We start from the raw sequence: 47,280 nt of genomic DNA on the forward strand, positions 1-47,280 counted from the left end.
TTGGCCGGTCTCGCGTCTGCCCGAGGTCCTTCGCAGGCTTAGTGCAGTACGGAGGTGGACTTAAGTCACGCCTCTAATTCGTTGCTATAGTCAGAAGCTATTGGAAGCCATGATTCGGCCTTGAGAGCGCTATCCCTTTGGAGGCGAGCGCGGAGCGGTATTGAACAATGGTGAAAAGTGAAAAGAAAACATCATCTTCAGGCGAAGTCTCGGCGATAACTGGGTATTTCAGGCAGTACGAATATTCAGCATGCGTGCTGTATAGTCTGATGCAAGAAGGAATCCTTGAAGCGATCACGATTGCGGATCCTTCGGCTGGAATTTTCGACGATCTGGTTGTCCACTCCAATGGAGTGGTCCGGGCAACGCAGGTCAAAAGCCAAAAGGATGGCACATACGTTTCGCTAGGGACCGAATTAAAGGCGCCCTTCATCCAAGCAATGACTAAGTCCTGGCTCAAGCTCGAACAGAAGTTCGGCGTCGGGAGGGTGCGGCTGAGTTATATTTTTGCGGGCTATTTCAGCATTTCAGATACTACGCTCGCGAATGCAAATACCACCGGAGCGCGGCATAGCGCTGAGTTCGCACGCTTCGTTTCGCGTCAGGATCATTCCTTGGAAATGTGGCAGTCGTCTATTTGGAGCGCAAAGCTTACCGAACTGCAAGTGCTCTCTGGCCTCGATGCGACAACCTTCATACGCTTTGTCAACGACCTCGATCTTAAAGATGGACGCGAGCTACAGGAAAACAGGATCGATGTCTTTCCGATCAGAGAGCGTGCGAAGGTCGAAGCGCTTAGGGGGCTTTTTCCGGTATTGATCGCCAGTTCTTCACTTGGACAAAGATGGTCCGAGCAGGACCTGATCGACAAGCTTGGCTGGCGCAACCGGTTGAGCCAGCACAACGTACACGTGTTCCCCGTGCCGACTGATTTTCAGGACAACGAAGCAACCGAAAGAAAGCTTTTAGACAGTATCGATCAAATATCGCGTGGATATCTTGCGCTGGTGGGGCCGCCAGGGACCGGCAAGTCCACGCTGCTGCAGCGCTGCATCTACTCCACACCAGCATACAGTGTTTCTCGGTATCTTGCCTTTCACCCCGACCAACGACATGGGCTCGGCCGCGCGGAAGCCGGTGAATTCTTGAATGACCTTATCGCTGAACTTAAAACCCAAGGATTCTACGGCTCAAAGTTCGCTGAGGATAATCTATCGGGCTCGAGGGCGGAATTCGCCAAGCAGCTCGAAAGTGCCAGCGAGAGATTCCGAGACACGGGACGGAAGACCATCATCATTGTCGATGGGCTCGATCATGTTCCACGCGAGGAAAGCCCGCAGGAAAGCTTTCTAGCTGAACTGCCCGCGGCTGCAGCGGTCCCGGATGGGATCATCTTCTTGCTGGGTACGCAACGACTTGAGCTTCCGCGGCTGCATCCGACCATCATTCAACAAGCGAAAGGACAACTCCGCACGGTTGTAATCGATCCATTGTCGCGGTCCGCCGTTTTCGCATTGGCTGGTGATGCCGGGCTCTCGGATTTCATCGACCGTGAGGCGCTGTTCGACGCATGCCAGGGGCATCCATTGACGGCGCGCTATTTCATTGAAGCGCTAAGAGGTGCAGTCAGTGCCGACGAGGCAACTCAAATTCTCTCGCATGTAGATGGGCTTGGCCAGTCTCTCCAGGAAATATACGAGCGCGTTTGGTTGAAGCTCGGGACTGCAAAATCCTCCCAGCGAGCGCTCGGCGTTCTCGCGAGAGCAGAGGGGGCGCTTTCTCTCCAGCAATTGGCCCAAGCGTCGAATGACGATGCGGTCGAAGACATACTGAAGTCGGCCGGCTTTCTGCTCGCGCACACGTCCGATGGTCTTATCGCAATCTTTCACAACAGCTTTAGACTATTTGTTGCTGCCGAGACGGGAAAGAAATTCGGTGCGCCATCTGCCACGATTGAAACCGACTACCAGCGGTGCCTAGCGGAAATCGCTCAAAGTGCGGCTGAGGTGGATCCTCAGCACTGGTTTGAGCTCCGGTACCGGTCACGTGCGGGAGATAATCCGGCGGTCTTATCGCTGGGTACGCCAGATTATTTTCGACGATCGCTCCGAGTATTCAGGCCTTCTGGAGAAATATATGCCGACCTGCGTCTAGCATATGCCGCGGTTCGACCGACAGGCAACCGCGTGCTTCTTCTAAACAAGCTGCTAGTCGCGAAAGAGATTGAGTATCGTCTCGAGGCAGTGAGTGAGCTCGACTTTGTAGATCTACTCTTCGACCTCGGTGATGTTGAGCTGGCGACGCGGCACGCGCTTGAAATTGGCTGCACTGGAGAGGGATGGCTTCGCCTTGTCGATCATTATTGGCACAATGGCGATCGCGATCTGGCGCGTCAAATATTTGAAGCAAATGAACCGATCGAGATCCTTTTTGCGAAAGAGGGCTTTGATCCCTATCTGGACATGAAAAAGGCGCTGCGCTGGATTCAGCGCGCCCAGCGCTTTCGTCCCATAAAGAAGGTGTCCGCGATCGTGGATTCTCTCGCGGTGCAGACGCGCGCGCTTGCAGCCGATGATGGAGGAGCTGATGCACGTCGTACCTTGAAATATAACCTTGCTCTTGGTGTGGTTAATGACCGGGGCTTTGGCGAAGTTGGCGCGCTTCAGGATGCTCTCGCCCTCAATGACGAAGAAGTGTTACGACTCACTATCGAGGCGGCCGAACAAGCTTGCCAGAGGGGCGAGAATGAGAAGGTATTGGAGCTGCTTCGGAAGGCTGAGGCGATGCCGGCGCTCAAGGAGCTCCATCAGTCCTGGTGCAGGGCCATGGGTCTAATCGCCTATGAAATCGGGGAATCTGATCTTGCGCGACGAATGACGGCATCTTTATCGATTGCCCGGTTTGATCGATACGAGATAGCACAAGAAAATATGGACGACGTCACCAGGGCAATAATCGAGACAGCCTTCCTCGCCGAAGCAACGGCCACCACAGTGCCAGAAGAGCTTCAAGATGATCACGGCGATCCCAGCACATTGTTGAGCGCCGCACACATCAAGATGCGTGAGCTTGGTACCCTCGCCGCAACCGCGAAATCGGGCGATCCGACCGTTTCGGTTCGCGCGCTGAAGACGATCGTCATGTTCTTTGCGCGAGCCAAGCCCTCTCCTGGAGATTTTCGAGCTTATAGATTTCTTAGGTCGTTTGGAGAATTGGGACAGCGTGTCGTGAGCATTGCTTACGATCTAGGCAATAGCTACTTCCGCGACATCGTGGAATTTGTGGATGACCAGGTCGAACAGGGCAATACCAACTTTGCAGGGTCTGATGCCTTTCGCTTGAAATTCGCCGCCTGCGTGTTCGACATCGACAGGGATGTCGAAGCAGCTAGAAAGCGTATTGAACGAACGCAGGCTGCGGCACACCACGATCGCACACCGCAGGAAGCGGTCGAGTCGCGTGCAAAACTTGCGCGCGCCTTCAGCCATGTCGGCCTTCAGAACGAAGCTCGGTCTACGCTACAGTCGATGCATCAGGACACCTTCGGCTATTGGCTGCGAGCAAAAAAGGAGCCGCAGTACACTTTTTGGGCGTGGTCCTTCCTCAAAGCATGTGAAGCCTCGCCCCTACGTGCAGAAGCGAATTCCCTGACCTTCGCACAGTTCGTCCTTGGAATGGACGAAACGGAAGGCGACGAGACCGCTGCGCGGCTGGTCGCTGACCTCCTTCAGGGGGCGGGCGCTCATCCTGGAGCGGCCGCCGGAATATCGTCACGATTGATGGACAGCGATCTCGCGACCTGGGCAAAGATTGCCGATTCTGCACTTGCTTCGATTGTGATGCATGCCCCAAATTTGGCCCCCTCTGTATTGCTTGCTTTCTCCCGCCTCGTTGTTCCGTTTATTCATAATGACATCGATCGGTGCCTCCGTGTTTGCTTGGAAGTGATGGGGCCCGCAGAACGTGCTCGTCCCCTGGAACTCCTCCTATTTTCGGTTTCGCGATGGTGTCCGCCGTCGCGGCGGCAGAGCCTTCTTGAAAAGGTCAAGGAGCTTGCTCCAGAAGCCAAAGGACTAGTAGCTACTGTCCTTTCAGAAGCCATTAACGTTGCGGCGAGACTGGAAAAAGTTGCTCACGGCGAGAACCGCAATAGTCAAGGAACGTCGTATGATGGCGTCTCATTAGACATAGAAGTTGAAAATCTTGAGGAGTTGCTCGCGCATGGCGACGGCAAATCAGACTACGGCGAAGGCGTTGACTATTCATACGCGCGTGCGGCGGAGAGATTAATCGCTGGCTCGTCGAAGGCGCAGATTGTTCACTTCATGGAACGGCGTTCGCACCTAGAACGCGACGCAAAGCTTTTGACTGCGATTTCGAGGCGGATGCTCGCATTGGGCGATAGAGCCGCGGCTGTCCGGTATTTTGCGAAGGCCGAGAGAGCTGCCTATTCGGGATACTGGTCCTCCTTCATGGGGGGAGAGAAGCTTGCGCTCCAGCGCGCTCGTATTGAACTCGAGGGAGAGGGAGCCTACGCAAGGGGCTTTGACGTCCTTGTGGGCGAGTTGTCCGGAGGACAAGTTTCCGGCAGCTCTCTGTTCCTCAATCTCGAAGACGTCCTGGAGTTGGTGGCGGACAACATACCTTATGAGCAGTTTTGGATTGAGACTGAAAATCACCTTAAGCAATATCGTGAATTTCGCTTTGCGCAACCCGTGCAATCTATCGCGTCCGTCCAAACGCATACCGATTTTCTGGCCTTCCTAGTCGCCAAGGCATTCGACTTCTCTTGTCCTGAACTACTACGTCATGCTCGTGCGACGGCGACGCTCGTTGCACGACAGGAAGCTGGCGCTGCTTTCACGCAAAGCCTGTTCGGATTTCTTCAAGAGCAGAGTGAGGGTCGTCGTGAAGCAGCCGCACTGATGGACCGCTTAAGGGACGCACCCCATCTTCGTGAGGTGCTGACGGATAAAGCTACCATCGATGTGACAAGTGATGATTTTATTGTCGCGAACCTGGCGAAGCGCGTTCTTGTTGACTTGGGATCACCCTTCGAAGAGCCGCCCTTTAAGCCGCTGCCCGCGTTCTACGAACTTGTCACTGAGAAATCTGATCAAGATCATAACTTTGATCCCCCTCCAGGCCTCGATCCGGGCCGGCGACCCGTTTGGTCCGATGATCCCTGGACTTGGACGTTGTCCCTCTGGCGGCCCTTTCAGCTGCTAACGGCAGGTTGCTACGCCCCACTGGGATTGCTGCGTCGACGTTGCGCGAGGTTCATGGCTGAGGAGGGTGGGCGCGGAGCATTCGGTCCGGAAGCGGAAGAAGCGATCGTTGCCAAACTGCGCAGAATGCATCTTCGATTCCCATATCGTCGACCAATGGCTATGGCGGCACTCCGGGCCTTCAGCAAGCTGTTGCAAGAATTGGACGTAGCCGATCAGGTGGATTCCCGGATGTTTCCAACAATATGGGCCGACATTGGTGGCCCGGCGCTGTCTGGGCCATTGCCGGAGTGTGATCCTCGTCCTTTGTGGATTGCTACTCCGCCTGTACCTGTTCGCCAGTATGGCGGCGTTGATCAGGATGAATGGCTCTTACGCTCTTATGATGAGCTATCGATCCCGTTCCTTCTGGATTACTTCGTGCTGGCGGAGCACACCTATTCGCGGGTTAAAGCCCTGCGGGCTTCCGCAAGTTCGAGCAAGCTGGTCTTGCCATCCACCGCGGACGTTGGAAGAGGAATCGATGGACTACCAAGCATCTTGTCGATCGATAGCCCTGTGCCAGTGTATCAGAAAGAGGATAGCAAACTCGTTTGCCGAGTGCAGGCAGACTTGTATGGAGATCTAAAAAGATCCGCTATCACGATTTGTCCCTATGTTGCGCATTCGTTGGGATGGGTCCGATCAGCATGGTCACCTTTCGTGTTCGTCGATTCGAACCGCGAAATCGTCGCGCAAACCATATTTTGGACCGATGGCACGAATGCAGAGGGAGGATACGATGCCGAGTTGTTCGGGGCCGGACAGGCCCTGCTCATAACTTGGCCTGGAAAGGCACAACTCGAAGGCCGATACGGACTACTTTCTGTTGGCGTAAAAGTCGAACGCAACATTGTCGACGAATCTCGCCGAACGGACAGGCGCACCACGCTAGCTCCAACTTGAAGACAGGTCCGCCAGGATGGCTATCACTGTGGACCTCGTGCTGTATCTGTTGCGGAGTCGCTATTAGGGGGCAAGCTGACTCCGCCCATTGACAAGTATGCGCTTCAGATCCCCAGAATCTTGCGGGCGTTGGCCTTCAATACCTTCGGCCGGATCTCGTCGCGGACCTCGATCTTGGAGAAATCGGAGAGCCAGCGGTCCGGTGTGATCACCGGCCAGTCCGAGCCGAACAGCATCTTATCCTGCAGGATCGAGTTGATGTAGCGGACCAGGATCGGCGGGAAATATTTCGGCGACCAGCCGGAGAGGTCGATATAGACGTTCGGCTTGTGGGTCGCGACCGACAGCGCTTCTTCCTGCCAGGGGAAGGAGGGGTGCGCGAGGATGATCTTGAGGTCGGGGAAGTCGGCCGCGACGTCGTCCATGTACATCGGGTTGGAGTATTTCAGCCGCATACCCATGCCGCCGGGCATGCCCGAGCCGACACCGGTCTGGCCGGTGTGGAACAGCGCAATCGCGCCGCCATTGTTGATCTCTTCATAGAGCGGATAGGCCATGCGGTCGTTGGCGTAAAAACCCTGCATGGTCGGATGGAATTTGAAGCCACGCACGCCGTATTCCTCGATCAGCTTGCGGGCCTCGCGGGCCCCCAACTTGCCCTTGTGCGGGTCGATCGAGGCAAAGGGGATGAGGACGTCGAGATGATCGGAGGCGGCCTCGATCATCTCGTAATTGTTGTAGCGACGAAAGCCGGTCTCGCGCTCGGCATCGACCGGGAAGATCACCGCGGCGATGTTCTTGGAGCGGTAGTAGGCCGCGGTCTCAGGCACGGTCGGCGGATGCTTGTTGGGTGATTTGAAATACTCGGCCATCTGCGCCTGGAAGTCGTCGTAGCCGTCGTCGGGATGGCAGCCGCAGGGCTCCTCGGCATGGGTGTGGATGTCGATGGCGACGACCTTGTCGATGTCAGGCAGCTTCAGCTTGGGCATTGGTTTCCTCCCGAGGGTTGCCAAATTGATTATATGATATAACGAATTTGGCAAGGCGTTGCTGGCGGCGAAACGGCAGTCCGCGAAAGTCTTTGTCGGGCGTGGCTGCCATGGGCGGAATCGGTCCGGTCCGGCCGCTTCTACTGTGCATGGGGTTGTTTTCGCGATTTTGCTCGTTGGGAACCGGGCAGTTAACATTGACATGACCTCCCGCCATGCCTTAAGAACCGCCCCGTCCCGGGCGGTCGGTCCGCCAGCGGGAAAGATCTCATTTTGCCACATTCGCGCGTGCCGAAACGGTAGTGCCGAACACGGCCTTTCGAACGTTCAGGATTCTGCCATGAAGGTCCGTAACTCGTTGAAGTCGCTGCGCGGTCGCCATCGCGCCAACCGCCTGGTCCGCCGCAAGGGCCGGGTCTATGTGATCAACAAGGTGCAGCGCCGCTTCAAGGCTCGTCAGGGCTGATTTCGCCCTGCCGGACGCCAGGCGCGCCCCGCAAGACCACGGTCTCACACGAGTTTGACGCCGCCTTTGCTTTGCAAGGGCGGCTTTGCGCGTTTACACTTTCACCATGGCAGTGAGATTCCCCTTCGCACGCACGCTGTGCCTGGCTCTGGTTCTCGGCACCGCCGGCCTTGCGCCGGCGCTGGCGCAGGATGATCCGGCCCCGCCGGCGAAGCAGCCGAAGAAGGTGCCGGAAGCGCCGGCCAAGCTGCCCAAGCCTGACCGCACCAAGAATCTTGATTTCCTGTTCGGCGCGCTGAAGGCCGCCCCCGACGATGCCAGCGCCAAGCATGTCGAGGCGCGGATCTGGGCGATCTGGCTGCAGACCCCGAGCGACACCGCGGCCCTCCTGATGGCGCGGGCCAAGGCGGCCGTCGATGCGCAGAAGATCGACGTCGCGGTCAAGCTGCTGGACTCCGTCATCAAGCTCCGCCCCGACTACATCGAAGCCTGGAATCGGCGCGCCACGCTCTACTACGTGCAGAACGACTATGCCCGCGCGCTCGCCGACTTTCGTGAGGTGCTGATCCGGGAGCCCCGTCATTTCGGCGCGCTCGCGGGGCTCGGCATGATCATGCAGGAGGTCGGCGACGAGAAGCGTGCGCTCGAGGCCTACCGCAAGGCGCTCGCCGTCAATCCGCACCTCGAGAAGGTTCCCGATCAGGTGAAGGCGCTGACCGAGAAGGTCGAAGGCCGCGACATCTAGCCGATAACTCGATCATCTTTAGAGCAGTTGCGGCGCCTCGTGATTAACCACGATCGGAAGCGCAGCGTCGTCAGGACTATTGTCGCCGCCGCCGCAGGTCTACCTGCATGGCAGGAGCGAAAGCCATGAAGCGCTTGATCTTTGCCTGTAGCTTGCTGTTGGCGTCGGGAACGATGAGCCTCGCCGACGGGCTGTTCTGGGTGGTCGGCAACCGCGCCACCGGCAAATGCAACATCGTGACCAGCAATCCGGTCATCAACGGCGACATCTGGTTCGGCGACGGCCCCTACAAGTCCAAGGCCGATGCCCAGCTTGCCCGCTCGACCATCCGCGCCTGTCCCGCGCCCACGCCCGACGAGGAAAAGGCCGAGGACGATGCGGGCTAGTGCAGGACGCTGGTGCCGCGCTCGGCGAGACCGCGATCGGCGGCTGCGGCATAGGCTTTTGCGAGCTCGCTCTCGAGGTGCTCGTTGATCAGGAGCAGCGCCCGCACGGCACCGCGCAGGTCGCCGTTGCAGCTTGCGACGATCTCGTCGATTGCGGTGTCATTCGATCTGATGCTCATCGAAAATCCTCCGGTTCAAACCAGGACAATCCTGCCGGTCTTTCCCGCGCCCCTGGGGTTGCGAGGAGGGATCGGCGCCCATCCGCGCCTAGATGGCGGAACCGACCGTGGCGATTATAAGGACGCTGCGATGACGGCCGCATGAAGCTGGTCCGGGCTTGTGGGTCATCGAGTAGCTTCATTGATTTTGTTTGATTTTTCAGTTTTCTGATTGTGTACATATCCACAGGGGGGGCGTTTCCTGTGGAAACGCCGAGTTTCCTTGCGCGAAACTGCCGCCTGTATGACCCGTAACTGCGATGTGCCCTGGATCGCCCGGACTTTCTTCATGATCGTGATATCAGCCGTGACGGCGCTGGTGCTGCTGGCGCTGGTCACGCAGGCCGGCATTTTTGCCTTGCAACGCGCCTATCCGCCGCAGGGCCGGATGATCGAGGTCGATGGCGCGACCCTCCACGTCGTCGAGATCGGCCCCCGCGATGCCGGTCTGCCGATCGTGATGCTGCACGGCGCGAGCTCCAACCTTGAAGTGATGCGGCGTCCGCTCGGCGATCTCCTGGCCAAGCAGCATCGCGTCATCCTGATCGACCGCCCGGGCCACGGCTGGAGCACGCGCGCAAGGCGGCAGGATTCGACGCCGGACATCCAGGCGCGGATGATCGACGCGGCGCTCGACGAGCTCGGGATCGATCGCGCGATCTTCGTCGTGCATTCCTGGAGCGGTGCCCTCGGCGCGCGGCTGGCGCTCGATCATGCGAGCCGCGTGGCCGGCCTCGTGATGCTGGCGCCGGTGACCCATCCCTGGCGCGGCGGTGTCGGCCGCTACAACGAGATCATCGCAATGCCGGTGATCGGCCCGCTGCTCGCCTACACCATCACGTTGCCGCTGGGCTATTTCGTCACCGAGTCCGGCGCGCGCAACGTGTTCCTGCCGCAGATGATGCCCGATGGTTTCGTGAAGGACTCCGCGACGCCGCTATTGCTGCGCCCGCGCGAATTCATCGCCAATGCCTATGATCTGGTGACGCTGAAGGCGTCGGTGGCCGCGCAGGCTGCGCGCTACGGCGAGATCGGGGTGCCTGTCACGATCATCGCCGGCGAGCCCGACAAGACCGTGAAGACCGAGGTCCACGCGCGTCCGTTTGCCGCGATGGTGCCGAATGCAAAGCTGATCGTGCGGCCCGATCTCGGCCACATGGTGCAGAACGCGGTGCCGGATCTCGTGAAGATGGAGATCGAGACGATGATTGATCGAATCGTCCCGGCGCAGGCGGCCGCCGATTAGCGGCCGCCCTTCACGGCTTACTGCTTGGTCTTCCCGTCCTTGTCGAACTGGGAGACATAGGTCCAGAGATTGTTGATTTCGGTCTCGTTCTTGATGCCGGCGAACGCCATCTTGGTGCCGGGGATCTTGGCCTTCGGATCCTTGATGTATTCCTTGAACTGGGCCTCGTTCCAGGTAATGCCGGAGTTCTTGTTCGCATCGGAATAGCTGTAGTCCGGCGCGGTGCCGGACTTGCGGCCGTCGAGACCGTTGAGCTCGGGGCCGACCTTGTTCTTGGCGCCTTCGCCGATCGCATGGCAGGCGAGGCATTTGTTGAACGACGTCTTGCCGGCTGCGGCGTCCTGCGCCATCGCGGTGGACGTAGCGGCAGTCATGGCCAGGGCAATCAGCGCGCCGAAAGTCAGTTTTGTCATAGGGTGCTCTTCGTCTCTTCCCGGGGGTCAGATTGAGGGTCGTCGTTTTGGCAGGTCCAGTGCAAGTGGACAAGCCGCGAAACCGTGACAGATTTTCTGGTAGCAGGCTTGCCCCAGAGAGAACTTGCGCTGCAACAAAGCAATGAGACCTTCGGAGGACCCTACCCAAACACGGGCAGACATGATTGATTTGGCGGAACAAATTCCAATGCCGGACAGAGGTTTCATAACATGGCCATCATGATGCCAGCGAGCGATCAGGCGGTGCTTGCGCGCCGCGCGGAGATCGTTGCTGCACTGCGCGCAATCGTGCCCGGCGAGGGCGTGATCGACAGCGCCGCCGAGATGCGGGCCTATGAATCCGACGGGCTGACCGCTTACCGGCAGCCGCCGATGGTCGTGGTGCTGCCCGATACGACCGAGCAAGTCTCGCTCGTCCTGAAATATTGTGCCGCGCAGGGCATCAAGGTGGTGCCGCGCGGCTCCGGCACCTCGCTCTCCGGCGGCGCGTTGCCGCTGGAGGACGGCGTGCTGCTCGGGCTCGGCAAGTTCAAGCGCATCCGAGAGATTGATTTCGACAACCGCGTCGTCGTCACCGAGCCCGGCGTCACGAACCTCGCCATCAGCCAGGCGGTTGCACATGCCGGCTTCTACTATGCGCCCGATCCGTCCTCGCAGATCGCCTGTTCGATCGGGGGCAACGTCGCCGAAAATTCCGGCGGCGTGCACTGCCTGAAATACGGCATGACCACCAACAACGTGCTCGGTTGCGAAATCGTCCTGATGAGCGGCGAGATACTGCGCATCGGCGGCAAGGGGTGCGAGAATTCCGGCTACGATCTCATGGGCGTCATCACCGGCTCGGAAGGCCTGCTCGGCGTCATCACCGAGATCACGGTGCGCATCCTGCAAAAGCCGGAGACGGCGCGCGCGCTGATGGTCGGTTTCGCCGAGGTCGAGGCCGCCGGCGAATGCGTGGCGCGGATCATCGGCGCCGGCATCATTCCCGGCGGCATGGAGATGATGGACAAGCCCGCGATCCACGCCGCCGAAGCCTTCGTCCATGCCGGCTATCCCCTCGATGTCGAGGCGCTGCTGATCATCGAGCTGGACGGCCCCGGCATAGAGGTCGACGAGCTGATCACCCGCGTCGAGACCATCGCGAAAGAGTGCGGCTCGGTGACGCTGCAGATCTCGACCTCGGAAGCCGAACGCAATCTGTTCTGGGCGGGCCGGAAAGCTGCATTCCCCGCGGTGGGCCGTATCTCGCCCGACTATCTCTGCATGGACGGCACCATTCCGCGCGGTGCGCTGCCGAAGGCGCTGGCGCGCATCCGCGAGCTCTCGGAGAAATATCAGCTCGGCTGCGCCAACGTGTTCCACGCCGGCGACGGCAATCTGCATCCGCTGATCCTCTATGATGCCAACAAGCCGGGCGAGATCGAGCGCGCCGAAGCCTTCGGCGCCGACATCCTGCGCGCCTGCGTCGAGTTCGGCGGCGTGCTCACCGGCGAGCACGGCGTCGGCATCGAGAAGCGCGATTTGATGCCCGACATGTTCAGCGAGATCGACCTCAACCAGCAGCAGCGGCTGAAATGCGCGTTCGACTCGCAGGGCCTGCTCAATCCCGGAAAAGTGTTTCCGACGCTGCACCGCTGCGCCGAGCTCGGCCGCATGCATGTGCATGCGGGCAAGCTGGCGTTTCCGGATATTCCGCGGTTCTAGATTGGGGAGGGAAAGGCTCGCGACGCGAACGCTTCCCTCCCGCTGCCTTTACAACATCCCGTATTGCGCCCGCTCGCGCTTGGCCAGCAGCGGCAGTGCTTGGCCGGCGATGTAGGTCTTGAAGTGCGCGCTGTCCTGATGCGCCCTGAACGCGGCCTCGTCGCGGAACAGTTCGTAGAACAGGAACTGGGCCGGATTGTCCGTAGCCCGCGAGATCAGGAACAGCTTGACGCCCTCCTCGCGCTGCGCCTCCGGCAGGAAGCGGTCGAGGATCCCGGCAATATTGTCGGCCTCACCCGGTTTGGCCTCCCATTGCGCGACCACGAGCAGGCCACCGCCGTCGACGGCGTCGCTCAGAGATTTCTGTGTTGCATAGTGGTTCATGGTTCTTCCTCCTTGCTGTTCGCCTTCAGTCTCGATCGCGATCGGTGCGAGCTTGTAACGATGGGTCGGACCGGCTTGGTTCGCCCGTCATCGAAGTGTCGATGTCGTGAACGCTTCGCATGATCGAAGTGTTGCTGTGGTCCGGTGCAGGAGCTCGAGCCCGCCGGCAATGGTCGCTGGCGTCACGTCACATTTGATTTTGGCAGCGAATTTCGCTACCGCCTTTTCCCGTGGATACGCTCAGGGTCAGAGACGCCAAAGACGTCGAAGAGGTGGTGCGCGCGGCGATCGCCAACGAGCAGCCGCTCGAGATCGTCGGCCATGGCAGCAAGCGCAGCATCGGGCACGCGATGGCGACCAATGCCGTGCTTGACGTCTCCGCGCTGAATGCCGTCACCTCCTACGAGCCGAACGAATTGATCGTCACGCTCCAGGCCGGCGCGCCGCTGGCCGACGTGCTGTCGCTGATCGATGCCAAGAACCAGCAATTCGCCTTCGAGCCGATGAACACCGCGCCGCTGCTCGGCACGCCGGCGCTCGGTACCATCGGCGGCATGATCGCGTCTGGCCTGGCCGGTCCGCGCCGCATCAGGGCGGGAGGGGCGCGCGATCACCTTCTGGGGGCGCATGCCGTTTCCGGCTTCGGCGACAGCTTCAAGACTGGTGGCAAGGTGGTGAAGAACGTCACCGGCTACGATCTGTGCAAGCTGCTGGCGGGGTCGTGGGGCACGCTCTCCGTGATGACTGAAGTGACGCTCAAGGTGATGCCGAAGCCGGAAGCCGAGCGGACGCTGCTGCTGCGCGGGCTCGACGATGCGGCCGCGAACAAGGCGATGACCGCGGCGCTTGGCTCGCCCTTCGACGTCTCCGCCGCCGCCCATCTGCCGAAATCGGCTTTCCGCGCCAAGACCGACGGGCTCGGCGATATCGCAGGCGAAAGCGAGGCGCTGACGGTGCTGCGGCTTGAGGGCATCACCGCCTCTGCCAGCCACCGCGCGGGCTCCTTGCGTGAATTGCTGGTGCCGTTCGGAACCGCGACTCTCATCGAGGACGCCGCCTCGTCTGCGCTGTGGGCCACGATCCGGGACGTGCTGCCGTTCGCGGCCGGCGGCGCGCTCGGCGCCTGGCCGGTGTGGCGGATCGTCTGCCCGCCGGCCTCGGGCGCGGCGCTCGGGACGCAGTTGGCGCGCGAGACCGGTGGCGATGTCATCTACGATTGGGGCGGCGGCTTGATCTGGGCGGCACTGCCGCCGAGGGGCGATGCGCACGCGCCGGCCGTTCGCCAGCGGACCAACGCGTTTGGCGGGCATGCCACGCTGATCCGGGCGGCCGAGGACGTCAGGCGCGAGGTCGACGTGTTCCATCCGCAAGCCCCAGGTGTTGCTGCCCTGAGCGAGCGGGTCCGCACCAGTTTCGATCCGAAGTCGATTTTGAACCGGGGGCGGTTGACGCGGGGCGCTGCTCAATGAAGACCGAATTCTCACTCGCGCAACTCGCCGACCCCGACATCGCGGAAGCCGACAAGATCCTGCGCGCCTGCGTCCATTGCGGCTTTTGCACCGCGACCTGCCCGACCTATGTCCTGCTCGGCGACGAGCTCGATAGCCCGCGCGGCCGCATCTATCTGATCAAGGAGATGCTGGAGAAGGACCAGGCACCGAGCGCCGAGGTGGTCAAGCATGTCGACCGCTGCCTGTCGTGCCTGTCCTGCATGACGACGTGCCCTTCCGGCGTGAACTACATGCACCTCGTCGACCAGGCCCGGGTCAGGATCGAGCAGCGCTATGAGCGGCCGCTCGCCGAGCGGCTGCTGCGCCGGGTGCTCGCCTTCGTGCTGCCTGACCCGCAATGGTTTCGCGTGAGCATGCGGTTGGCGCAACTGGCCCGCCCCCTGGCTGTCTTCCTGCCGACCCCGCGGCCTTCGGCCACCCCCGGCCTGATCCAGCGCCTCAAGGCGATGCTGGCGCTGGCACCTGGCCGGCTTCCGGCGCCCGGTGCCCTTCCAGGCAGCGTGTTCGCAGCGCTCGGCAAAAAGCGGGGCCGGGTCGCGCTGCTCCAGGGCTGTGCTCAGCAGGTGCTGGCGCCACGCATCAACCAGGCGGCCATCAGTCTTCTCACCCGCCATGGCATCGAGGTCGTCCTGGTCAAGGACGAGCAATGCTGCGGCGCGCTCACTCATCATCTCGGTCACGATGATGACGCGCTGGCGCGGGCTCGCGCCAACGTCACGGCGTGGCAGAAAGAGGCCGCCGGCGAGGGGCTCGATGCCATCCTGGTGACCGCGTCCGGCTGCGGCACGGTGATCAAGGACTATGGCTATCTGCTGCGCGAGGACGCCGCGTTCGCAGCCGATGCGGCGAAGGTGTCCGCGCTGGCGAAGGACATCACCGAATACGTCGCTGGCCTCGGCCTCGCGCCGAGCACGCAACAGGACAACATCGTCGTTGCCTATCACTCTGCGTGTTCGTTGCAGCACGGGCAGAAAATCACGGGCCTTCCGAAAGAATTGCTTTCCAAGAATGGATTCGTGGTGAAAGATGTCCCGGAGAGCCATTTGTGTTGCGGTTCGGCGGGGACCTACAACATTCTCCAGCCCGAGCTTGCGGGCCGGTTGCGTGATCGCAAGGTCGCCAACATCGCGAGCGTCAAGCCGGACATGATTGCCGCGGGCAATATCGGCTGCATGGTGCAGATTGCCAGTGGCACGTCAGTTCCGGTCGTACACACGATTGAGCTTCTCGATTGGGCTACGGGCGGGTCGCGGCCGGCACTGAATGCGTCGCGCTAAGCTTTCGTCCGGAGATGACGGTTGAAGGGCGCCCGATCGACCATTGTTCGGCGGCAACAGGAGGACCACGATGGCGAAAGCGAGCAAGAAGAAAAGCAAGAAGGCCAAAAAGGCCAAGAAGGTCGTAAGCGCGAAGAAGGCGACGAAGAAGAAGGCGGCCAAGAAGTCCGCAAAGAAGTCAGCAAAGAAATCAGCAAAGAAATCTGCCAAGAAGGCTGCGCCGAAGAAGGCCGCCAAGAAGTCAGCCAAGAAGGCTGCGGCCAAGAAGGCTGTGAAGAAGGCGGCGCCGAAAAAGGCCGCCAAGAAAGCAGCACCGAAGAAGGCGAAGGCAGCTCCCGCGCCGAAGCCGGCGGCTCCTGCGGCTGCGCCGGCACCCGAGCCGGCCGCTGAGACGAGCTGGGCGATGCCTTCGTCTTCTGCGGAACCGACGCCGGCCGAAGGGCAAGGATAGGCCGACAAGGATAGGCTCACGCTTGGGCCAAGGGCCGGGTCTATCCCCCGATCACGATCGACTACAGGAAGGCCGCGGCGTGATGCTGCGGCCTTTTTGCATCGGCGCCACGATGGCCGGGGGCTGCCCGTTCTTGAGTCAGCTGATTCGTGGCGCGCGCGCCACGGCGCCGCGGGTCCACGTAGTATCCCGGATCCCTCTGTGCACTTTGGCGTGAAAATAATGTGATCGAGAAGCAACACTGGCCGACAACCTTTCGTGGAATTGTCAGAACGCCCAAAAAGTCGGCAGATGCTCGTGTTTTTTGCTTCTCGCTTTGCCTCCCTCCATCCAGATTGCCGCAGTTACGAAATTTGCAATCAGGTCGGGTGTCCCGGGGGGCTTCCGGAGCTCGACCGGGGTCCAGAACTGGTGATGGGGATCGAAATGAAAAAAGTGACTTTGTTGGCAACGGCGCTGGCAATGGTGACGGGTTCGGCTTTCGCGGCGGACATGCCCTTGAAGGCTATGAAGGCTCCCCCGGCGCCCGCGTTCGACCCCTGGGATATCGCCTTCGGCGGTGCGGTCATGAACGACTACATCTTCCGCGGTGTGACCCAGTCGAACCACAAGCCGTCGGTCGCGGCCTATTTCGAGCCGCGCTACAACGTCACCAAGGACCTCCAGCTGTACGCCGGCGTGTCCGCTGAGAGCATCTCCTTCGCCAACCGCGCTGCGGCCGAAGTCGACGTCTACGGCGGTATCCGCCCGACCTTCGGAGCCTTCGCTTTCGATATCGGCGTCTGGGGCTACCTGTATCCGGGCGGAAGCTGCGCCGACAACGTGCTCACCGGCGGCGTTCCCGGCGGCGGTGTCTGCCCGGTCAGCACCACGACCATCTTCCTTGCCGACGGCAACGTCATGAAGAAGGACGTCAGCTTCTTCGAAGTCTATGGCAAGGTGAACTACACCATCAACGACAACTGGTCGGTCGGCGTGAACGAGTACTACTCGCCGAACTTCCTGAACTCGGGTGCCTGGGGTGACTACGCGTCGGTGACCGCGAAGTGGATCGCGCCGAGCACGACCTTCGGCGCTTCGGGCCTCGGCATGTACGTGTCGGGTGAGTTCGGCCGCCAGTGGCTCGGCACTTCCGATGCCTTCTACGGCATCCCCGGAACGATCTATGCCAACGGCATTCCCTACAAGAGCTACAACACCTGGAACGTCGGCGTCGGCTTCACCTACAAGGTGTTCACGCTGGATCTGCGTTACTCCGACACCAACCTGAACAAGGGTGATTGCAACGCCTTCACCAGCGCCTTCAACGCCACCGGCACCACCAGCGTGACCGCGATCAACCCGGGCGGCGCCGGCTCCAACTGGTGCGGTGCGGCCGGTATCGCCAAGCTGTCCTTCGACCTGACGGCGATGACCAATCTGAAGTAAGTTTTGTCCCGAGACGACTAAAAAGGGCGGTAGAGCAATCTGCCGCCCTTTTGTTTTGGTGAGGTGCCGCGTGGCCTCCCCTGCGGGACGTGGAGCGAGAGCGTCGGTGCCTCACACTCCGTCACTGCGAGTCACCGGGGCCGCGCGACGCGCGGCCCCGGTGACAGGCTCCGCGAAGTAATCCAGAATCTTTCCGCCGGAGGGGCCCCGATCGTGCCTCAGCGGGCCGCGCTCGGCTCCGGCTCGGCCGGTGCGTCGTCACTGCCCAGCACGTGGATCCTGCCGCTCTCCATCATCGCCACCTTCCTCGTGTGGAAGGCATCGAGCGTCGAGCGGTGGCCGATCGAGACGATGGTGGCCTGCGGCAGCTTGTCCGTCAGCAGCCGGTAGAGCCTGGCCTCGGACGGTTCGTCGAGCGAGGCGGTGGCCTCGTCGAGGAACAGATAGTCCGGCGCATGCAGCAACGCGCGCGCGAGTCCCAGCCGCTGCTGCTCGCCAAGCGACAGCATCCGGTTCCAATGGCCGTCCTCGCCGAGGCGTTCGGCGAGGTCAGGCAGGCCGACGGCGATCACCGCGTCGCGGATTTGGGTTCGCTGGAATCCGCCGGGGGCTGCGGGATAAATCACGGCGTCCCCCAGCGCACCGACCGGGAAATAGGGGCGCTGGGGCAGCATCATCAGCTTCGCCTGCGCGGGGACGACGATGGTGCCGGTGCCGAACGGCCAGATGCCGGCGATGGCGCGAAACAGTGTCGACTTGCCGGAGCCGGACGGACCGGTCACGAGCACGCGTTCCGGCGCCTGGATGGCGAAGCCGTCGGCTGCGACCAGCGGCGTGCCGTTGGGGAGATACACGCAGAGCTTCTCGAGGCCGATATTGCGGCTACCGCCCGACGCCTTGAGCTCGATCGTCGCCTCATGCGCCGGCAGGTTTGCCGCCGTCGCGACCGACATCTCGAAGCCGTCGAGACGGGCGACGATGGCACGCCATTCCGCGATTGATCGATAGGCCGTGACGAAAAAGGACAGCGCATCCTGCACCTGGCCAAAGGCCGAACCGGTCTGCATCATGTCGCCGAGCTGGATGCTTTTGGCAAAATAGGCGGGCGCGACCACGACATAGGGAAAGATCGTTGCAGCCTGACCGTAACTCGCGGTGAAGGCGGTGAGCCGCTTGGTCCGGCTCATGATCGCATACCAGTTGCCGATGACGAAGCCGAAGCGCTGCAGGAGATGACCTCGCTCCGCGCTCTCCCCTCTCAACAGAGCAATTTGCTCGGAATTTTCGCGGACTCGGATCAGGTTGAAGCGGAAGTCGGCCTCGTAGCGCTGCTTCTCGAAATAGAGATTGATGAGCGGCGCGCCGATCCAGTGCGTCAGGGCTGTGCCCAGCAGCGCGTAGGCCAGCGCACACCAGACCAGAAAACCGGGAACGACGATGTCAGTGCCGTAAATGTGCAGGGGCGCCTTGTTCGATAGACCCCAGAGGATGACGATGAACGACGCCAGCGTCACGATCGACGACAGCAGACCGAGGCCGAGCACAAGGGTCTGCTCGACGAAATTCGTGACGTCCTCGGTCAGACGCTGGTCCGGGTTATCGGCGGCGTCGCCCTTCAGCTGCATGCGGTAATGCGTGGGGCCGTCGAGCCATTCGCCGAGATAGTGTTGCGTCAACCATCGCCGCCAGCGGATCTGCAGCCATTGGTTCAGGTAAAGCTTGTAGACGGCCACCGCCACGTAGGTGAAAGCAAGGCCGAGGAAGATCCAAACCTGCATGACGAACTCATTCAGATCGTAGGCCTGGAGCGCACTGTAGAACCGGTTCTGCCACTGATTGAGCAGCACATTGATTGCGACGAGCGCCAGCTCCAGTGCAACGACGATGCCGAGCAGGCCGCGGCCGGCCCATTTGTCCTCCGATCGGAAATAGGGGGCGGCGATTCGCCAGACGGTCGCGAGCGTGGCGCGGATGTTCTTCACAGAGCGGGATCTCCTGCAGGGGCTGTGCGCAAATGCCTCGAGCCAAACCGTTGAGGCAAGGACGGAAATGAGCGCGCTTAGACTAAAGTCGCAAGGGGTGCAATTTGCGTTGGCTTGTCGCAGCTTGCAACCCTAGCATGGCCTCAGCGGCGCGGGGTGGGGGCCCTCGGGATTTCGCGAGCTTGTGAGCGGACGGGAACCGCTGCATTCGCGAGGAATTCGCGTCCAGCTCGGGGGTTATGCTTCAGCGTCAAGCAGGATCGGCTGTCCACGCGGGCCGCCTGCCACACACATGCGTGGGGGAGGAAGACCATGTGGAATCAAATCTACGATCCGCTGCACAGCCCTGTGCTGTCGACGATTGCGGCGGCGGTACCCGTCGTCACGCTGCTCGTGCTGATCGCGAGCGGCCGCGTGAAGGCGCACATCGCAGCGATCATCGCGGTGATCCTGACCAACCTGATCGCGATCTTCATCTTCACCATGCCGGCAAACATGTCGATTCGCGCCTCTGCGCTCGGTGTCGTCGCCGGCTTCTTCCCGATCGGCTGGATCGTGTTGAACGTTATCTTCCTTTATCAGATCACGGTCGCAACCGGTCAATTCGAGTTATTGAAGCGTGCGGTCGGGGGCGTGACGGAGGATCGGCGCTTGCAGCTGTTGCTGATCGCGTTCTCCTTTGGTGCGTTCTTTGAAGGCGCCTCCGGCTTCGGCACGCCGGTTGCCATCACGGGCTCCGTCCTGATCGGGCTTGGCTTCTCGCCGCTCGCGGCTTCCGGTCTGTCGCTGATCGCCAACACGGCGCCGGTTGCTTATGGTGCGCTCGGCACGCCAATCCAGGGCCTTGCTTCCGTCACCGGGCTCGATCCCTACATCCTCGGCGCGATGGTCGGACGGCAATTGCCGTTCTTCTCGCTGATTGTGCCGTTCTGGGTTGTGTGGGCATTCGCGGGCTGGAAGGGCATGAAGGACGTCTGGCCGGCGATCCTCGTCACCGGCGTGTCGTTCGCGGTCCCGCAATACGTGATCTCGAACCACATCAACCCCTGGATCGTCGATATCGGCGCATCGCTGATCTCGATGGGGGCGCTGATCCTGTTCCTGAAGGTGTGGCAACCGAAGCAGCTCTGGCTGTCGCCGGCGCTGCGAGGCAGGGACGAATCGGCCGCGACCATGGCCAAGCCGGCGTCGATGGACAGAACCCCGCTCACGCAACGCGAGCTCTGGACCGCCTTGCTGCCGTGGATCATCGTCTGCGTCGTCATGTTGATCTGGGGCAACGGTGCGTTCAAGACCTGGGCGAACTCGATCTTCACCGTGAACTATCCGGTTCCGGAGCTGCACAACATGATCAACAAGGTCCCGCCGGTGGCGGCGAAGCCGACGCCCGAGGGCGCCGTGTTCGCATTCACCTATCTGTCGTTCACCGGCACGGGCATGCTGATCGCGGCAATCATTTCCGCGGCTTTGGCCGGTTTTTCGCCGGCGAGGATGCTTGTGGAATATGGCCGCACCATCCGGCTGTGCGCGATCTCGCTGATCACGATCTCGGCGATGCTCGCAATCGGCACGTTGACGCGGCTCTCCGGCGTCGACGCGACGCTCGGTCTCGCGTTCGCTGCAACCGGCGTGCTCTATCCCTTCTTCGGCACGCTGCTCGGCTGGTTGGGGGTGGCGTTGACGGGGTCGGATACCGCCTCGAACATTCTGTTCGGCAATCTCCAGAAGATCACCTCCGAGCAGATCGGCCTGTCGCCGGTCCTGATGGCGGCGGCGAACTCCTCGGGCGGCGTGATGGGCAAGATGATCGATGCGCAATCGATCGTGGTCGCCTCCACGGCCACCAATTGGTACGGCCACGAAGGCACGATCCTGCGCTTCGTGTTCTGGCATTCGATCGTGCTGGCCTGCCTCGTCGGTGTGCTAGTGACGTTGCAAGCCTATGTCTATCCGTTCACGGCCCTCGTGCTGAAGTAGCAGGCGCCGCCCGGCCTCGACGCAAATCCCCGCGGGATCGTCCCGCGGGGATTTTTGTGTCTTGAACCGACGAACCTTCTCAAAGGCCTCGTCGTCTTATAGAAGACCCGGCAAATCGGGTCGGTCGAGAGGTCTCATGGTGTCGTTGAAGCAGATGGTGTGTGCCGCGGCCGCGTTGCTTGTGATGTCCGCCGTCGCGCGTGCGGAAGAGGGCTTTCCCTTCGGCGCCGAGATGACGCTGGAGGCAGTGCCGCAGCCGGGCTCGAAGCGCATCCCGAACCTCGAGATCGGTGGCAATGGCGAGGTCGTGCTCGAGCTCTGGTGCAAGGGCGGCAAGGGCCAGTTCTCGGTCGCCGGCAACACCGTGATCTTCGTCCCGGGCCAGATTCAGGATCGTTCCTGTCCGCCGGCAAAGGCCCAGGCTGATGATGATCTCGTCGCAGCGCTTGCCGCCGTCGAGACCTGGAAGCGGCAGGGCGATGTGCTCACGCTGGTCGGCCCGAAGACGCTGCGCTTCCGCGAGAATGGGAATTGACGCGTCAGCGTCATTCCGGGGCGCGCGAAGCGCGAACCCGGAATTTGGGGATTGCTGCGCGAAATTCTCTGGTGCGCGATTGCGCACCAGAGTTCGACGCTGGCGCGTCGTCCCGGAATGACCTCGTCACTTCCAAATCGACTTGTCGGCGTCCCAGCGCTGGCCCTTCAGCTCCTTGGCGAGCGCCTCGATCGAGCCATTGTCGTCGGGCTGGTCGCCTTCCTCGTCGGCAGTCGCCTCATCCGACACGTTGAGCTTTGCACCGCTGCTCTCGTCGGCCGTTGAGGTCGAGGGGCTGCCGATCCAGACCATCAATTTGTCTGATGTCCCCGGCTTGTCGGCGGAGACGAGGCCCGAAACCTCGATCGTATCGGTGAGCTCGAGCGCCGGGAAATCCTGGTTCGGCCGCTTGAACACGAGCTTGAGCTTGCCGGTGGCGGGGTTGAAGCTCTGCGAGACCGGCTTCGCCGCAAGCGTCTTGCTCAGCACGCCGGCGATTGCGCTGGCGAGCTTGTCGCGGTTGATCTTGTCGCCGTCGCGCCAATCGGCGGCGGGGAGGCGGATGGTGCGGTCCATCTCGGCGAGCCCCGCGGTCCAGCCTGCGGCCGTGACGCCCGGCATCGCCTTGAATTTCGCCAGCAACGCGGCCGCGCGCTCCGGATCGACCGACATGTTGATGGTCTGCTCGCCGGCGCGCAGCGCATCGCAGCCCACGGAGAGACTTGCCAGCGTCACCTCGACATCCTGGCCCTTGAGGCTCTTCAGGAAGTCGGTCGCGGCATCGAGCTTGACCTTGACCGCGATTGCCTCCGGCGAGACTTCGGTGAAATCCTTCGGTTGCGGCGTGATGCCGTCGTCGGTGGTCTGGTTGTCCAGGAATTCCTTCTCGCTGAGATCGGCATTGTCAGGCGAGGTCACTTCGGTCACGGCCTGGCCGATGCCGATCTGGCCGCGGAACTCGAAGGTGTCGCCGGTGGGCTTGCGCGTGAGCTTGACGGTGACAGGCGCCTTTGCGCCGAGGCTCGAGGTCGTGCCGGTCAGCGTCTGACCGGAGACCTGGAGATTGACCACGAAGCGGTCCTTGCGGTCGGAGTTCTTGGCGACGGGGTAGCAGACGTCGAGCACGGCCGTGGTGACCGTCTTGCCCTGCCGCGTCTCCTTGAGGATCACGTCGGCATTGCCGTCCATCAGCCCGTCGATCGAGGTGAAATAGCGCGTCTCGGTGCCGCCGGGCGCCGTGGCCTTCGGCGACAGCTTCATTTGGGCTGAGGCGACCTCGGGCGAAGCTGCAAGCAGAGCGGCCAAAAGAGCTGTCGAGCAAACCAGAAGCGGGCGCATTGACGAAATCCTCGAACGAATGGAATCGGGCGCCACCGTAGTGGGTTTTGGCCGCCGGTTGAATCGGAAAGCGCCAGCCATGATCGGCAAAAAAGAAGGCCGCCCGGAGGCGGCCTTCGCAACACTGTCAGGTGAGGACGGGCTTAGAAGCCGCCCATGCCGCCGCCGGCCGGCATGGCAGGCGAAGCTTCCTTCTTCGGCATCTCGGCGACCATCGCCTCGGTGGTCACCAGCAGGCCGGCCACGGAGGAAGCGTCCTGCAGCGCGGTGCGCACCACCTTGGCGGGGTCGATGATGCCCTTCTCGATCATGTCGACATAGTCCTCGGTCTGGGCGTCGAAGCCGAAGGTCTCGGACTTGTTCTCGAGGATCTTGCCGACCACGATCGAGCCCTCGACGCCGGCATTCTCCGAAATCTGGCGGATCGGAGCTTCCAGCGCCTTCAGCACGATGTTGATGCCAGCCTGGACGTCGGCATTGGCGTTGGTGAGACGGCCGACTGCCTTCTTGGCACGCAGCAGCGTGACGCCGCCGCCGGGGACGATGCCTTCCTGCACCGCGGCGCGGGTGGCGTTGAGCGCGTCCTCGACGCGGTCCTTCTTCTCCTTGACCTCGATCTCGGTCGCGCCGCCGACGCGGATCACCGCGACGCCGCCGGCGAGCTTGGCCAGACGCTCCTGGAGCTTCTCACGGTCGTAGTCCGAGGTGGTCTCCTCGATCTGGGCCTTGATCTGGCCGACGCGGGCCTCGATCTCGGGCTTCTTGCCGGCGCCCTTGACGATCGTGGTGTTCTCCTTGTCGATCACCACTTTGCCGGCGCGTCCCAGCATCTTCACCGTGACGTTCTCGAGCTTCATGCCGAGGTCTTCGGAGATCAGCTGGCCTCCGGTGAGGATCGCGAGGTCTTCCAGCATCGCCTTGCGGCGATCACCGAAGCCCGGCGCCTTGACGGCGGCAACCTTGAGGCCGCCACGCAGGCGGTTGACGACCAGGGTCGCCAGCGCCTCGCCCTCGACGTCCTCGGCGATGATGACAAGCGGCTTGCCCGACTGCACCACGGCTTCGAGCACCGGCAGCATGGCCTGCAGGCCGGACAGCTTCTTCTCGTGCAGGAGGATGTAGGCATCCTCGAGCTCGGCGGTCATCTTCTCGGGGTTGGTGACGAAGTAGGGGCTGAGATAGCCGCGGTCGAACTTCATGCCCTCGACGATGTCCACCTCGGTGTCGAGCGACTTGTTCTCCTCGACGGTGATGACGCCCTCGTTGCCGACCTTCTGCATCGCCTGGGCGATCATCTTGCCGATGGCGGCGTCGCCGTTGGCCGAGATGGTGCCGACCTGGGCGACCTCGGAGGAGGCCGCGACCGGCTTGGCGCGCTTCTCGATGTCCTTGACGACGGCGATAACCGCGGTGTCGATGCCGCGCTTGAGGTCCATCGGGTTCATGCCGGCGGCAACCGCCTTGGCGCCTTCGCGCACGATGGCCTGGGCCAGCACGGTCGCGGTGGTGGTGCCGTCGCCGGCGAGGTCGTTGGTCTTGGAGGCGACCTCACGCACCATCTGGGCGCCCATGTTCTCGAACTTGTCCTCGAGCTCGATCTCCTTGGCGACGGTGACGCCGTCCTTGGTGATGCGGGGCGCGCCGAACGACTTCTCGATGACGACGTTACGGCCCTTCGGACCGAGCGTCACCTTGACGGCGTTGGCGAGAATGTCGACGCCGCGCAGCATGCGATCGCGCGCGTCTCCGGAAAACTTGACGTCCTTGGCAGCCATGGTCTGCAATCCCTCGTGTTTCGTGATGTGTCGTGTCTTGTGCTGTGCGGCGGAATGATGGATGCCCGGACCTCATGATCCGGGCATGGCATTCAGCGGCCGTTCAGGCGTCCGGCCTTAGGCCATCACGCCCATGATGTCCGACTCCTTCATGATCAGGAGCTCTTCGTTGTCGATCTTGACCTCGGTGCCCGACCACTTGCCGAACAGCACGCGGTCGCCGACCTTGAGGTCGATCGGGATCAGCTTGCCAGCCTCGTCGCGGCCGCCCGGGCCGACGGCGACGACTTCGCCCTGGGACGGCTTTTCCTTGGCGGTGTCGGGGATGATGATGCCGCCCTTGGTCTTTTCCTCGGCGTCGATACGTTTGACCACGACACGGTCATGCAGCGGACGAAATTTGGACTTAGCCATGACGTTTCCCTTTGGAAGCTCGCTTTTCCGAAAGCAGCGGAAGTGGGTGAGGGCAGCGCTGCCGTCCACCCTCTTTCCGAGGATCGAACGGCGCACTTAGCAATCGGTCTTTCCGAGTGCTAATAGTGCGCAGGGGATATGGCTTGGCTGCGATCCTGTCAAGCAAAGGTGGTTAAGCGATTGGTGAGGCGGATATAGGATGGTGGCACTGGAAACTCGTTCGGGGCGAAGGCGTATATCAAGACGTCATTGCTCTGGCTGCGGTTTTGCGCTTGGCTGCGGGAGGGATGCGGCCATGGTCTTGTTCGGGGGAATGCCATGATCAGTTCAGCTCACGCACGCACGCTTGCCAATCTGGCGGCGGCCTCTTGCCTTGCGCTGCTGCTCGGCGCTTGCGGCGGCGGCATGAGCCTGCCGTCCTTCTCCTCGTCCCAGCCGGCGCCCGAGGCCGAGCCCGGCGTCGCGCCGGAAATGCCGGCCTCGATCCGCGCCGACGAGATCGTCGGCCGCTGGGGCCTCGCCTCGTTCCAGAACCCGGCCGACCGCGCTCGCACCGAGGCGGCTGCACGGGCCCAGTGCAAGAACCCCTACGTGATCGGCGCCGGTTCCTCCGGCGGTGTGATCATGCATCTCGCCGACCAGGCCACGCCGCAGGAACTGCGGCTGAAGGGCTCGCCAGGCGGCAAGAACTATATCGGCCCCTCCGGCCCGACGCCGGGCGAGCAGGACCGCGAGATCGTCTCCTTCGACGGCCGCGTCATGATCACCCGCTTCGTCGACAAGGACGCCGCCACCCGCTACGGCAACATGGTCTACGTCCGCTGCGCACCGAGGGCGTGATGCCTCACTCCCGTCGTTCCGGGGCGATGCGAAGCATCGGCCCCGGAATCTCGAGATTCCGGGTTCGGTCCTGCGGACCGCCTTGGAATGACAAATAGGCGAAAAAAACGAAAAACGCCGGCTTGCGCCGGCGTTTTGCTTGTCTCTCTGCCGCGTCCGCTCAGTCGAACAGCGCGTCGATGTCGTCCTGCGAGGCATGGCCGACGTCGCCAGCGAGCTTCGGTCCGTTCAAAAGCTTGTCGTCCTCGCTGCGGGTGTCGACCTGCGCCGGTGCGTGGGACTTGATCGCGTCGACGCCGCCCCAAATCTCCATCATCGAATTGATGTGCTGCTCGATGAACTTCATCGTGGTCATGACCTTGCTGATGCGCTGGCCGGTCAGGTCCTGGAAGTTGCAGGCTTCGAAGATCGAGATGACGCGTTCCTGGATGTCGTCGGCGAGCCGCTTCTGCTGGTCTGCCGATTGCACCTTGGACATCGCGCTGGCCGCTTGGTCGATCGATTCGGCCGCTTCGAGAATTTGCTGGGTCGCCTGCTCGGTGCCGCCGACCACCGCGCCGAGCTCGCCATTGACCTTGGCCATCTCGCCGCCGTCGAAGCTCTTGCCGTGCAGGGTCGCGATCTCGCGCTTGGTGCGGTCGATGGCATCGTGGATGAGGTCGAGCTCGACCTTCAGCTTCTCGCACTGCTCGATCTGGGCCCGATAGGTATCGAGCATCGTGCGCGCTTCGGAAAGCTCGTGGGCTGTGGAGGCGTCGATCGCGGCCATGGCTGCGCTGCCGGACAAGGGCACGCTGCCTTTCGCCATCTGCGCGCGGATCGCACGCAGCTCTGCCATGATCTCGCTGTGCATCGGGCCTGCCTCTTCAGTTACGTCAAGAATTGGCATCTCGCCGCCGGCGATATCCTCGACACGAAAACGTTTGCGGTGAACAGCCATCAGGATACTCCCCCCACCTCATTCACGCGTCTTTGTAGGCAGAAGCAATTTAACACGAGGTTCACAGCCGGAACTGAGAAACGGCCGCGCGCGACGGCATGCAAACGGGCGATTAACCATGAGGCTCGCGCCTTCACCGAAAATAAACGCTGATCGCCGAATTGGCCCGCTGCTCGCGACGTGGTGAATCGAAACGCCCGATCCGTTTACCAAACGAAACGGAGTTTGCTCTTTATTGACCACGTCGAGGACGCGGGATTCCCCAGCGCGTTCGGCGGCGAATGCAACTAGACGAAACAGTACAGAGTACGTCGATGTTCAAGAAAATGTCTGTCGCGCTGCTCGGCAGCGCTTGCGCCTTCATTGTCGGCGCCGATCGCGCCGCAGCTTTCGACAATACGGTGCCGAACGATCCGCCCGCGGTGCTCTACCAGCCGCGGGGCGTCCCGGCCCCCGTGCGCGTCGCTTCCAATGCCAACATGGGCGGCGGCTTCATCGAGTTCCTGTTCGGCGACGGACCTGGCCGCGGCCCGGCCTATGCGCCGCAGCAGCCGATCTATCAGCAGCAGCCGGCTTATGCCGATCCGCGCCGCCTGCCGCCGATGGGCGAGCCGCAGATGCAGGGCGGATATCAGCAAGGCGCAAGCTACCAGCAGGAGGCGGTCGATCCGCGGCAGCGCCCGTTCGATCCGAAATTCGAGAAGCAACTTGTTGACTATAGCGGCAAGGAAAGTGCCGGCACGATCGTGGTCGATTCCAGCAACAAGTTCCTCTATCTCGTCGAGGGCAACGGCCGGGCGATGCGTTACGGCATCGGCGTCGGACGCGAGGGCTTCACCTGGGCCGGCGTGAAGTCGATCACGGCCAAGCGCGAATGGCCGGATTGGACGCCGCCGGCGGAAATGCTCGCCCGTCGTCCTGATCTGCCCCGGCACATGGAGGGCGGTCCGGAAAATCCGCTCGGCGCGCGCGCGATGTATCTGGGCTCCACACTCTACCGTATCCACGGCTCCAACGAGCCCTGGACCATCGGCACCAACGTCTCCTCCGGCTGCATCCGCATGCGCAACGAGGACGTCATCGACCTCTACGGCCGCGTCAATGTCGGCACCAAGGTCGTCGTGATGTGATCCTCGGATCCTCCAAATGACAACGGCCGCCTTCCGGGCGGCCGTTTTTGCTTGGCGCTGAGAATGGCCTTACGCGTTGTCGCTGCCGCCGTCGTCTCCGCCGCCGAAGTCGCTGTCGTCGGCCATGTCCATATTGTCGTTGTTGTCATAGTTCTGATCGTCATTGTCCCGATCGTTCGACGCCTGGTCGAAGAAGCCCTGACGGGAATCCCGGTTCGATCCGATGTCGTTGAGGCCGGCATCGCGGGCGAGCGAGCTGCCGGACTGGTCGCCAGCCCACGGGCTGCGATCGCCCAGGGCATTGGTGTCGCCGAAAGCCTGATGCGATCCGCCGCCCATCATGCCGCGGATGCTGGAGAGCAGCAGCGAGCCGCCGACCACACCGGCGGCGGCTGCCGCCGCGGTGCCCAGGAACGACCCGCCGCCACCGCCGATCGGTGGGGCGCCGTAGCCCTGACCATAACCCTGGCCTTGCCCGTAAGCCTGACCATAAGGCGGCTGGCCGTAACCCGGCTGGGCCTGCTGCATTGCCTGGCCGCTGTTCCAGACCGGCCGGGAGTCACGCGGAGGCACGTTCGGAACCGAGCCTCGTGATTGGCTCGAGCCGAACAGCGTGTCGCGCATGGTGTCGAGGAAGCCGCCGGATTGCTGCTGCTCGGGCGCATGGGCCGCTTCCAGCTCCTGGATGCGATTATGTGCGCGCTTCAGCGCTTCGTCCTGCAACAGCGTGGTCTGCACCAGCGCATAGACGGCGCCGGGTGCCTTGCGTAAGCCGTCCGAAATCGCGGCGATCGCGTCGGGATCGCGCGGTGCATTTTCCAGTTTCGAAAGCCGGTCGAAAAGCTCGTCGACGAGCTGGCGTTCCTGCGGCGTCATGGTCTGTCTCCCTCGCGCAAAACAAGCGCAAGCGGGATGTAGGGTTCCAATGTGGCCCCAACAGTGGCGGCTGGATTAAATTTCGGTATGCGACAGACTGCCTCGCGCCCTGACTTTCGCCGGTTTCATCCCAATGTCACATGGCTGGCCGCGAGCAGCTGGGCGAAGGCGTCGCTTGCGAGATAGGCATGCTCGCGTTCCCTGACATCGGTCATCGGGTCGAGGCCGGTGAGGACCTCGTCGACGAAGCCGGGATGGCACATCACGAGGCCGCCCTCGGGGAGGCCCTGCAGGAACTGTCGCATCAGCTCGCCGAAATCGGCCGCACGGGTGAAATCATAGGCGCCGGCAAAGGCGGGATTGAACACAAGACCGGCGCGCTTCGCTCGGCGGCGGAATTGCGCGCTGAGAACATCGAGCACCATCGCTTTTGGCGAAGCCAGCCGCTGCGCCAGCGGCAGGTCGCGGCCGCCCTGCCGCACCCAGGCTTTTGGCGCGACGTCGCTGACGGCCTCGACGAAGCCGTCGCGCACCTGCGGAAACAGCTGCACGTGCTGATGCCCGTCGACGAAATCGGGCGGACGGCCGAAGGCTTCCGAAAAGGCCACGAGCTGCGCTCTCACCTCATTGCGGAAGAATTCGCTGTCGAGCCGCCGCATCAATCCGGCGCGCAGCAGTTTTGGAAAGGCCATGAACATGTCGCCGTCGAGCGGACGGAAATGCATGGTGAGCGGCCGGAACGGCGCCGACAGCGTCACATGCAGTCCGATCGCGCAGCGCGGGCTTGCCTTCGCCGCAGCCTGAAGCGCCTCGACCTCGCCGCGCGCGATCGCGGGGCCGACCATCATCACCGAGGTGGCGTTGAGGCGGCCGCGCTCGATCAGGTCGCGGATGGCACGATTGACGCCGGGGCTGATGCCGTAATCGTCGGCGCAGAGCCAGATCCGCCGCAGGCTCGCGGCCGCGCTCATTCAGCCGCCGTCCGCTTCGAGGCGTCGTCGGCCTTGTCGGTCTCGAAACGCTTTTCGCTGTGTTCGGCGACGAAGTAGATCGGACGCGCCTTCAGCTCGGAGAGGATCTTGCCGATATATTCGCCGACGATGCCGATCATGATGAGCTGCACGCCGCCGATCGTCATCAGGCCGACCACGAGCGAGGGATAGCCGGGCACCTGCTTGCCGGTCGTGAAGACCTCCCAGAGGATCGAGAGGCCGAACAGGAAGGCGATGCCGGCGAGGATGACGCCGAGCAGGCTCGCGAAGCGCAGCGGCGCCACCGAGAACGAGGTCAGGCCCTCGATCGACAGGCCGAGCAGGCTTGCGGCGTTGAAGGTGGTGACGCCGTGGACGCGCGCCGCGGGTTCATAATCGACGCGGATCTGGCGGAAGCCGATCCAGCTTGCCAGCCCCTTGAAGAAGCGGTTGCGCTCCGGCAGCTGCCTGAGCGCCGTGACCGCGCGCGGCGAGAGCAGGCGGAAGTCGCCGGCGTCTTCCGGAATCTTCTGGCGGGCGCCCCAGTTGATCAGCGCGTAAAAGCCGTGCACGGCGAACCGGCGCAGGAAGGTCTCGTTGTCGCGATGCGCCTTGGCGGTATAGACGACGTCATAGCCGTCGTCGATCCAGTGCCGCACCAGCTGCTCGATCAGGGCCGGCGGATGCTGACCGTCGCCGTCCATGAACATGACCGCGCCGAGCCGGGCATGGTCGAGGCCGGCCATCAGTGCGGCCTCCTTGCCGAAATTGCGCGATAGCGAGACCACCTGGATGTCGATCGCGTCGGCCGGCAGCGAGCGGGCGATCGACAGCGTCGCATCCTTGCTGCCGTCGTCGACATAGACGACCTCGCAAGACAGGCGATAGCGCTCCCGCAGAGTCTTGGCGAGATCGCAGATCCGCTGGTGCAGGGAGGCCAAGCCTGTGGCCTCGTTGTAGACGGGGACGACAATCGACAACCCCTTCGCAGCGGCATTCGCTGCGGTGGTCGTCAGGGCGGAAACGTCAGAGCCCAGCGTCATCGATCAAGGTTCCAGAGGCGTTCAAGGTCATCCCAACAGCATATGGTAGCTGCCGCTTGCTGTCGCTACGCTGAACGGAGCAGCTCGAGAACTTTGGGCTCACCGCCGCAGGAAGGTCTCGAGCTTGGCGAACAGCGGGTTCTCCCGGTCGAACACGTAGTCGAGCGAGACCACCGAGACGGTCTCGGCGCCATGCTCGCGCAGGAAGCTCGCCAGAGCATAGAGCTGTCCCGGCGGGCAGTGCAGCGTCAGCATGCCCGACGAGGTCGGTCCGCCGAACGGGGCTTCGACGCCGAACCGGCTATGGGCTTCGCCGAGCAGGGCGGCGTCGCACTGCCGGAAGCGGGTCCGCACTTCGCGGTATTTGTTGGCGCGCGCGCGTGCCGCGATGTGATCGAGGATGACACGCGCGGTTTCCATCGCCTGCGGCGACCAGTCGGCGTGCCGCGAGGCGACCAGATTGGCCTGGCTGCGCAGCATCACGCCGTCGTCGAGCACCCGCAAGCCGTTGGCGGCGAGCGTCGCGCCCGTCGTGGTGATGTCGACGATCAGCTCGGCGCTGCCGGCCGCCGGCGCGCCTTCGGTGGCACCGGCGCTCTCGACGATGCGGTAATCGGTGATACCGTGGTTCTGGAAGAAGGTGCGGGTGAGGTTGACGAACTTGGTCGCGACCCGCATCCGCATGTGATGCTGCTCGCGGAAGCCGGTGGTCACGTCGTCGAGATCCGCCATGGTGCGGACGTCGATCCAGGCCTGCGGCACCGCGACCACGACATCGGCATAGCCGAAGCCGAGCCCGTCGATCAGGGACACGTGCTTGTCGGCATCAGCGATGTTCTCGCGCACCAGATCTTCGCCGGTGACGCCGAGATGCGCGAAGCCGCGGGACAGCTGCGAGGCGATCTCGCTCGCCGAGAGATAGGCCACCTCGACATTGTCGAGGCCCGCGATCGTGCCGCGATAGTCGCGCGCGCCGCCGGCCTTCGACAGCTTGAGCCCTGCGCGGGCGAAGAAGCCTTCCGCGTTTTCCTGAAGGCGGCCCTTGGAGGGAACGGCCAGAACGAATGGCGCGCTCATGACTTAAGCTCCCACCTTGCGCCCGATCCGGGTCAGCGCGTCGACCCAAACCGAGAATCCGACCGCCGGAATCGGGGCTGCCGATCCGAGCTGGGTCATCAGCCCATCATAGCGGCCACCGGCGACCAGCGGTTCGGCGCCGTTGCCCCTGTAATGCAGCTCGAATTCGAAGCCGGTGTAATAGTCGAGCCCGCGGCCGAACGCGGTCGAGAAGCGCGTGTTTTTCACGTCGATGCCGCGCGCCGCCATGAAGCCGACCCGGCTCTCGAACTGGTCGATTGCAGCGGCGAGATCCAGCTTCGCATCCGCGGTGAGCGCGCGCAGCTCGGCGACAGCCTCGTCGGGATTGCCGGCGATCGACAGGAAGCGCTTGAGCACGGCGATCGCCTCGCGCGGCAGCGCGCCGCCCTTCAGCGTCGACTGCTCGAGGAAGCGGTCGGCGATCTCGGCCGTGGTGCGGCCGCCGACATTGGTGGTCCCGGCGATCGACATCAGATCGGTGACGAAGGCCAGCGCCGCCTTGCGATCGGAGCCGGCGAGCGCGGCCAGCACGCCCTCATATTCGCTGCGGGTCGCGGTCGCCGCAGCTGCCAGCCGCTCTAGATCCTGCTCCAGGCTGATCTTGCGGTTGAAGTCCTTGACCAGGCGGCGACGCCAGACCGGATAAAGGTCGAGTGCATCGAGCAGCGCGTTGAACAATGCCACGTCGCCGGTCCGGATCTCGACGTCGCGCACGCCGAAAGCGGCGGTCGCCTCCAGTGCCAGCGCCAGGGTCTCGGCATCCGCGGCGGCGCGGTCCTGACGGCCGAATGACTCGATTCCGGCCTGGAGGAATTCGCTGGCCTGACCGCTGCGGTAGCGGAAGACGGGGCCGAGATAGCTGAATCCGGCCGGCTGGCCGGCGCGGCCGGAGGCGAGATAGTCGCGCGCCACCGGGATCGTCAGGTCAGGGCGCAGGCAGAGCTCTTCGCCGGACAGGTCCGTCGTCAAATAGAGGCTCTTGCGGATGTCCTCGCCGGACAGGTCGAGGAACGGCTCGGCCGGTTGCAGGATGGCGGGTTCGGCCCTGACGTAGCCGGCCTGCGCAAACGACAACAGCAGCGTATCCGCCCAGGCGGCAGAGCCGGCAGCATTTGAGGTGGCAGTCGCGGTCATAACAGGGGTCCATCGTCCCGGTGGAACCGGGCAGGGCAAGGGAGGCAGGCGAATTGGCGCAGGCCTTAGCATGGCCGGAAAACGGTTTCGACCTCCAAAGGATCAATCGCTTAACGACTTTGGAGCCGTCCGGACGATCTTGCCCCGGTCCGCCTTAGGACGGCCGAGATTGGCCCAAGCGGCGGCGCGGTCTAGATACCATCCATTGGTGTCAAGGTAATTAAATACCCTAATCCTTTGTGGGGGAGCCGTCGTGCGCCGGCACCTCCCGCTCATTCGATATGGTCGGGGACGTCTCGGCACTCCACAGTTGGTGCTTCGGCTGCGGCAAGTCCCGCGGCGTTTGATGCGGCGTCCTCGGCGAGCCGCTCCGCCAACTCTAGAATTCTCTGCCGCTTGCGCGCGTCGGTGATGCTGAGAAATGCCTTGATGAGTCGCACGTCCTGGCGGATGTCCGATCCAACGTCGTCGTCCATGGCCATTCGTTTCCACTCTGGAACCGCCGGCTGAATGGAGCCGGCATCATCGACATCGCTGAATGCTGTCGTGGACCGCCGTCGATCCACAGTCCGCCGCAAGGCCGATCGCGAAATTTGTCCGGCGGAGCGCCCCGCGCATTTGGAACATCACAATGAGAGATTGAGGGCGCCTGGCAAGTTGTCACATACTCAATTTGGGTATGTCGGATGATACGCTCGCCGCGGCCTTCGTTTACAAGATGAATGTTGGTTTTTCGATTCATGCGCAATGCTTCAGATATCATCCGAACGGTCTCGCGACACACGCTGGCCTATATGCTGTTTTCGATCAGCGAGATGTTCCGGAACTACGACGAATTCGATCCGATGGACCTTCTGATCGTTCATGCGATTCTCAATGCGAACGTCATCAACGTGATGAACGATCCGTCGTTGGACGAGAAGTTTTCCAGTATTCACACGGTCGAGCCGGATACGATCAAGCAGGGCGTGTCCCGCGCGGCACTCTCCCGCTTCCTCAGTCTGCCGCTCGAGACGGTTCGCCGTCGCGTGGCGGGATTGAAGCGACGGAAGATTCTCGCCGAAACCAAGGCCGGGCTGATCGTGACCGAGCAGAACGCATTCAGGTTCGGCAACAATCACGAACTGCAGAAGACCAACATGCTGCTGCTCACGAAGCTGCTTCGCGATCTCAAGCGCGCGGGCATCAACGGGCCGGATGATCTACGAGCTCCCGAGAGCGCTGCATCGATCAGGAAGGCGACGTAAGCGGCAGGACCATGGATCAAATCCCTCTCACCATTGCTCGCGATGGAGTTCAAAAAGGCGCTGCGGAGGGCTTGGTGTCGTTCCAGGGCCTCAAGCCATCCCCGGCGCTCGAGCTCCGGTCGTACGACATCGATCATTTCGGCGACAGCGAGAGATATGCCGGTGCGTCCAGCATGCCATTGTCTCCCGGCTCGACGGCGATCATGCGGGCGCGGCTCAGCCTGCCGAACCTGAGCCTGTCTCTGGTGAAGACCTTCCCGCGGATCATTCGCGGTTACCAGCTGGCGCACGCCGTCGCCGTGGTGGTGCCGATGGACCAGGTGACCTCGACCTGCATCAATGGGCAATCCATCGGCAGCTCCATCGTCATTCTGAAGGGCTCTTCCGATTGCCTGGTCTATGAGCCGGTCGGTCGTCTGATCGGTGTCGCCTACTTCACGCCGCCCGCGTGCGAGCCCTGGTCCCGGCTGGCTGACGGCTATCATTTGCTGAGCGTGCCTTCGGACTTGCTCGCCTCCCTGCGCGCCCTGTTTTCGGCAACGCTTGAGACGGCTGCCAATGATCCTGGCTTCCTGAGCGAGCCGACTTCGCAAACGAACGTCGAACAGTCCCTGCTCAGTGCGATGGATAGCGCCATTCGTTCCAGCGTGAACAGCAAATCGGTGCAAGCCACGACGGAGAGCTACCTCCGGATCGTCGCCGACATGGAAGGATTGATCCGGCAAGATCTGACGGTCTGGCACAAGACGACCGAGCTGGCCGAGCGGGTGGGCGTGTCGGTCCGAACTCTCCAGAGTGCGACGAAGGCCATCTGCGGCATGAGCCCGCATCGCTATAGCCGCGTCCTGCGTCTCTGGTCGGTGCGCAAGCAGCTACGCGTCGGTCCGGGACGGCGCAGCGTGAAGGCCTGCGCCATTGCGCATGGCTTCTGGCATTTGAGCGAGTTCGCGGCTAGCTACCGGGCGGCCTTCGGCGAACTCCCATCCGAGACCCTCTATCGATCGGTGCGGGAGCACAGCTAGAAACCGCGACCTATTCGCGCGTGCCGCCCCAGTCGCCCAATACCGCTTGGACCAGCGCCAGCGCTGCGACCGCGGCCGTGTCGGCGCGCATGATCCGGGGGCCGAGGGCGAGTCGCAGGATTTTCGGCTGCCGCAGCAGAAGGGCGCGCTCTTCCTCCGCGAAGCCGCCCTCGGGGCCGATCAGCACGTCGATACCGCGGCCGGCCGCGCGGGCATCTTGCAGGCCTTGAATCGGGCTTTGCACCTCGGCGGCCTCATCGCAGAAGATCAGCAGGCGGCCGGCCGGGCGTTGACTGAGGTAGCGCTCGAGCGGCACCGGTTCGGCCACGGCGGCGATGCTCAAGATGCCGCATTGCTCGGCGGCCTCGACCACATTGGCACGCATCCGCTCGGTGTTGACCCGGGAGGCCTGGGTGAACCGGGTCAGGACCGGCTGAAGCGTGGCCGCGCCCATCTCGATGGCCTTCTGGACCATATAATCGAGCCGGGCATGCTTGAGTGGGGCGAAGACGTAGGCGAGGTCGGGCAGTCGATCCTGCGGGCGGACCTGCTGAAGGACGACGAGGTTGTCGGGCCGCTTTCGGCCTTCGATCGCGGCCTGCCACTCGCCGTCACGGCCGTTGAAGGCCAAAACCTCGGCCCCGGCGGCCAAGCGCAGCACATTGCCGAGATAGTTGCTCTGGTCGCGGTCGAGCGGAACCCGGGCGTCCTGGGCCAGGGGGGCGTCGACGAACAGGCGGGGGGCGCGAAAATCGTGGGAGGGCATTGGTCAAAAGTCCGATTTGCGGCCGTTCTTAACCGAAAGCAGCCATTTCAGGGGTAAATATTGCCAAATTGGTGCGTCGGCGCGCCGCGCTCTTGCCCCATTCGGCGGGTTGTTAAGGGCCGGCGGGAATCGTAAAATCGCGACACGCTGGTTGCGCTTCAATTGGGAAGGCGCCGAGCCCCCGTAAGCTCCTGCCGGAGAGACTATCTTGATGATCCGTCGTTTGATGGTTCCGATCACTGCCGCCATGGTCACCATGGGCGCCGCGGGAGCTCATGCGCAGGGGTTCCCGGCGCCACTGCCGAACCAGGCCGCAACCGATTCCGCATTTCCGCCCGTGAACGGCCGAGCGCCGGTCGCCTCCGTCGGCGCCGCGCCGCAGGCCTCGTTCCCGGTCAACGGCGCGGCCCCTATCGGTGGTGCCGGCGCGTTCAGCGCAGCCCCGCCGACGCAAGCGCCCGGCGAAGATTGCATGAAGGCGTTCGTCCCGCTCCGCGAGGAAGCCGAGAAGCGCGGCAAGCTGATCAAGGCCGCGAGCGATCGCCATGCCCCCCCAGACGAGGCCTGCAAGCTGATCGGCAATTTCAGCCAGGCTGAGCTGAAGATGATCAAATACGTCGAGGTCCATGCGGCGAAGTGCGGGATCCCGCCGCAGATCGGCGAGCAGATGAAGACCGGGCACAAGAACACCGAGGCGATGCAGAAGAAGGTCTGCAACGTCGCGCAACAGATGGCAAGCCAGCCGCGCGGTCCGGCCGGACCGTCGCTGAGTGAAGTGGTGGGTTCGGGCTCTGCGCCGGAAGCCAATGCCGGCAAGAAGGGCGGCAGCACCTTCGACACGCTCAACGGCAACGTCCTCACCCGATGAGCGACACATCAGCCCGTGTTGCCGACTCTACCGGCAACTGGGTCGATACGCTCGCGCCGCAATGGGCGCGGCCGTATCTGCGCCTGTCCCGCTTCGACCGTCCGATCGGCTCCTGGCTTCTCTTGATGCCGTGCTGGTGGTCGGCCGCGCTCGCGAGCGGCATGGCGCATGACGTCCGCGGTCTTCCGCTGATCGTCGTGCTGTTCTTCGTCGGCGCTTTTGTCATGCGCGGCGCCGGCTGCACGTGGAACGACATCACCGACCGCGACCTCGACGACAAGGTCGAGCGCACCCGCTCGCGGCCGCTGCCCTCGGGGCAGGTGACCACCAAGCAGGCGCTGGCCTTCATGGTCGCGCAGGCCCTGATCGGGCTCGTTGTGCTGCTGCAGTTCAACCGCTTCGCGGTCCTGACCGGCATCGCCTCGCTTCTGATCGTTGCGATCTATCCCTTCATGAAGCGCATCACCTGGTGGCCGCAGATCGTGCTCGGGCTCGCCTTCTCCTGGGGCGCGCTGATGGGATTCGCCGTCACCTTCGGACGCATCGACGTTACCGCGCTGGTGCTCTACGCCGGCGCGATTTCGTGGGTGATCGGCTATGACACCATCTACGCGCATCAGGACGCCGAGGACGACGCGCTGATCGGCATCAAGTCCACCGCGCGTCTGTTCGGTGCGCACACGCACCAGGCGCTGATCCTGTTTTATGGTCTTGCGGTCATGCTGATCGGCGTCGCGCTGGCGTCAGGCGATGCGCGCTGGCCGGCGTGGATCGGGCTTGCGGCCTTCGCCGCGCATCTGGCCTCGCAGATCATGCGCTTGAGGATCGACGATCCAGACTTGTGCAAGCGTCTGTTCTACTCGAACAAATATGCGGGCTTGTTGCTGTTTGCGGGATTGCTGACCGACGCGGTGTTGCGGGCCGCGTAGCGCCCGCTCAATTCCTTGCGATGATCTCGCGTTCTTCGCGATGAATCGGCAACTCGCGCGCCATGGCGGTGCGGCGGCGCATCAGGAATTTCGGACGGCGGGCGCGGATCGCATTGGCGCGGCGACGGCGGGCTGCGGGCTTGCGGGCACCTTCGTCGAGCTGCGGCAGCGCAAAGATCTCGCTCCAGATCGCCCACGGTTCGGCGAGATCGTCGCCATCGGCGCTGACCAGCAGCGGAACGGACAGCGAGGGATCGCGATGGACCAGCACGAGGGTCTGCGCTTCGTCATTGCCGCGCAGCGCGACGCCGGTGAAGTCACTGACGCGCACGTTGATGGCCATCTGCATGCCGCGAACGGCACGGCGCAGCACGACACGCTCGCGATGAAGCTCGATCTGTCTTGTGTAGCCGTCGGCGCGCGGATCATGCGCATCGAAGCGGACCGGAAGGGAAAGAGGGTCGAGCCGCAAGCTGCGGCTCGACCCGGCGGGGTTGACCCCGCATGTTGCTGTTTGACGCCTCACGGCTTTAGTTCTCCCCGCCAGGATTATGTTCCCGGTCGATGCGAGGACCTTAGCGCGGGGCTTTCCGAAACCGCTTAAAAAGGCTGGTTAATCCAACGTCACCGGGCCGCATGATTGACAAGACCTTGGCGCGCATGATTGACGAGACGTTGCGCGAGAGCCGCGAATCTGAGCCTTCTGCGGGCTGAAAATGCTTGAAGTCCGCACCATTTGGGCACATCTGGTGTTCAGGGCCGTATCGCCCCGAAACCTCCCGCGCCCCCAACAGGATTTCGTTCGTGAACCCTTCACCAAGCTCGACGCTTTCGCCCCAGGGCTCTTCAAAGTCCAATCGCGACCTGTTCGATCAGTCCGCGCTGTCGGATCTCGCTCAGCGTCTGGTCGAGGCGGCGAAGCGCGCCGGCGCGGATGCGGCCGATGCCGTGGCGGTGCGCGGCGTCTCGCAAGGCGTCGAGGTGCGTGACGGCCGCGTCGAGGAATCCGAGCGATCCGAGGGCGATGATGTCGGCTTGCGCGTTCTGGTCGGCCAGCGCCAGGCGGTGGTCTCGACCAATGACGTGAGCGGCGATGCCGTGACCAAGCTTGCGGAGCGCGCGGTCGCGATGGCCAAGGTCGCGCCGACGGACAAATATGTCGGCCTTGCCGATCCCGCGCTGCTCGCGCGCGATTTTCCCGATCTCGATCTGCTCGATCCCGACGTGCCCGCGACGTCGGAGCTCGAGCGCCGCGCGCTCGCGGCCGAGGCCGCCGCACTTGCCGTGAAGGGCGTCTCGAAATCCGGCGGCGCGTCGGCTTCCGCCGGCATGGGCGGCATGGTGCTCGTCACCTCGACCGGCTTCCACGGGTCTTACCTGCGCTCCAGCCAGGGCATCTCGGCAACCGCGATCGTCGGCGAAGGCACCAGCATGGAGCGCGATTACGACTTCACCTCGGCGCCGCACGGGGCCGATCTGTTGTCGCCGGAAGTTGTCGGCCGCTCCGCCGGCGAGCGCACCGTGGCGCGCTACAATCCGCGCAAGGTCGAGACCTGCAAGGTGCCGGTCGTATTCGATCCGCGTGTCGCGGGCTCCCTGGTCGGCCATGTCGTCGGCGCCATCAATGGCGCCTCGATCGCGCGCAAGACCAGCTTCCTCAAGGACAAGCTCGGCCAGCAGCTGTTTGCCAAGAACATCCGCATCATCGATGATCCCCTGCGCAAGCGCGGCCTGCGCTCGCAGACCTTCGACGCCGAGGGCGTTGCGGTGAAGAAGATCGCGCTGATCGACGAGGGCGTGCTGACGACCTGGCTGCTCGACTGCGCCACCGCGCGCGAGCTCGGCCTCACCACCACCGGCCACGCCCATCGTGGCGTTTCGTCCTCGCCCTCGCCGGGTCCGTACAATCTGCATCTCGAGCCTGGCATCCCGACGCCGGCCGAGCTGATCGCCGATATCAAGCAGGGCTTCTACGTCACCGATCTGATCGGCTCGGGCGTCAATGGCGTCACCGGCGATTACAGCCGCGGCGCCTCCGGCTTCTGGATCGAGAACGGCGAGCTCACCTATCCCGTCAGCGAGGTCACGATCGCGGGCCATCTGTTCGAGATCTTCAAGTCGATGCAGCCGGCGAACAATCTCGAGTTCCGCTACGGCATCAATGCGCCGACGGTGCGCATCGAGGGTTTGACGCTTGGCGGACGCTGACAGTCTCGACGCAAACGTTCTGGCGCGCGACGCAGCGCTGCTGCAAGACACGGTGCGGGAGGCGGGCGCGCTGGCGCAGTCGATGTTCCGCACCGAGCTGAGGAAGTGGACCAAGGGCGCGTCCTCGCCGGTCTCGGAAGCCGACATCGCCGTCAACGACTTGCTGGAAGCACGCCTGCGCGGCGCCACGCCGGACTATGGCTGGCTGTCGGAGGAGAGCGCCGACGATGCCACACGGCTGTCGCGGCGGCTCGTCTGGGTGGTCGATCCGATCGACGGCACCCGCAATTATCTCAACGGCCATGATGAATGGTGCGTCAGCGTCGCGCTGGTCGAGGATGTCGCGCCTGTGCTCGCCGCCGTATTCGCGCCGGCCACCAATGAGTTCTTCTTCGCTGCCCGCGGCCGGGGCACCATGCTCAACGACAGGCCCGCGCGGGCAACGCAAGGCGCCGCGCTCGACTTCTCCCGCATGGCCGGCCCGAAGCCGATGGTCGAGCGGCTCAATGCCTCGATCGGTGAGGTCAAGCTGCATCCGCGAATCGGCTCGCTGGCGCTTCGGCTGTGCCGGGTCGCCAATGGCACCCTGGATGCGGCTTTTGCGGGCGGCAATAGTCATGATTGGGACCTTGCGGCGGCCGATTTGATCGTGCAGGAAGCGGATGGTAGGATGAGCGATCTCTCCGGAGATCCCATCCTTTATAATCGTCGGGAAGTGACGCACGGGGTGCTGGTGGCAGCGGGACGCGATCGTCATGCGAGCATTGTCGCGCATTTTCGAAACCGTCCCCTGGCCTGAAGCGCTTGTCGTCGTGCTTGTCGAACACTGCTTTGCCGGGCAGCCTCTTAGGAACAGAACTCATGCCAGATAGTGCCCCGCAACAGCTGCTTCATCTCGTCATCGGCGGCGAGCTGCTCGATCTCCAGCACAACACCTTCAAGAACCTCGACGACGTCGAGATCGTCGGCCTCTATCCGAACTATGCCGCCGCCCATGCCGCCTGGCGCGCCAAGGCGCAGAGCACGGTCGACAATGCGCAGATGCGCTATTTCATCGTCCACCTCCATCGGCTGCTCGACCCGAATCAAGAACCGGCGCGTTGAAAAAACTGCTTCGCAATACGCTGCGAAGCAGCTGGTTTCAGCGTGCCGTCGGGTTCCTGGCGGCCGAATATCTGCGTCTGGTCTGGCGGACCAACAGGTTCACGTTCGATCCGCCCGACGTCTATGACATCGTCGAGCCGCAGATCCCGGCGATCTTCGCGTTCTGGCACGGCCAGCATTTCCTCACCCCGTTCATCAAGAACAAGGACTCCTACCGCGCCAAGGTCCTGATCTCGCGTCACCGCGACGGCGAGTTCAATGCCATCGCGGTGGAGCGCCTCGGCATCGGCCTCATCCGCGGTTCCGGCGATCATGGCGGCGCTTTCCACCGCAAAGGTGGTGTCGGCGCCTTCAAGGAGATGGTGCGAACGCTCCAGGACGGTTGTAATGTGGCGCTGACCGCCGATGTTCCCAAGCGCGCGCGCGTGGCCGGGCTCGGCATCATCATGCTGGCACGGGAATCGGGGCGGCCGATCATGCCTTTTGCGATGGCGACCAGCCGCTTCATCCGGCTCAAGAACTGGGACCGCACCACCATCAACCTGCCGTTCGGGCGGGGTGCGCTGGTCGGCATCAAGGAAATTCACGTTCCCGCAGATGCCGATGCCGCCATGATGGAAACGCTGCGGCTGGAGCTGGAAGAGACGTTGAACGAAGCCACCCGCCGCGCCTATGCGCAGCTCGGCCGACCGGGGCCTGCCGATGGCTAATTCGCTGCCCAAGTCCCTGCCGATGACGCTGCGGATGTACCGGCGCCTGGCCACCGGCCTGGCGCCGCTCGCGCCTGCGCTGATCAAGCGGCGGCTGAAGCAGGGCAAGGAAGATCCCGCGCGCGTCGGCGAGCGGCGCGGCCTGTCCCGGGACGTCCGGCCGCATGGTCCGCTGGTGTGGATCCACGGCGCCAGCGTCGGCGAGGTGTTGGCGGCGGCGGCGCTGATCGAGCGGCTGCGCGATCTCAATCTGCGCATCCTGCTCACCTCGGGCACGGTCACCTCGGCCGCCGTCGTCGCCAAGCGTTTTCCGCCCGACGTCATTCATCAATACGTGCCGTATGATTCCCCGCGCTACGTCGCGCGCTTCCTCGATCACTGGAAGCCGTCGCTGGCGCTGTTCATCGAGTCCGATCTCTGGCCGAACCTGATCCTGGCGGGCGCGGCGCGCCGGGTGCCGATGGTGCTGATCAACGGGCGGATGTCGCCGCGCTCCTTCCCGCGCTGGCGGCGGATGCACGGCACCATCTCGGCGCTGCTGTCGCGCTTCGACATCTGTCTGGCGCAATCGAAGACCGATGCCGAACGCTTCTCCACGCTCGGCAGCCGCGACGTCGTCACCACGGGCAATCTCAAGCTCGACGTGCCGGCGCCGCCGGCCGATCCCGCCAAGCTCGAGCGGCTGATGACGATGACGCGCGGGCGTCCGGTCATCGTCGCGGCTTCGACCCATCCGGGCGAGGACGAGATGCTGGTGGCGGCGCATCGCAGCCTCGTCGGCATCTTCCCGCAGCTCCTGACCGTGATCGTGCCGCGGCATCCGGATCGCGGCTCGTCGATCGCGGGGATGATCACGGCATCCGGCCTGAAGCCGGCCTTGCGCTCGCGCGATGAGCCGCCGACGGCCACCACCGATATCTATGTCGCCGACACCATGGGCGAGCTCGGCCTGTTCTATCGCCTCTCCCCGGTCGTGTTCATGGGCGGATCGCTGATCCGCCATGGCGGTCAGAATCCGATCGAGGCGATCAAGCTCGGCGCGGCCATCGTGCATGGTCCGCATGTCTTCAACTTTGCCGATGTCTATGAGGCGCTCGACAGCCGCGGCGGGGCACGCCAGGCCGATACGCAGGATGCGCTGGTCAAGCAGCTCGGGCTGCTGCTGGTCGAGCCCGCGGTGCGCGACAAGATACAGCGCGCGGGCGCCGGCGTGGTCGAGGAGCTCGGCGGCGCGCTCGATCGCACCATGACGGCGCTCGAGCCGTATCTGATGCAGCTGCGGATCGAGATGGGAGCCGCCAATGCGTGAGCCGGCCTTCTGGTACCGGCCGCGTTCCCCGAAGTCGCATCTGCTCAGCCCGCTGGGCGCGCTCTATGGCGCCATCACCGCGCGCCGCATGGCGCGCAAGGGATTTGACGCCGGCATCCCCGTGCTCTGCGTCGGCAACTACCATGTCGGGGGCGCCGGCAAGACGCCGACCGTGCTGGCGCTGACGAAGCTGCTGCGCGAGCTCGGCGAGACCCCGGTGGTGCTCAGCCGCGGCTATGGCGGGCGCTTGCACGGCCCGGTGATGGTCGATCGCGAGCGTCACGATGCGTCCGATGTCGGCGACGAACCATGGATGATGGTGCGCGACGTGCCCGTCGCGGTCGCGCGCGACCGACTCGACGGCGTCGCGCTGGCGAAGTCGCAAGGCGCCACCGTGATCCTGATGGACGACGGCTTTCAGAATCCGCACCTGTTGAAGGACGCCTCGCTGATCGTGATCGACAGCGAGCGTGGCCTCGGCAACGGCAAGGTGTTTCCGGCAGGTCCCTTGCGCGCGCCGCTGAAAGCGCAGCTCGCGCGTACCGATGCGCTGGTGCTGATCGGCGACGGCCATGCCGCGGACGATGTCGCGGCGAAGATTGCCGCGCGCGGCAAGCCGGTGCTGCGGGCGCGGCTGAAGCCGGATGCGGTGTCAGTCGCGCAGCTCTTCGGCAAGCAGGTCTTCGCCTTCGCCGGCATCGGCGATCCCGATCGCTTCTTCAGGACCTTGCGGGCGAGCGGGATCGAGATCGCTGGGAGCCGCACCTTTGCTGACCACCACCCGTATTCTGAGCGCGACATCCAGGAAATGTGGGATGATGCCAGGCGCAACGGACAAACGCTGGTGACCACGGAGAAAGACCTAGCCCGCATCCATGGCGGCGAAGGGATGTTGCCCCACGTGGAAGGTGTGATGCCGTTCAAAGTAACGCTGGAGTTCGATGATCCGGATGCGCTGCGGCAACTGATCAGCGATCATCTCTACAAGGCCCGCGAGCGGCGCTTCAGCAAGCGCTGATCGCGCCGCAGGCTCTACGGCACTGGTTGGAATAGCAGGGCCAACGCCGCTTCTATTGCTTATTTCTCCGCTCGATGAAATCGCCCCACTCCTGTCTGACGATCAAGCGAAACAGTCCGGGTGGCACAGCTTCTCCCTCCGGGATGCTGCTGGATAGCGGCAATGTATTGACTGATCCCATGAACACCCCGAACAAGGGCATGCACCTCTTGAGGGCGTAGTCCACGGCTTGGTCCTCGGTCCGAACTCCGGCCGCTCGCGCGCCGGTGGTGTTTAATCGGACACAAGCCCTGAAGTCGGAGACGTAGGGTTTCTCATCCTGTGGTGTCTGAGCGGCGGCCGAAAACGGCAGCATCAGAAGAGACGCCAAAACAGCTGCTCTCAACGGACGCTCCCAAATGTTCGTGCCTAGCCTGTCTTGGACAAAGCCATTGCGACGGAAATAAGGGGCAGTGCGCCATTCAGCCGACATTCATCGCAAAACGCCTATCGATGGCAGACGATCCTGGAGTCTGCGATGAAACTGCCCTCTACGGCCATTGCCGCCAGCCTTGTGTGTCTGAGCGTTGCGCCGGTGTTGGCACAGACGACGCCGGCTGCTGCTCCGACCGCCACGGTGCCGGTCCCCGCGACCAAGCGCATGGCGTGCCTCAGCTCGACACAAAGTCTGAAGGGGCAGGACAAGCGCGACCAGATGCAGCTCTGCATGGCGCAGGCGCGGCTCGATTGCCTGAAGCAGGCGATCGATCAGAAGCTGGTCGGCGAAGCGCGCAAGAGCGCGATCAAGACTTGCGTGGGCACGGATGGTCCGGCGCAGCAATAGCCACGCAGGTGAGGCCTCACGATTGCGGCTTCGGCGCGCCCGGAAAATGCCGCTGCAGCACGGCGGCGGGCGTGGCGTAGGCTTCCTGCAAATCCACGCTCCAATATTTCAGCTCGTCGAGCGGGATCCGCGTGTCGGTGATGGCGCAGCGCACGAACGTTCCCGGCGAGATCACGCGGAAATCGCCGTCGAGATATTGCACTTGCGCTTCGCCATGGCCGGAAGGGCCGAACTTGTTCAGCACGGTCGAAAGTCTCCGTGGAAGGCACCTGCTTGGAAAACCTTGCAGGGCACGATGTGTTGGACCGGATGTAGCATAGATAGGGTGGCTTGTCCGCCCGTTAAACCCACCGGTTTGTGATGTTTTGCCGCCGTTTGCGCATGATAGTGCTTGAGGCCGTGCGGCACCTCCTGCGACTGAGTCCGATGCGCCTTCGACTGACCGCCCTGTTCCTGACGCTCTCGATGTCGGCCGCGCAAGCCGCGCCGGTGCCCGCACCTGCGCAGGTCGAAATCCCGCTCGCCTCCGGCGTCCTGCATGCGCAGCTGTTCAAGCCGGAGGGGGCAGGGCCATTCCCGACCGTGATCGCGCTGCATGGTTGCGGCGGTCTCGGCAGCCATTCCGATTCCGTCCAGCCGCGCTATCGCGATTGGGCCGAGCGCCTGCTCAAGGCGGGCAATGCCGTGCTGCTGCCCGACAGCTACGGCTCGCGTGAGCTCGGCCCGCAATGCCGCGTCAAGGAGATGCACGTCAAGGCGCGGCGCGAGCGTGTCGCCGACATCGCGGCCTCGCGCGCCTGGCTGATGAAGCAGAGCTGGGTGGCGCGCGACCGCGTCAGCCTGATCGGCTGGGCCAACGGCGCCAGCGCGCTGCTCTGGGCGGTGCGTCCGCAGGCCGTGGCGCGTGATGCCGGACCGGATTTCCGCGCCGCGATCGCGTTCTATCCGGATTGCCGGATCTCCGCGGGTCTCGGCTGGAGCACGCGGGTGCCGACGCTGGTGCTGATCGGCGCGAACGACGACGTCTCCTCGCCGCCGGCCTGCCGCCAGATGGTGGACGGCGCCCATGGCCGCAGCGCGCTCGCGCGCATCGTGGTCTATCCCGGCGCCTATCACGATTTCGACCGCGCCAACACGCCGCTGCACGCCGCGAGCGCCAGCGCCGACGCCGCCGCACCCGAGCATGGTCATCTCGGCACCGATTCCGAAGCGCGCGCCGAGTCGCAGAAGGACGTCGCGGAATGGCTGGCGCGGTAGCTGATAAGAGCGGGCCTGCCCCGCCGTAGCTCGGTAGAGCGAAGGCGGGACAGCCCCGCATCGACCACCGCCCTGCACGGATCGAAATGGTCGACCGTGAATCTACGGCTCGCGCCTCGCACCGGTTTCAGCGGATCTCGGCGCCTTAGTTCGACCATGATGTCGGCTAAACGCATCTTTCATGCGCAGCCGCATCGTCATCTTCTCATCCGCACTGGCCATCTTCACCGTCGCAGTGTTCCTGTTCGAAGCCCACGCCGGCTCGCCCCTGCGCGCGCCGGACCATTGCGGCTTCTGGACCACGATCGACGCGGGCTTGTCCTGCCGGTAGGCGGCGAGAGCGCAGGCTCCCAACCCCAGCGTCGTCCTGGCGAAAGCCAGGACCCATACCGCGCGATCTATCAATTGCGGTCGGTCTGAGTACCGAACGAAAAGTCTTCGCCAAACTTCTCCCTGGGGTTTTGGGTCCCGGCCTTCGCCCTAGGGCATGCACGTATCTCTGAGGCTCCATCCGGCTGCGGCGGCTTTGAAGTATTCGAGGCCGTTTTTGAAGG

At 63.3% G+C, this 47,280-nt stretch carries 45 protein-coding genes; 27 read left to right on the forward strand and 18 right to left on the reverse strand.

The window, feature by feature from the left end; translation table 11 throughout:
- Window positions 1-167 precede the first annotated feature (167 nt).
- The gene (locus JQ587_RS29445; protein ID WP_212427677.1) at window positions 168-6,173 is read left to right on the forward strand and encodes an AAA family ATPase; all 6,006 of its coding nucleotides are present in this window, start codon (window positions 168-170) and stop codon (window positions 6,171-6,173) included.
- A gap of 104 nt (window positions 6,174-6,277) precedes the next feature.
- On the opposite strand, the gene JQ587_RS29450 is transcribed toward JQ587_RS29445, so the two are convergent.
- The gene (locus JQ587_RS29450) at window positions 6,278-7,162 is read right to left on the reverse strand and encodes an amidohydrolase family protein (protein ID WP_212427678.1); all 885 of its coding nucleotides are present in this window, start codon (window positions 7,160-7,162) and stop codon (window positions 6,278-6,280) included.
- A 340-nt stretch (window positions 7,163-7,502) separates the two neighbouring features.
- On the opposite strand from JQ587_RS29450, the gene ykgO reads away from it, so the two are divergent.
- The 3 genes from ykgO to JQ587_RS29465 all read left to right on the forward strand — a co-directional run bounded on the left by ykgO (window position 7,503) and on the right by JQ587_RS29465 (window position 8,759).
- Window positions 7,503-7,628, forward strand: a complete 126-nt coding sequence (ykgO, locus tag JQ587_RS29455) for a type B 50S ribosomal protein L36 (RefSeq protein ID WP_006611362.1) — start codon at window positions 7,503-7,505, stop codon at window positions 7,626-7,628.
- A gap of 106 nt (window positions 7,629-7,734) precedes the next feature.
- Window positions 7,735-8,373, forward strand: a complete 639-nt coding sequence (locus tag JQ587_RS29460) for a tetratricopeptide repeat protein (RefSeq protein WP_212297154.1) — start codon at window positions 7,735-7,737, stop codon at window positions 8,371-8,373.
- Window positions 8,374-8,498: 125 nt separating this feature from the next.
- On the forward strand, window positions 8,499-8,759 hold the full coding sequence (locus JQ587_RS29465) for a hypothetical protein (protein WP_212427679.1): 261 nt from the start codon (window positions 8,499-8,501) through the stop codon (window positions 8,757-8,759).
- Here the strand turns inward: JQ587_RS29465 and JQ587_RS29470 are convergent.
- A complete protein-coding gene (locus JQ587_RS29470; RefSeq protein ID WP_212297152.1) occupies window positions 8,756-8,938 on the reverse strand; it encodes a hypothetical protein in 183 nt (60 codons plus the stop codon). The two genes, JQ587_RS29465 and JQ587_RS29470, sit on opposite strands and share 4 nt — an antisense overlap.
- Before the next feature lie 328 nt (window positions 8,939-9,266).
- Between JQ587_RS29470 and JQ587_RS29475 the strand changes: the two genes are divergently transcribed.
- Window positions 9,267-10,223 carry an alpha/beta fold hydrolase gene (locus JQ587_RS29475; protein ID WP_212427680.1) on the forward strand — a complete coding sequence of 319 codons (957 nt, stop codon included), beginning with the start codon at window positions 9,267-9,269 and terminating at the stop codon, window positions 10,221-10,223.
- A gap of 17 nt (window positions 10,224-10,240) precedes the next feature.
- Here the strand turns inward: JQ587_RS29475 and cycA are convergent, their stop codons facing one another.
- Window positions 10,241-10,636 (reverse strand): cytochrome c-550 CycA, encoded by a 396-nt coding sequence (gene cycA / locus JQ587_RS29480; RefSeq protein ID WP_212297150.1) that lies wholly within the window; start codon window positions 10,634-10,636, stop codon window positions 10,241-10,243.
- Between the two features lie 231 nt (window positions 10,637-10,867).
- Between cycA and JQ587_RS29485 the strand changes: the two genes are divergently transcribed.
- Window positions 10,868-12,361 (forward strand): FAD-linked oxidase C-terminal domain-containing protein, encoded by a 1,494-nt coding sequence (locus JQ587_RS29485; RefSeq protein WP_212427681.1) that lies wholly within the window; start codon window positions 10,868-10,870, stop codon window positions 12,359-12,361.
- A gap of 48 nt (window positions 12,362-12,409) precedes the next feature.
- Here the strand turns inward: JQ587_RS29485 and JQ587_RS29490 are convergent, their stop codons facing one another.
- On the reverse strand, window positions 12,410-12,745 hold the full coding sequence (locus JQ587_RS29490; protein WP_212427682.1) for a putative quinol monooxygenase: 336 nt from the start codon (window positions 12,743-12,745) through the stop codon (window positions 12,410-12,412).
- A gap of 230 nt (window positions 12,746-12,975) precedes the next feature.
- On the opposite strand from JQ587_RS29490, the gene JQ587_RS29495 reads away from it, so the two are divergent.
- From JQ587_RS29495 to JQ587_RS29510, 4 genes are all read left to right on the forward strand, one after another.
- On the forward strand, window positions 12,976-14,214 hold the full coding sequence (locus tag JQ587_RS29495) for an FAD-binding protein (protein ID WP_212297147.1): 1,239 nt from the start codon (window positions 12,976-12,978) through the stop codon (window positions 14,212-14,214).
- The gene (gene glcF / locus JQ587_RS29500; RefSeq protein ID WP_212297146.1) at window positions 14,211-15,533 is read left to right on the forward strand and encodes a glycolate oxidase subunit GlcF; all 1,323 of its coding nucleotides are present in this window, start codon (window positions 14,211-14,213) and stop codon (window positions 15,531-15,533) included. The genes JQ587_RS29495 and glcF overlap by 4 nt, the downstream gene beginning before the upstream one ends.
- A 70-nt stretch (window positions 15,534-15,603) precedes the next feature.
- The gene (locus tag JQ587_RS29505) at window positions 15,604-15,984 is read left to right on the forward strand and encodes a histone (protein ID WP_249154583.1); all 381 of its coding nucleotides are present in this window, start codon (window positions 15,604-15,606) and stop codon (window positions 15,982-15,984) included.
- Between the two features lie 426 nt (window positions 15,985-16,410).
- On the forward strand, window positions 16,411-17,412 hold the full coding sequence (locus JQ587_RS29510) for a TorF family putative porin (protein ID WP_212297144.1): 1,002 nt from the start codon (window positions 16,411-16,413) through the stop codon (window positions 17,410-17,412).
- Between the two features lie 218 nt (window positions 17,413-17,630).
- Here JQ587_RS29510 and JQ587_RS29515 read toward each other — a convergent pair whose 3' ends face one another.
- Window positions 17,631-19,394 (reverse strand): ABC transporter ATP-binding protein/permease, encoded by a 1,764-nt coding sequence (locus JQ587_RS29515; protein ID WP_212427684.1) that lies wholly within the window; start codon window positions 19,392-19,394, stop codon window positions 17,631-17,633.
- Between the two features lie 312 nt (window positions 19,395-19,706).
- Here JQ587_RS29515 and JQ587_RS29520 point away from each other — a divergent pair, with 312 nt between their 5' ends.
- Both JQ587_RS29520 and JQ587_RS29525 read left to right on the forward strand, forming a co-directional pair.
- A complete protein-coding gene (locus tag JQ587_RS29520) occupies window positions 19,707-21,371 on the forward strand; it encodes an L-lactate permease (protein WP_212297142.1) in 1,665 nt (554 codons plus the stop codon).
- Window positions 21,372-21,507: 136 nt separating this feature from the next.
- A complete protein-coding gene (locus JQ587_RS29525) occupies window positions 21,508-21,906 on the forward strand; it encodes an META domain-containing protein (RefSeq protein WP_212427685.1) in 399 nt (132 codons plus the stop codon).
- Between the two features lie 126 nt (window positions 21,907-22,032).
- On the opposite strand, the gene JQ587_RS29530 is transcribed toward JQ587_RS29525, so the two are convergent.
- The 3 genes from JQ587_RS29530 to JQ587_RS29540 all read right to left on the reverse strand — a co-directional run bounded on the left by JQ587_RS29530 (window position 22,033) and on the right by JQ587_RS29540 (window position 25,433).
- A complete protein-coding gene (locus tag JQ587_RS29530) occupies window positions 22,033-23,244 on the reverse strand; it encodes a hypothetical protein (RefSeq protein ID WP_212427686.1) in 1,212 nt (403 codons plus the stop codon).
- Window positions 23,245-23,387: 143 nt separating this feature from the next.
- A complete protein-coding gene (groL, locus tag JQ587_RS29535; RefSeq protein WP_212297139.1) occupies window positions 23,388-25,019 on the reverse strand; it encodes a chaperonin GroEL in 1,632 nt (543 codons plus the stop codon).
- Window positions 25,020-25,136: 117 nt separating this feature from the next.
- Window positions 25,137-25,433, reverse strand: a complete 297-nt coding sequence (locus JQ587_RS29540; RefSeq protein ID WP_014491914.1) for a co-chaperone GroES — start codon at window positions 25,431-25,433, stop codon at window positions 25,137-25,139.
- A 318-nt stretch (window positions 25,434-25,751) separates the two neighbouring features.
- On the opposite strand from JQ587_RS29540, the gene JQ587_RS29545 reads away from it, so the two are divergent.
- Window positions 25,752-26,273: a hypothetical protein gene (locus JQ587_RS29545; protein ID WP_212297138.1), complete on the forward strand. Its 522-nt coding sequence runs from the start codon at window positions 25,752-25,754 to the stop codon at window positions 26,271-26,273.
- A 160-nt stretch (window positions 26,274-26,433) separates the two neighbouring features.
- On the opposite strand, the gene JQ587_RS29550 is transcribed toward JQ587_RS29545, so the two are convergent.
- Window positions 26,434-27,213, reverse strand: a complete 780-nt coding sequence (locus JQ587_RS29550) for a protein phosphatase CheZ (protein ID WP_212297137.1) — start codon at window positions 27,211-27,213, stop codon at window positions 26,434-26,436.
- A gap of 314 nt (window positions 27,214-27,527) precedes the next feature.
- Between JQ587_RS29550 and JQ587_RS29555 the strand changes: the two genes are divergently transcribed.
- Entirely contained in the window at window positions 27,528-28,343 is an 816-nt protein-coding gene (locus tag JQ587_RS29555; RefSeq protein ID WP_212297136.1) for a L,D-transpeptidase, read from the forward strand.
- A 69-nt stretch (window positions 28,344-28,412) separates the two neighbouring features.
- On the opposite strand, the gene JQ587_RS29560 is transcribed toward JQ587_RS29555, so the two are convergent.
- The 6 genes from JQ587_RS29560 to JQ587_RS29585 form a co-directional block, all read right to left on the reverse strand.
- Window positions 28,413-29,219 carry a DUF2076 domain-containing protein gene (locus tag JQ587_RS29560; protein ID WP_212427687.1) on the reverse strand — a complete coding sequence of 269 codons (807 nt, stop codon included), beginning with the start codon at window positions 29,217-29,219 and terminating at the stop codon, window positions 28,413-28,415.
- A 125-nt stretch (window positions 29,220-29,344) separates the two neighbouring features.
- Window positions 29,345-30,190 (reverse strand): ChbG/HpnK family deacetylase, encoded by an 846-nt coding sequence (locus JQ587_RS29565; protein ID WP_212427688.1) that lies wholly within the window; start codon window positions 30,188-30,190, stop codon window positions 29,345-29,347.
- Window positions 30,187-31,233, reverse strand: a complete 1,047-nt coding sequence (locus JQ587_RS29570) for a glycosyltransferase family 2 protein (protein WP_212297133.1) — start codon at window positions 31,231-31,233, stop codon at window positions 30,187-30,189. The genes JQ587_RS29565 and JQ587_RS29570 overlap by 4 nt, the downstream gene beginning before the upstream one ends.
- 99 nt (window positions 31,234-31,332) lie before the next feature.
- The gene (gene hisG, locus JQ587_RS29575) at window positions 31,333-32,310 is read right to left on the reverse strand and encodes an ATP phosphoribosyltransferase (protein ID WP_212297132.1); all 978 of its coding nucleotides are present in this window, start codon (window positions 32,308-32,310) and stop codon (window positions 31,333-31,335) included.
- Between the two features lie 3 nt (window positions 32,311-32,313).
- Window positions 32,314-33,465, reverse strand: coding sequence for an ATP phosphoribosyltransferase regulatory subunit (locus JQ587_RS29580; protein WP_212297131.1), 1,152 nt, complete (start codon window positions 33,463-33,465; stop codon window positions 32,314-32,316).
- Window positions 33,466-33,737: 272 nt separating this feature from the next.
- Window positions 33,738-33,941 carry a hypothetical protein gene (locus JQ587_RS29585; protein ID WP_249154584.1) on the reverse strand — a complete coding sequence of 68 codons (204 nt, stop codon included), beginning with the start codon at window positions 33,939-33,941 and terminating at the stop codon, window positions 33,738-33,740.
- 264 nt (window positions 33,942-34,205) lie between these two features.
- Between JQ587_RS29585 and JQ587_RS29590 the strand changes: the two genes are divergently transcribed.
- Together JQ587_RS29590 and JQ587_RS29595 are read left to right on the forward strand one after the other, a co-directional pair.
- A complete protein-coding gene (locus JQ587_RS29590; RefSeq protein WP_212427690.1) occupies window positions 34,206-34,712 on the forward strand; it encodes a hypothetical protein in 507 nt (168 codons plus the stop codon).
- A gap of 74 nt (window positions 34,713-34,786) precedes the next feature.
- Window positions 34,787-35,734 (forward strand): helix-turn-helix domain-containing protein, encoded by a 948-nt coding sequence (locus JQ587_RS29595; RefSeq protein WP_349629543.1) that lies wholly within the window; start codon window positions 34,787-34,789, stop codon window positions 35,732-35,734.
- A gap of 10 nt (window positions 35,735-35,744) precedes the next feature.
- Here the strand turns inward: JQ587_RS29595 and JQ587_RS29600 are convergent, their stop codons facing one another.
- Window positions 35,745-36,500 (reverse strand): 16S rRNA (uracil(1498)-N(3))-methyltransferase, encoded by a 756-nt coding sequence (locus JQ587_RS29600; protein ID WP_212427692.1) that lies wholly within the window; start codon window positions 36,498-36,500, stop codon window positions 35,745-35,747.
- Window positions 36,501-36,711: 211 nt separating this feature from the next.
- On the opposite strand from JQ587_RS29600, the gene JQ587_RS29605 reads away from it, so the two are divergent.
- Both JQ587_RS29605 and ubiA read left to right on the forward strand, forming a co-directional pair.
- Complete coding sequence (locus JQ587_RS29605) at window positions 36,712-37,368, forward strand: hypothetical protein (RefSeq protein WP_212297127.1); 657 nt, start codon at window positions 36,712-36,714, stop codon at window positions 37,366-37,368.
- Window positions 37,365-38,297, forward strand: coding sequence for a 4-hydroxybenzoate octaprenyltransferase (gene ubiA, locus JQ587_RS29610; RefSeq protein ID WP_212297126.1), 933 nt, complete (start codon window positions 37,365-37,367; stop codon window positions 38,295-38,297). Before JQ587_RS29605 ends, ubiA begins: the two co-directional genes overlap by 4 nt.
- Before the next feature lie 7 nt (window positions 38,298-38,304).
- On the opposite strand, the gene JQ587_RS29615 is transcribed toward ubiA, so the two are convergent.
- Window positions 38,305-38,823 carry a DUF6101 family protein gene (locus JQ587_RS29615; protein WP_212427693.1) on the reverse strand — a complete coding sequence of 173 codons (519 nt, stop codon included), beginning with the start codon at window positions 38,821-38,823 and terminating at the stop codon, window positions 38,305-38,307.
- A gap of 278 nt (window positions 38,824-39,101) precedes the next feature.
- Here JQ587_RS29615 and JQ587_RS29620 point away from each other — a divergent pair, with 278 nt between their 5' ends.
- From JQ587_RS29620 to JQ587_RS29650, 7 genes are all read left to right on the forward strand, one after another.
- A complete protein-coding gene (locus tag JQ587_RS29620) occupies window positions 39,102-40,505 on the forward strand; it encodes a TldD/PmbA family protein (protein WP_212297124.1) in 1,404 nt (467 codons plus the stop codon).
- On the forward strand, window positions 40,492-41,304 hold the full coding sequence (locus JQ587_RS29625; RefSeq protein ID WP_212427694.1) for a 3'(2'),5'-bisphosphate nucleotidase CysQ: 813 nt from the start codon (window positions 40,492-40,494) through the stop codon (window positions 41,302-41,304). The genes JQ587_RS29620 and JQ587_RS29625 overlap by 14 nt, the downstream gene beginning before the upstream one ends.
- 62 nt (window positions 41,305-41,366) lie before the next feature.
- Window positions 41,367-41,609: a DUF4170 domain-containing protein gene (locus tag JQ587_RS29630; RefSeq protein WP_212297122.1), complete on the forward strand. Its 243-nt coding sequence runs from the start codon at window positions 41,367-41,369 to the stop codon at window positions 41,607-41,609.
- A complete protein-coding gene (locus tag JQ587_RS29635; protein WP_212297121.1) occupies window positions 41,606-42,319 on the forward strand; it encodes a lysophospholipid acyltransferase family protein in 714 nt (237 codons plus the stop codon). Before JQ587_RS29630 ends, JQ587_RS29635 begins: the two co-directional genes overlap by 4 nt.
- Window positions 42,282-43,628 (forward strand): 3-deoxy-D-manno-octulosonic acid transferase, encoded by a 1,347-nt coding sequence (locus tag JQ587_RS29640; protein ID WP_212427695.1) that lies wholly within the window; start codon window positions 42,282-42,284, stop codon window positions 43,626-43,628. Before JQ587_RS29635 ends, JQ587_RS29640 begins: the two co-directional genes overlap by 38 nt.
- Window positions 43,621-44,646: a tetraacyldisaccharide 4'-kinase gene (lpxK, locus tag JQ587_RS29645; RefSeq protein WP_212427696.1), complete on the forward strand. Its 1,026-nt coding sequence runs from the start codon at window positions 43,621-43,623 to the stop codon at window positions 44,644-44,646. Before JQ587_RS29640 ends, lpxK begins: the two co-directional genes overlap by 8 nt.
- Before the next feature lie 517 nt (window positions 44,647-45,163).
- Window positions 45,164-45,469 (forward strand): hypothetical protein, encoded by a 306-nt coding sequence (locus JQ587_RS29650; protein WP_212427697.1) that lies wholly within the window; start codon window positions 45,164-45,166, stop codon window positions 45,467-45,469.
- Window positions 45,470-45,485: 16 nt separating this feature from the next.
- Here the strand turns inward: JQ587_RS29650 and JQ587_RS29655 are convergent, their stop codons facing one another.
- Window positions 45,486-45,713 (reverse strand): DUF2093 domain-containing protein, encoded by a 228-nt coding sequence (locus JQ587_RS29655; protein WP_212427698.1) that lies wholly within the window; start codon window positions 45,711-45,713, stop codon window positions 45,486-45,488.
- Window positions 45,714-45,895: 182 nt separating this feature from the next.
- Between JQ587_RS29655 and JQ587_RS29660 the strand changes: the two genes are divergently transcribed.
- Both JQ587_RS29660 and JQ587_RS29665 read left to right on the forward strand, forming a co-directional pair.
- A complete protein-coding gene (locus JQ587_RS29660) occupies window positions 45,896-46,726 on the forward strand; it encodes a dienelactone hydrolase family protein (protein WP_212427699.1) in 831 nt (276 codons plus the stop codon).
- Between the two features lie 181 nt (window positions 46,727-46,907).
- A complete protein-coding gene (locus tag JQ587_RS29665; protein ID WP_212297116.1) occupies window positions 46,908-47,057 on the forward strand; it encodes a hypothetical protein in 150 nt (49 codons plus the stop codon).
- The last annotated feature ends 223 nt before the right edge of the window (window positions 47,058-47,280 follow it).

This window comes from Bradyrhizobium manausense (assembly GCF_018130615.1).
GTDB lineage: Bacteria > Pseudomonadota > Alphaproteobacteria > Rhizobiales > Xanthobacteraceae > Bradyrhizobium > Bradyrhizobium manausense_A.

What these genes read in the sequence shown, in the direction of transcription:
- JQ587_RS29445 (WP_212427677.1), top strand. Translation starts at nt 168, where the DNA reads ATGGTGAAAAGTGAAAAGAAAACATCATCTTCAGGCGAAGTCTCGGCG.
- JQ587_RS29450 (WP_212427678.1), bottom strand. Translation starts at nt 7,162, where the DNA reads ATGCCCAAGCTGAAGCTGCCTGACATCGACAAGGTCGTCGCCATCGAC.
- ykgO (WP_006611362.1), top strand. Translation starts at nt 7,503, where the DNA reads ATGAAGGTCCGTAACTCGTTGAAGTCGCTGCGCGGTCGCCATCGCGCC.
- JQ587_RS29460 (WP_212297154.1), top strand. Translation starts at nt 7,735, where the DNA reads ATGGCAGTGAGATTCCCCTTCGCACGCACGCTGTGCCTGGCTCTGGTT.
- JQ587_RS29465 (WP_212427679.1), top strand. Translation starts at nt 8,499, where the DNA reads ATGAAGCGCTTGATCTTTGCCTGTAGCTTGCTGTTGGCGTCGGGAACG.
- JQ587_RS29470 (WP_212297152.1), bottom strand. Translation starts at nt 8,938, where the DNA reads ATGAGCATCAGATCGAATGACACCGCAATCGACGAGATCGTCGCAAGC.
- JQ587_RS29475 (WP_212427680.1), top strand. Translation starts at nt 9,267, where the DNA reads ATGATCGTGATATCAGCCGTGACGGCGCTGGTGCTGCTGGCGCTGGTC.
- cycA (WP_212297150.1), bottom strand. Translation starts at nt 10,636, where the DNA reads ATGACAAAACTGACTTTCGGCGCGCTGATTGCCCTGGCCATGACTGCC.
- JQ587_RS29485 (WP_212427681.1), top strand. Translation starts at nt 10,868, where the DNA reads ATGGCCATCATGATGCCAGCGAGCGATCAGGCGGTGCTTGCGCGCCGC.
- JQ587_RS29490 (WP_212427682.1), bottom strand. Translation starts at nt 12,745, where the DNA reads ATGAACCACTATGCAACACAGAAATCTCTGAGCGACGCCGTCGACGGC.
- glcF (WP_212297146.1), top strand. Translation starts at nt 14,211, where the DNA reads ATGAAGACCGAATTCTCACTCGCGCAACTCGCCGACCCCGACATCGCG.
- JQ587_RS29505 (WP_249154583.1), top strand. Translation starts at nt 15,604, where the DNA reads ATGGCGAAAGCGAGCAAGAAGAAAAGCAAGAAGGCCAAAAAGGCCAAG.
- JQ587_RS29510 (WP_212297144.1), top strand. Translation starts at nt 16,411, where the DNA reads ATGAAAAAAGTGACTTTGTTGGCAACGGCGCTGGCAATGGTGACGGGT.
- JQ587_RS29520 (WP_212297142.1), top strand. Translation starts at nt 19,707, where the DNA reads ATGTGGAATCAAATCTACGATCCGCTGCACAGCCCTGTGCTGTCGACG.
- JQ587_RS29525 (WP_212427685.1), top strand. Translation starts at nt 21,508, where the DNA reads ATGGTGTCGTTGAAGCAGATGGTGTGTGCCGCGGCCGCGTTGCTTGTG.
- JQ587_RS29530 (WP_212427686.1), bottom strand. Translation starts at nt 23,244, where the DNA reads ATGCGCCCGCTTCTGGTTTGCTCGACAGCTCTTTTGGCCGCTCTGCTT.
- groL (WP_212297139.1), bottom strand. Translation starts at nt 25,019, where the DNA reads ATGGCTGCCAAGGACGTCAAGTTTTCCGGAGACGCGCGCGATCGCATG.
- JQ587_RS29540 (WP_014491914.1), bottom strand. Translation starts at nt 25,433, where the DNA reads ATGGCTAAGTCCAAATTTCGTCCGCTGCATGACCGTGTCGTGGTCAAA.
- JQ587_RS29545 (WP_212297138.1), top strand. Translation starts at nt 25,752, where the DNA reads ATGATCAGTTCAGCTCACGCACGCACGCTTGCCAATCTGGCGGCGGCC.
- JQ587_RS29550 (WP_212297137.1), bottom strand. Translation starts at nt 27,213, where the DNA reads ATGGCTGTTCACCGCAAACGTTTTCGTGTCGAGGATATCGCCGGCGGC.
- JQ587_RS29555 (WP_212297136.1), top strand. Translation starts at nt 27,528, where the DNA reads ATGTTCAAGAAAATGTCTGTCGCGCTGCTCGGCAGCGCTTGCGCCTTC.
- JQ587_RS29560 (WP_212427687.1), bottom strand. Translation starts at nt 29,219, where the DNA reads ATGACGCCGCAGGAACGCCAGCTCGTCGACGAGCTTTTCGACCGGCTT.
- JQ587_RS29565 (WP_212427688.1), bottom strand. Translation starts at nt 30,190, where the DNA reads ATGAGCGCGGCCGCGAGCCTGCGGCGGATCTGGCTCTGCGCCGACGAT.
- JQ587_RS29570 (WP_212297133.1), bottom strand. Translation starts at nt 31,233, where the DNA reads ATGACGCTGGGCTCTGACGTTTCCGCCCTGACGACCACCGCAGCGAAT.
- hisG (WP_212297132.1), bottom strand. Translation starts at nt 32,310, where the DNA reads ATGAGCGCGCCATTCGTTCTGGCCGTTCCCTCCAAGGGCCGCCTTCAG.
- JQ587_RS29580 (WP_212297131.1), bottom strand. Translation starts at nt 33,465, where the DNA reads ATGACCGCGACTGCCACCTCAAATGCTGCCGGCTCTGCCGCCTGGGCG.
- JQ587_RS29585 (WP_249154584.1), bottom strand. Translation starts at nt 33,941, where the DNA reads ATGGACGACGACGTTGGATCGGACATCCGCCAGGACGTGCGACTCATC.
- JQ587_RS29590 (WP_212427690.1), top strand. Translation starts at nt 34,206, where the DNA reads ATGCGCAATGCTTCAGATATCATCCGAACGGTCTCGCGACACACGCTG.
- JQ587_RS29600 (WP_212427692.1), bottom strand. Translation starts at nt 36,500, where the DNA reads ATGCCCTCCCACGATTTTCGCGCCCCCCGCCTGTTCGTCGACGCCCCC.
- JQ587_RS29605 (WP_212297127.1), top strand. Translation starts at nt 36,712, where the DNA reads ATGATCCGTCGTTTGATGGTTCCGATCACTGCCGCCATGGTCACCATG.
- ubiA (WP_212297126.1), top strand. Translation starts at nt 37,365, where the DNA reads ATGAGCGACACATCAGCCCGTGTTGCCGACTCTACCGGCAACTGGGTC.
- JQ587_RS29630 (WP_212297122.1), top strand. Translation starts at nt 41,367, where the DNA reads ATGCCAGATAGTGCCCCGCAACAGCTGCTTCATCTCGTCATCGGCGGC.
- JQ587_RS29640 (WP_212427695.1), top strand. Translation starts at nt 42,282, where the DNA reads ATGCGCAGCTCGGCCGACCGGGGCCTGCCGATGGCTAATTCGCTGCCC.
- lpxK (WP_212427696.1), top strand. Translation starts at nt 43,621, where the DNA reads ATGCGTGAGCCGGCCTTCTGGTACCGGCCGCGTTCCCCGAAGTCGCAT.
- JQ587_RS29650 (WP_212427697.1), top strand. Translation starts at nt 45,164, where the DNA reads ATGAAACTGCCCTCTACGGCCATTGCCGCCAGCCTTGTGTGTCTGAGC.
- JQ587_RS29660 (WP_212427699.1), top strand. Translation starts at nt 45,896, where the DNA reads ATGCGCCTTCGACTGACCGCCCTGTTCCTGACGCTCTCGATGTCGGCC.
- JQ587_RS29665 (WP_212297116.1), top strand. Translation starts at nt 46,908, where the DNA reads ATGCGCAGCCGCATCGTCATCTTCTCATCCGCACTGGCCATCTTCACC.